Annotated in this window: 53 protein-coding genes (1 of these 53 running past the window's edge); 20 read left to right on the top strand and 33 right to left on the bottom strand. The window is 66.5% G+C overall.

What is annotated here, in order from left to right:
- Positions 1-438, top strand: the 3' portion of a protein-coding gene (locus N4261_RS11425) for an SDR family NAD(P)-dependent oxidoreductase (protein WP_261760260.1). Its footprint begins 354 nt before the window's first position; the window shows 438 of its 792 coding nt (coding positions 355-792); the start codon falls outside the window, past its left edge; the stop codon is at positions 436-438.
- A gap of 132 nt (positions 439-570) precedes the next feature.
- Here the strand turns inward: N4261_RS11425 and N4261_RS11420 are convergent, their stop codons facing one another.
- From N4261_RS11420 to rpsP, 6 genes are all read right to left on the bottom strand, one after another.
- Positions 571-1,560, bottom strand: coding sequence for a CobD/CbiB family protein (locus N4261_RS11420; protein WP_261760259.1), 990 nt, complete (start codon positions 1,558-1,560; stop codon positions 571-573).
- A gap of 30 nt (positions 1,561-1,590) precedes the next feature.
- Positions 1,591-2,319, bottom strand: coding sequence for an NUDIX hydrolase (locus tag N4261_RS11415; RefSeq protein ID WP_261760258.1), 729 nt, complete (start codon positions 2,317-2,319; stop codon positions 1,591-1,593).
- 356 nt (positions 2,320-2,675) lie between these two features.
- Positions 2,676-3,044 (bottom strand): 50S ribosomal protein L19, encoded by a 369-nt coding sequence (gene rplS / locus N4261_RS11410; RefSeq protein WP_261760685.1) that lies wholly within the window; start codon positions 3,042-3,044, stop codon positions 2,676-2,678.
- Between the two features lie 274 nt (positions 3,045-3,318).
- On the bottom strand, positions 3,319-4,212 hold the full coding sequence (gene trmD, locus N4261_RS11405) for a tRNA (guanosine(37)-N1)-methyltransferase TrmD (RefSeq protein ID WP_261760257.1): 894 nt from the start codon (positions 4,210-4,212) through the stop codon (positions 3,319-3,321).
- Between the two features lie 153 nt (positions 4,213-4,365).
- A complete protein-coding gene (gene rimM / locus N4261_RS11400; protein ID WP_261760256.1) occupies positions 4,366-4,959 on the bottom strand; it encodes a ribosome maturation factor RimM in 594 nt (197 codons plus the stop codon).
- Between the two features lie 29 nt (positions 4,960-4,988).
- A complete protein-coding gene (rpsP, locus tag N4261_RS11395; RefSeq protein WP_261760255.1) occupies positions 4,989-5,255 on the bottom strand; it encodes a 30S ribosomal protein S16 in 267 nt (88 codons plus the stop codon).
- 236 nt (positions 5,256-5,491) lie between these two features.
- On the opposite strand from rpsP, the gene N4261_RS11390 reads away from it, so the two are divergent.
- Both N4261_RS11390 and N4261_RS11385 read left to right on the top strand, forming a co-directional pair.
- Complete coding sequence (locus tag N4261_RS11390; protein ID WP_261760254.1) at positions 5,492-6,103, top strand: GNAT family N-acetyltransferase; 612 nt, start codon at positions 5,492-5,494, stop codon at positions 6,101-6,103.
- 158 nt (positions 6,104-6,261) lie between these two features.
- On the top strand, positions 6,262-6,735 hold the full coding sequence (locus tag N4261_RS11385; RefSeq protein ID WP_261760253.1) for a hypothetical protein: 474 nt from the start codon (positions 6,262-6,264) through the stop codon (positions 6,733-6,735).
- A gap of 263 nt (positions 6,736-6,998) precedes the next feature.
- Here N4261_RS11385 and N4261_RS11380 read toward each other — a convergent pair whose 3' ends face one another.
- The 9 genes from N4261_RS11380 to murJ form a co-directional block, all read right to left on the bottom strand.
- Entirely contained in the window at positions 6,999-8,009 is a 1,011-nt protein-coding gene (locus N4261_RS11380; protein ID WP_261760252.1) for an inorganic phosphate transporter, read from the bottom strand.
- 21 nt (positions 8,010-8,030) lie between these two features.
- A complete protein-coding gene (locus N4261_RS11375) occupies positions 8,031-8,678 on the bottom strand; it encodes a DUF47 domain-containing protein (RefSeq protein WP_261760251.1) in 648 nt (215 codons plus the stop codon).
- A gap of 235 nt (positions 8,679-8,913) precedes the next feature.
- Positions 8,914-9,267, bottom strand: coding sequence for a DMT family protein (locus N4261_RS11370; RefSeq protein WP_261760250.1), 354 nt, complete (start codon positions 9,265-9,267; stop codon positions 8,914-8,916).
- A gap of 2 nt (positions 9,268-9,269) precedes the next feature.
- Positions 9,270-9,824, bottom strand: coding sequence for a 2-amino-4-hydroxy-6-hydroxymethyldihydropteridine diphosphokinase (gene folK, locus N4261_RS11365; RefSeq protein WP_261760249.1), 555 nt, complete (start codon positions 9,822-9,824; stop codon positions 9,270-9,272).
- A 61-nt stretch (positions 9,825-9,885) separates the two neighbouring features.
- A complete protein-coding gene (gene pcnB, locus N4261_RS11360; RefSeq protein WP_261760248.1) occupies positions 9,886-11,568 on the bottom strand; it encodes a polynucleotide adenylyltransferase PcnB in 1,683 nt (560 codons plus the stop codon).
- Entirely contained in the window at positions 11,565-12,233 is a 669-nt protein-coding gene (locus N4261_RS11355; protein WP_261760247.1) for a histidinol-phosphatase, read from the bottom strand. Before N4261_RS11355 ends, pcnB begins: the two co-directional genes overlap by 4 nt.
- Before the next feature lie 22 nt (positions 12,234-12,255).
- Positions 12,256-12,927 (bottom strand): DnaA regulatory inactivator Hda, encoded by a 672-nt coding sequence (hda, locus tag N4261_RS11350; protein ID WP_261760246.1) that lies wholly within the window; start codon positions 12,925-12,927, stop codon positions 12,256-12,258.
- 432 nt (positions 12,928-13,359) lie between these two features.
- Positions 13,360-14,133 carry a SirB1 family protein gene (locus N4261_RS11345; protein WP_261760245.1) on the bottom strand — a complete coding sequence of 258 codons (774 nt, stop codon included), beginning with the start codon at positions 14,131-14,133 and terminating at the stop codon, positions 13,360-13,362.
- A gap of 200 nt (positions 14,134-14,333) precedes the next feature.
- Complete coding sequence (gene murJ / locus N4261_RS11340) at positions 14,334-15,902, bottom strand: murein biosynthesis integral membrane protein MurJ (protein ID WP_261760244.1); 1,569 nt, start codon at positions 15,900-15,902, stop codon at positions 14,334-14,336.
- 164 nt (positions 15,903-16,066) lie between these two features.
- On the opposite strand from murJ, the gene rpsT reads away from it, so the two are divergent.
- Entirely contained in the window at positions 16,067-16,363 is a 297-nt protein-coding gene (rpsT, locus tag N4261_RS11335; protein WP_261760684.1) for a 30S ribosomal protein S20, read from the top strand.
- Between the two features lie 202 nt (positions 16,364-16,565).
- Here the strand turns inward: rpsT and N4261_RS11330 are convergent, their stop codons facing one another.
- The 3 genes from N4261_RS11330 to N4261_RS11320 form a co-directional block, all read right to left on the bottom strand.
- Positions 16,566-17,378, bottom strand: coding sequence for an alpha/beta fold hydrolase (locus tag N4261_RS11330; protein ID WP_261760243.1), 813 nt, complete (start codon positions 17,376-17,378; stop codon positions 16,566-16,568).
- The gene (locus N4261_RS11325; RefSeq protein ID WP_261760242.1) at positions 17,375-18,427 is read right to left on the bottom strand and encodes a M14 family zinc carboxypeptidase; all 1,053 of its coding nucleotides are present in this window, start codon (positions 18,425-18,427) and stop codon (positions 17,375-17,377) included. Before N4261_RS11325 ends, N4261_RS11330 begins: the two co-directional genes overlap by 4 nt.
- Positions 18,428-18,643: 216 nt before the next feature.
- Positions 18,644-18,976: a DUF3579 domain-containing protein gene (locus N4261_RS11320; RefSeq protein WP_261760241.1), complete on the bottom strand. Its 333-nt coding sequence runs from the start codon at positions 18,974-18,976 to the stop codon at positions 18,644-18,646.
- A gap of 221 nt (positions 18,977-19,197) precedes the next feature.
- On the opposite strand from N4261_RS11320, the gene N4261_RS11315 reads away from it, so the two are divergent.
- Positions 19,198-20,415 (top strand): aspartate aminotransferase family protein, encoded by a 1,218-nt coding sequence (locus N4261_RS11315; protein ID WP_261760240.1) that lies wholly within the window; start codon positions 19,198-19,200, stop codon positions 20,413-20,415.
- Positions 20,412-21,374, top strand: a complete 963-nt coding sequence (gene argF, locus N4261_RS11310) for an ornithine carbamoyltransferase (protein ID WP_261760239.1) — start codon at positions 20,412-20,414, stop codon at positions 21,372-21,374. Before N4261_RS11315 ends, argF begins: the two co-directional genes overlap by 4 nt.
- Positions 21,375-21,537: 163 nt before the next feature.
- Here argF and N4261_RS11305 read toward each other — a convergent pair whose 3' ends face one another.
- Positions 21,538-22,299: a substrate-binding periplasmic protein gene (locus N4261_RS11305; RefSeq protein WP_261760238.1), complete on the bottom strand. Its 762-nt coding sequence runs from the start codon at positions 22,297-22,299 to the stop codon at positions 21,538-21,540.
- 320 nt (positions 22,300-22,619) lie between these two features.
- On the opposite strand from N4261_RS11305, the gene N4261_RS11300 reads away from it, so the two are divergent.
- The 5 genes from N4261_RS11300 (at position 22,620) to N4261_RS11280 (ending at position 28,137) form a co-directional block, all read left to right on the top strand.
- Positions 22,620-23,378: a metallophosphoesterase family protein gene (locus N4261_RS11300; RefSeq protein WP_261760237.1), complete on the top strand. Its 759-nt coding sequence runs from the start codon at positions 22,620-22,622 to the stop codon at positions 23,376-23,378.
- 32 nt (positions 23,379-23,410) lie between these two features.
- Positions 23,411-24,859 (top strand): serine/threonine protein kinase, encoded by a 1,449-nt coding sequence (locus tag N4261_RS11295; protein WP_261760236.1) that lies wholly within the window; start codon positions 23,411-23,413, stop codon positions 24,857-24,859.
- 424 nt (positions 24,860-25,283) lie between these two features.
- On the top strand, positions 25,284-25,664 hold the full coding sequence (locus N4261_RS11290; RefSeq protein ID WP_261760235.1) for a YkgJ family cysteine cluster protein: 381 nt from the start codon (positions 25,284-25,286) through the stop codon (positions 25,662-25,664).
- Between the two features lie 260 nt (positions 25,665-25,924).
- Positions 25,925-26,533, top strand: coding sequence for a TRAP transporter small permease subunit (locus tag N4261_RS11285; RefSeq protein ID WP_261760234.1), 609 nt, complete (start codon positions 25,925-25,927; stop codon positions 26,531-26,533).
- On the top strand, positions 26,530-28,137 hold the full coding sequence (locus N4261_RS11280; protein ID WP_435532031.1) for a TRAP transporter large permease: 1,608 nt from the start codon (positions 26,530-26,532) through the stop codon (positions 28,135-28,137). The genes N4261_RS11285 and N4261_RS11280 overlap by 4 nt, the downstream gene beginning before the upstream one ends.
- 425 nt (positions 28,138-28,562) lie before the next feature.
- On the opposite strand, the gene N4261_RS11275 is transcribed toward N4261_RS11280, so the two are convergent.
- The gene (locus N4261_RS11275) at positions 28,563-29,060 is read right to left on the bottom strand and encodes a hypothetical protein (protein ID WP_261760233.1); all 498 of its coding nucleotides are present in this window, start codon (positions 29,058-29,060) and stop codon (positions 28,563-28,565) included.
- A 379-nt stretch (positions 29,061-29,439) separates the two neighbouring features.
- On the opposite strand from N4261_RS11275, the gene N4261_RS11270 reads away from it, so the two are divergent.
- Positions 29,440-32,793, top strand: a complete 3,354-nt coding sequence (locus tag N4261_RS11270) for a sensor histidine kinase (protein WP_261760232.1) — start codon at positions 29,440-29,442, stop codon at positions 32,791-32,793.
- 50 nt (positions 32,794-32,843) lie between these two features.
- On the opposite strand, the gene N4261_RS11265 is transcribed toward N4261_RS11270, so the two are convergent.
- The 5 genes from N4261_RS11265 to N4261_RS11245 form a co-directional block, all read right to left on the bottom strand.
- On the bottom strand, positions 32,844-33,701 hold the full coding sequence (locus N4261_RS11265) for an amino acid ABC transporter substrate-binding protein (protein ID WP_261760231.1): 858 nt from the start codon (positions 33,699-33,701) through the stop codon (positions 32,844-32,846).
- Between the two features lie 342 nt (positions 33,702-34,043).
- Positions 34,044-35,537: a replication-associated recombination protein A gene (locus N4261_RS11260; RefSeq protein WP_261760230.1), complete on the bottom strand. Its 1,494-nt coding sequence runs from the start codon at positions 35,535-35,537 to the stop codon at positions 34,044-34,046.
- A 54-nt stretch (positions 35,538-35,591) separates the two neighbouring features.
- On the bottom strand, positions 35,592-36,239 hold the full coding sequence (lolA, locus tag N4261_RS11255) for an outer membrane lipoprotein periplasmic chaperone LolA (RefSeq protein ID WP_261760682.1): 648 nt from the start codon (positions 36,237-36,239) through the stop codon (positions 35,592-35,594).
- A gap of 122 nt (positions 36,240-36,361) precedes the next feature.
- On the bottom strand, positions 36,362-38,725 hold the full coding sequence (locus N4261_RS11250; RefSeq protein WP_261760229.1) for a DNA translocase FtsK: 2,364 nt from the start codon (positions 38,723-38,725) through the stop codon (positions 36,362-36,364).
- A gap of 58 nt (positions 38,726-38,783) precedes the next feature.
- Complete coding sequence (locus N4261_RS11245) at positions 38,784-39,452, bottom strand: Crp/Fnr family transcriptional regulator (protein ID WP_261760228.1); 669 nt, start codon at positions 39,450-39,452, stop codon at positions 38,784-38,786.
- A 173-nt stretch (positions 39,453-39,625) separates the two neighbouring features.
- Here N4261_RS11245 and trxB point away from each other — a divergent pair, with 173 nt between their 5' ends.
- The 3 genes from trxB to rpmG all read left to right on the top strand — a co-directional run bounded on the left by trxB (position 39,626) and on the right by rpmG (position 41,412).
- The gene (trxB, locus tag N4261_RS11240; protein ID WP_261760227.1) at positions 39,626-40,585 is read left to right on the top strand and encodes a thioredoxin-disulfide reductase; all 960 of its coding nucleotides are present in this window, start codon (positions 39,626-39,628) and stop codon (positions 40,583-40,585) included.
- 400 nt (positions 40,586-40,985) lie between these two features.
- Positions 40,986-41,219 carry a 50S ribosomal protein L28 gene (rpmB, locus tag N4261_RS11235; protein ID WP_022979438.1) on the top strand — a complete coding sequence of 78 codons (234 nt, stop codon included), beginning with the start codon at positions 40,986-40,988 and terminating at the stop codon, positions 41,217-41,219.
- Positions 41,220-41,241: 22 nt separating this feature from the next.
- Positions 41,242-41,412 carry a 50S ribosomal protein L33 gene (rpmG, locus tag N4261_RS11230; protein WP_058934741.1) on the top strand — a complete coding sequence of 57 codons (171 nt, stop codon included), beginning with the start codon at positions 41,242-41,244 and terminating at the stop codon, positions 41,410-41,412.
- 88 nt (positions 41,413-41,500) lie between these two features.
- On the opposite strand, the gene N4261_RS11225 is transcribed toward rpmG, so the two are convergent.
- The 3 genes from N4261_RS11225 to N4261_RS11215 all read right to left on the bottom strand — a co-directional run bounded on the left by N4261_RS11225 (position 41,501) and on the right by N4261_RS11215 (position 44,976).
- Positions 41,501-42,025 (bottom strand): DUF3016 domain-containing protein, encoded by a 525-nt coding sequence (locus N4261_RS11225; RefSeq protein WP_261760226.1) that lies wholly within the window; start codon positions 42,023-42,025, stop codon positions 41,501-41,503.
- A gap of 239 nt (positions 42,026-42,264) precedes the next feature.
- Positions 42,265-43,488 (bottom strand): DesA family fatty acid desaturase, encoded by a 1,224-nt coding sequence (locus tag N4261_RS11220; RefSeq protein ID WP_261760225.1) that lies wholly within the window; start codon positions 43,486-43,488, stop codon positions 42,265-42,267.
- 219 nt (positions 43,489-43,707) lie between these two features.
- Entirely contained in the window at positions 43,708-44,976 is a 1,269-nt protein-coding gene (locus tag N4261_RS11215) for an RsmB/NOP family class I SAM-dependent RNA methyltransferase (protein WP_261760224.1), read from the bottom strand.
- 108 nt (positions 44,977-45,084) lie between these two features.
- Between N4261_RS11215 and N4261_RS11210 the strand changes: the two genes are divergently transcribed.
- Positions 45,085-45,360, top strand: coding sequence for a DUF1653 domain-containing protein (locus N4261_RS11210; RefSeq protein WP_261760223.1), 276 nt, complete (start codon positions 45,085-45,087; stop codon positions 45,358-45,360).
- Between the two features lie 80 nt (positions 45,361-45,440).
- Positions 45,441-46,091 carry a DUF1345 domain-containing protein gene (locus tag N4261_RS11205; protein ID WP_261760222.1) on the top strand — a complete coding sequence of 217 codons (651 nt, stop codon included), beginning with the start codon at positions 45,441-45,443 and terminating at the stop codon, positions 46,089-46,091.
- An 84-nt stretch (positions 46,092-46,175) separates the two neighbouring features.
- On the opposite strand, the gene purN is transcribed toward N4261_RS11205, so the two are convergent.
- Complete coding sequence (gene purN, locus N4261_RS11200; RefSeq protein WP_261760221.1) at positions 46,176-46,814, bottom strand: phosphoribosylglycinamide formyltransferase; 639 nt, start codon at positions 46,812-46,814, stop codon at positions 46,176-46,178.
- A 348-nt stretch (positions 46,815-47,162) separates the two neighbouring features.
- Between purN and trpS the strand changes: the two genes are divergently transcribed.
- From trpS to N4261_RS11185, 3 genes are all read left to right on the top strand, one after another.
- On the top strand, positions 47,163-48,146 hold the full coding sequence (gene trpS, locus N4261_RS11195; protein ID WP_261760681.1) for a tryptophan--tRNA ligase: 984 nt from the start codon (positions 47,163-47,165) through the stop codon (positions 48,144-48,146).
- 146 nt (positions 48,147-48,292) lie between these two features.
- Positions 48,293-49,054, top strand: coding sequence for a DUF3717 domain-containing protein (locus tag N4261_RS26230; protein ID WP_435532030.1), 762 nt, complete (start codon positions 48,293-48,295; stop codon positions 49,052-49,054).
- Positions 49,051-50,427, top strand: a complete 1,377-nt coding sequence (locus N4261_RS11185; RefSeq protein WP_261760220.1) for an MATE family efflux transporter — start codon at positions 49,051-49,053, stop codon at positions 50,425-50,427. The genes N4261_RS26230 and N4261_RS11185 overlap by 4 nt, the downstream gene beginning before the upstream one ends.
- Positions 50,428-50,563: 136 nt before the next feature.
- Here the strand turns inward: N4261_RS11185 and N4261_RS11180 are convergent, their stop codons facing one another.
- The 4 genes from N4261_RS11180 to ettA all read right to left on the bottom strand — a co-directional run bounded on the left by N4261_RS11180 (position 50,564) and on the right by ettA (position 55,892).
- Positions 50,564-52,273 carry a HAMP domain-containing sensor histidine kinase gene (locus tag N4261_RS11180; RefSeq protein WP_261760219.1) on the bottom strand — a complete coding sequence of 570 codons (1,710 nt, stop codon included), beginning with the start codon at positions 52,271-52,273 and terminating at the stop codon, positions 50,564-50,566.
- On the bottom strand, positions 52,270-52,983 hold the full coding sequence (locus N4261_RS11175) for a response regulator (protein WP_261760218.1): 714 nt from the start codon (positions 52,981-52,983) through the stop codon (positions 52,270-52,272). The genes N4261_RS11180 and N4261_RS11175 overlap by 4 nt, the downstream gene beginning before the upstream one ends.
- A 93-nt stretch (positions 52,984-53,076) precedes the next feature.
- Positions 53,077-53,667 (bottom strand): Spy/CpxP family protein refolding chaperone, encoded by a 591-nt coding sequence (locus N4261_RS11170; protein WP_261760217.1) that lies wholly within the window; start codon positions 53,665-53,667, stop codon positions 53,077-53,079.
- Between the two features lie 560 nt (positions 53,668-54,227).
- Entirely contained in the window at positions 54,228-55,892 is a 1,665-nt protein-coding gene (gene ettA, locus N4261_RS11165) for an energy-dependent translational throttle protein EttA (protein ID WP_261760216.1), read from the bottom strand.
- Positions 55,893-56,131 lie beyond the last annotated feature (239 nt).

The raw sequence follows: 56,131 nt of genomic DNA, 5'->3' as shown, positions 1-56,131 counted from the left end.
CGCGTTGGACTCGAGGCGACGCTGCTGCTGAGCGCCGCTTTCCTCGAGGCCACCCGTGACTGGACGGCCCCGCGCAAGATCCTCAACATCTCCTCGGGACTGGGCCGCCGGGCGATGGCGGGTAGTGCCGTCTATTGCGCCGCCAAGGCCGGCATGGACAACCTCAGCCGCGCGATGGCGCTGGATGAGGAACACAAGGCCGCCACCGGCAGGCCTGCGGCGCGCATCGTCTCGCTGGCACCCGGCATCATCGACACCGACATGCAGGCCCAGCTCCGCGGCGCCGATGACGCTCAGTTCCCGGAACGCCACCGCTTCGCCGAGTTCAAGGCCCAAGGCCAGCTCGCCAGCGCGCAGGACACCGCCACCCGGGTGCTGAAGTTCCTCGCCAGAAACGATTTCGGCCAGCAGGTGCTGGCCGATGTGCGGGACGCCTGACCGGCATCGCTTCCATGCAGGGATCACTTCGGCGATCGCTGCAAGGCGCGGCGCGCCGATGGATGGGCCGTTGGATCGCCCGCTGGATGGGGGAGTGATTCCTGGGCGTCGACGCGTATCCGCAGCGCCCGGTCAGCCCACCATATTGGCCAGCCGCAACAGCGCCAGCAGCAGCATCCACAGCACCACCGATCGCCACACCAGGCCGACCACGCTTTGCAGGTGGCCCAACTGGGGCGGCTGGCCTTCGGTGGAACCTTCGGCGCGGGTGACGTCCATGTCGCTGCCGGCATCGAAGGTCTTGCTGCGGTCCGGCGTCACGCCCGGTGCGGCGCTGCCGCCGAGTTGCACCCCCACCGCGCCGGCGGCGGCCGCGAGGATGATGCCCTCGTTGCTGTGCGCCCAGAGCGCCGCGTCCCGGCGCCAGCCATTCACCGCTTCCTCGAAGTTTCCGACGATGGCGAAGCCGGTGGCCGTCAGGCGCGCCGGCACATGGTCGATCAACCCGAACAGGCGGCGCGAGAGATGCATCAGGCGTTCATTGGTCGGCGCGTCCAGGGTGCGGCTCTTGAAGGCCCAGTAACGTCCAGCGAATTCGGCCATGCGATAGAGCACCGCCCCGGCCGGACCGAGTCCGAAGGCCGACAGCAGCACAAACCAGAAAAACACGCCGAACACATGCCGGTGGGCCGCCAGCAGCGAATGCTCCAGCACATGGCGCAGCAGCTCGGTGCGGGGCAATTCGCTGGCATCCAGGTGGCGCCATTCGGCCAGCAGACGGCGGGCTTCGAGCTCGTCGCCCCGCTCCAGCGCATCGCGGATGTCGGTGAAGTAATGGCTGAACTGGCGAAAGCCCAGGGTGAGGTAGAGCACCAGCACGTTCAGCAGCAACAGCAGACCATCGCTGTAGCGGTTCAGCAACCAGCCGATCACGCCCACCAGCACCGCGGGGCCGACCACCGTGATCGACCAGACCACCGCCGCATGATGCGGGCGACCGGCGTCGAAGTTGCGCCCGGTCCAGCGCACCCAGGCGATCATGCCCTGGTGGACCGGATTACCGTGAGGAAGAGGCTTGAGTTGCTCGCAGAGCAGCGCGAGCAAGACCGCGATGAGGTTCATGGGCGGGGATGATAGCGGCCCGCGCCGGCCTCAGGCCTGAAGGAAACGATACAGGTTGCGAAGCATCGCCGCGGTGGCACCCCAGATGAAGAACTCCCGGTCGCTCAACACCGCGTCCGGGCCGGTCACGGCAAGACCTGTCCCCATCCACGGCATCGACAGGAACTGCCGGCGCCCGCCTTCCCAGTCCACCACATGGCGGCGGTGATGCGCCGGATCCATCAGGAAGCTCAGCGGCACCTCGAAGGCCTCCGCCACTTCGAAAGCATCCAGCCGCAACGCGAAATCCGGCCGGATCAGGGCCACAACCGGCGTCACCTCATAGGCCGTCACCGTCTGATAAACCGGCAGTTGCCCGAGGATGTCGACAAACGGCTCGTCCAGTCCGATTTCCTCCTGGGCCTCGCGCAGCGCGGTGCGTTCCGGAGAGCCGTCCTCCGGCTCCGCCCGGCCGCCGGGGAAGCTGATCTGCCCGGCATGGTCGCGCAGATGGGCGGTGCGCTGGGTCAGCAGCACCGACAAGCCATGGTCGCGCAGCACCAGCGGCACCAGCACCGCAGCCGGCGTCGGCGAGCGGTCGTGCACAAAGCCGCCATCACCCGGGATCTCGGGATCGAACGCGGGCGGGCGAAGGAAGCGCTGCCGCAACGCCGCCGGCGTGAGCCGCTCGGCCGGCACGGCAGGCAGATGCGCGTCGGTCCCTGCGACCGGCACGGTACGGGGATCCTTGATGGGGGGTCGGTTGGCGGGCGTGGACATGGCAATGGGCGGGCGGGACGCAGAGGGACCTGAAAGCCGCGATCGATGCTGCGTCCATCGGTCATCGGCAGGGTCCCGGGGAGCACGCGGACCCAAGGATTCTGCGTGGCTTGGCGGGGTTGCACAGATCGGGCGGGCGAGCGGTTCGGCAAGGCGATCGAGCAACCCGCGTGATCGCCCTGGATGAGCGGCCCGGCGATGCTGCCTGCTCGAGCGATCAGGATCCTGATACTCGCGAATCAGTCGATTCAGTCGACTCAGTCGACCCCTGCTCGCGTCCCGTTGGAGCGCCAGAAACGACAAAGCCGCTCCGGGCAGGGCCTTGGAGCGGCTTTGAAACGACTTGCGTCGAAGGATCAGTCGGCCGACTTGGTGGCCAGCTTTTCCTTGATGCGAGCGGACTTGCCCGAACGCTGACGCAGGTAGTACAGCTTGGCGCGACGGACGTCACCGCGGCGCTTGACTTCGATCGAAGCGATCAGAGGGCTGTACAGCTGGAACGTGCGCTCAACGCCTTCGCCGCTCGAGATCTTGCGGACGATGAAGTTGGAGTTCAGACCGCGATTGCGACGCGCAATCACGACGCCTTCGTAGGCCTGCACGCGCTTGCGGGTGCCTTCGACGACGTTCACGTTCACGATCACCGTGTCGCCAGGGGCGAACACAGGGATGGTCTTGTTCAGGCGAGCAATTTCTTCTTGCTCAAGGGTCTGGATCAGATTCACAGGGAACTCCTGGTGATCGTGCCGGCGCGAATCGGGATGATTCCAAGGCGTGTGGCGCGGGAAGTGCTGACACAGGCCGTCATGAACGGCTGGCAGCGGATGCGCCACGGCCCGAGGGGGGATTCAACCAACGGCGCTCTGCGTTTCGAGACCTCCGCGCTCCCAAGCCCGCTCGGTCCGTGTGAACCGTTCATGCTCGTGAGGGCCGGATGCCCTGAGAACCTGTCGCCGCCCTTGCCCCGCCTTGCCCGGTAGAGGATCGGAAAACCCGCGATTATAGGCGGCGCTTGTCAGCCGTCAAACTCGACAGGAACTGCTCGTCCTGCCGACTGAGTTTTCCATCACGCCGGGCGATCTCGATCAGCTCCGGTCGGCGACGCAGCGTGATCGCCAGCGACTGCTCGCGGCGCCAACGCGCGATCTGGCCATGATGGCCGGACATCAGCACCGGCGGCACCGGCATCTCGCCCTCGGCCGTCTGGAGCACCTCGGGTCGGCTGAAATGCGGGCAGTCCAGCAAGCCGTCGGAAAAACTGTCCTGCTGGTGAGAGGCGGCATCATTAAGGACGCCATCCTGCAGCCGCGCCACCGCATCGAGCATCGCCAAGGCCGGCAGTTCACCGCCGGAGAGCACGAAGTCCCCGAGGCTCAACTCCACCGTCACATGGCGGTCCAGCACGCGCTGGTCGATGCCTTCATAGCGCCCGCACAGCAGGATGGCCCCCGGTCCGGTGGCCAACTCGCGGACCAGGGCCTGGTCCAGGTGTCGCCCGGTCGGACTGAAATGAATGACGACGGGCTCGGCGGACGACGCGGGCGCGGCCACAGGTGCAGCACCGGAGGAGGCATCGATGGCCGCGTTGATGGACGTTTCGGCGGGATCGCTCACTGCGGCCGCGGAGGCAGGTCCGACGCCCGTGCCCTCCCCGCCCCTGCGGTCCGCCCTCACCGCCGCCAGCGCGCGCTCGAGCGGCTCGGCCAGCATCACCATGCCGGGCCCGCCGCCATAGGGGCGGTCATCGACGCGGCGATAGTTGTCCTCGGCGAAGTCCCGCAACGGCCACAGCCGGACATCCACCTGACGACTCTCGTAGGCACGACGCGTCACGCCGACGCGCAGAAACGGCTCGAAGAGTTCGGGGAACAGGGTGAGGACGTCGAAGCGCATGAGCGGAGACGTCGGTGGGGACGTCGGTCGGGAGAAACGTCGAAGGAAGCGAGGAGACTTTGAAGTCCCGTAGACCGCCTGTCGGGACTGCGCGCCGAAACCGCTGGAACAGGGCCTGGACAGGATCTCAGGCGGGCATGGAGCGAGTCCCGCTCAGTAGTCCAGACCCCAGTCGACCGTGATGCGGCGCTCGGATTTGTCGACGGTGTCCACATACGCGGCCACGAAGGGCACGAGAATTTCCTCGTCGGGCTTCACCGGGGCGGTCTTGCCGGCCGGGGCGATGCGCAGCACGCAGTGTGGGCCGGTGTCGAGCAGGTCGACCACCTCGCCCAGCGTCTGGGCTTCCCGGTTGACGACGGTCATGCCGATCAGGTCGACCCAGTAATACTCGTCCTCGTCAGGCTCGGGGAAGATGCTGCGAGACACGAAGATCCGTGCGCCCTTGAGCGCTTCGGCGCCGCTGCGGTCGCTCACGCCTTCCACCTGGGCGACGATGCCGTCACCGTGGTCGCGCACGGAAAGAATCTTGAGAATGGGGGGCACTGCCTGGGGCTTGCCCGGCAGGGCCCGTTCGCTGGGTTGCATGAACCAGCGACGGGACGCGAAGAGGGCCTCGGCATCGGCCGAGTGGGACAGGATCTTGAGCCAGCCCTTGATGCCCCAGGCGTCCAGCACGCGCCCGACTTCGATGGCGTCCTCCGGCCAGGCCGGGGTGTCCGTGGTGAGGTCGGGCGCTTGCTTCATCAGTGAATCGTCAACGTGGGGTCAACGACTCAGGCTGCTGCCGGAGCGGCGGCGGCCTTCTTGGACACGTCCACCAGACGCGCCACCGAAGGCGACATCTGTGCACCGACGCCGATCCAGTAGCTGATGCGATCTTGCGCAATGCGCAGACCTTCGGCGTTGCCGGAAGCCACCGGGTTGTAGAAGCCCAGACGCTCGATGAAGCGGCCGTCACGACGGTTGCGGCTGTCGGTCACGACGATGTTGTAGAACGGGCGCTTCTTGGCGCCACCGCGGGAGAGTCGAATCACGACCATGATCAGTCCTTCAGTGTTTTCAGCGTTCCACCGCACCAGGGAGACACACAGGGGCAAGCAGATCAGGAATAGGAATCAGCGGATGGGGCACGCGTGCGCTGCATGAAACTCCCCAACATCACTCCTGAACTGGCGCCGTAGATACGCCCTCGGATCACTCTCGTGTTCACACCCAAGGACCAGCGCCAAAACCGGGCATTATAAACTCGGCCTTGACGCTTTGTCTTCCTCCCCCAATGACGAACCACACATCCAGTTCCGCACTCCCCACCAACAGCGCCGCACCGCTCGTGATCCGACCCAGCCTGGAGGGCGATATCGCCGCGATCCAGCAGATCTACGAGCATGCCGTGCTGCATGGCACCGGCACCTTCGAGACCGAGGTGCCGGACCGCGCCGAGATGGCGCGCCGCCGGACCGAAGTGCTGAGCCGCAGCCTGCCCTACCTGGTCGCGGAGCGCGACGGCGTGGTGCTGGGCTATGCGTATGCCAATTATTTCCGCCCTCGCCTGGCTTATCGGTACTTCGTCGAAGACTCGATCTATCTCTCGCCCCAGGCGCAAGGCCAGGGCGTGGGCCGATTGCTGCTGGCTGAACTCATCGCTCGATGCGAGGCGGCGGGCGCCCGGCAGATGATCGCGGTCATCGGGGACTCGCAGAATCTCGGCTCGATCGGCGTGCACCGCAGTTTGGGTTTCGAGCCGAACGGCGTGCTGAAATCGGCCGGATGGAAGTTTGGCCGCTGGTTGGATGTGGTGCTGATGCAACGCACCTTGGGCCCAGGTGACACCACATCGCCCACGTCGACACCGGCAACCGCTTCCGGCACACCGGTGGCGGCCGCCTGAGGGCAGCACCGGTCCGCGCGCCGCGCGCACCGGCCGCCACCGGCCGCCACCGGGGGCCTTGGTGTCGACACCCGTTTCGGCGCCGACCCTCCTGTCCCGCCGCCGAGAGGCCTGAAAGGTTCGAAAGGTTGGAAATGCCCGAGACGACCGAGATGTCCATGACGCCCCCGCCGAGCAGCACCACGCCGACCGCCTCCGGGCCGTCGAAGACCGTGGCGACCTGGCTCAGCTTCGCGCTCGGCAGCCTGGGGGCGCACCGCATCTATCTCTACGGCTGGAATGACAAGCTGGCCTGGTTGCATCCATGGCCCACGCTGCTGGGCCTGTACGGCATCCATCGCATGGATGTCCTGGGCCAGGACGACCGCCTCGCCTGGGTGCTGATCCCTCTGCTGGGTCTGATGCTGGCGCAGAGCATGCTGACCGGCATCGTCTACGGCCTGATGCCGGATGACCGATGGGCCGATCGATTCACCCCAGGGCAGCCGACCCGCAAGACCGGCTGGGGCCCCGTGCTGGGCGTCATCGCCTGCCTGATGTTGGGCGGCGCGAGCTTGATGGCGACGATCGCATTCTCGGCGCAGCGGTATTTCGAATCGCAGGTCGAGGCCGCGCAGGAACTGAGCCAGTAACTTAATTGGCAAACGGAAGTTGCGGCAGTTGCGGCAGTTGCGGCAGTTGCGGCAGTTGCGGCAGTTGCGGCAGTTGCGGCAGAAGCGGCAGAAGCGGCAAGCGGCCGAGGCAGGACAAGTGGCAGAACGAGGTCCAGCAACACGTGATCCCCGCTCGACATCCATCACCCCGCTCCCGATGAAACGACAAAGCCCGGCACATGGCCGGGCTTTGTCATGGGGCGTCGCTGACGACCGAGGCCGTCGGGGGCCACCTCATCACCTCAGAACAAGGTGAAGCTCACCCAGTAGAAGAAGCCGGCGATGAAGGCCGAGGCGGGAATGGTGAAGATCCAGGCCCAGATGATGTTGCCGGCCACGCCCCAACGCACCGACGATGCACGCTGCGTCGAGCCCACGCCGACGATCGCGCCGGTGATGGTGTGGGTGGTCGAGACCGGAATGCCGAGCGCGGTGGCCAGGAACAGGGTGATCGCCCCGCCGGTCTCGGCACAGAAGCCGCCGACCGGCTTGAGCTTGGTGATCTTCTGGCCCATGGTGCGGACGATCCGCCAGCCGCCGAACATCGTGCCCATGCCGATGGCCAAGTAGCAGATGCCGATCACCCAGGTGGGCGGCGAATGCTCGCCGGCCGAGGCATAACCCGAGGCGATCAGCAGCATCCAGATCAGTCCGATGGTCTTCTGCGCATCATTGCCGCCGTGGCCCAGGCTGTACAGGCCGGCGGACACCAGTTGCAGACGCCGGAACCAGTTGTCCACCCGCAGCGGCGAGCTGCGTCGGAACAGCCAGGCCACCGCCACCATCAGCAGCGACCCCAGCAAGAACCCCAGCAACGGCGACACGAAGATGAACAGCACCGTCTTGCCGATGCCGCTCATGATCAGCCCCTTGGTGCCGGCCTTGGCGATCGCCGCCCCGACCAGCCCACCGATCAGCGCATGCGACGAGCTCGACGGGATGCCGTAGAACCAGGTGATCACATTCCAGGCGATGGCACCGATCAGCGCGCCGAAGATCACATGGTGATCAACGATGCCGGGATCAATGCTGCCCTTGCCGATGGTGGCGGCCACCTTCAGCTCGAAGAACGCCACCGCCAGCACATTGAAGAAAGCCGCGAACAGCACCGCCTGCTGCGGCTTGAGCACGCCGGTGGACACCACCGTCGCGATCGAGTTGGCCGCATCGTGGAAGCCGTTCATGAAGTCGAACAGCACGGCCAGCACCACCAGCATGGCCACGACCCAGAAGGCCACCTGCATCGTTCCCATGAGAAACGCTCCCGTTCCGGATCAGGAGTTCTCGAGGACGATGCCCTCGATCAGATTCGCCACGTCCTCGCAACGATCGGAGATGGATTCCAGCTGTTCGTAGATCGCCTTCAGCTTGATCAGCTCACGCACATCCTCCTGTTCGCGGAACAGCTTGGACATGGCGGCGCGCATGACGCGATCCGCATCGGATTCGAGCTTGTCGATCTCTTCGCAGGTCTTCACCGCGGCTTCGGCGGTCTGCGGTTGGCTCAGCTTGGGCAGCAGCGACACCGCATGCTGCACCCGCTCGCAGCACTTGGCCGACAGATCGCCCAGACGCAGCACTTCCTCGGGGATCGAGCGCACGTCATAGAGCTGCATGGTCTCGGAGGAGTCCTGGAGCAGGTCCAGGATGTCGTCCATCGCATTGATCAGGCCGTGGATCTGCTCGCGGTCGATCGGGGTGATGAAGGTGCGATGCAGCAGGCGGTTGACTTCGGCGGTGATGCGGTCGGCGTGATGCTCGGCCTTGTCGACCTCGGCAGCGTATTTCTCGCGCAGGTTCAGGTCGTTGTAGTTCTGGATCATCAGCATGAAGGCGCGGGCGCCTTCGACGATCTGAGCACCGTGCTCATTGAACAACTCAAAAAAATTGCCCTCACGGGGCAGCAGCTTGCCGAAAAACATTGAGGCTCCTTGATGAGCAGGGCCCGCGCGCACCCGACTGGCGCAGCAGGCATGCGCACCCACCGGAACACCGCAGAGCATTCCGGTTGCGCGGGCGCGCATCACATCGTCACGAAATTGTCATCACCGTGTCACGCGGCGAATCCAGGAGTGTAGCGGGCCTCACCGCATTGCCGTGGCGCGACGGCACGCGCCGGGCGGCATTCACGCGACACCGCCGGCTGAAAACTTGACCTCAGCTGCGGAAGATGAAGTAAACGGCGCCGAGCAGGCAGACGCCAGCCCAGAGGTAGTCGGTCTTGAACGGCTGATCCATGACGACCATGGAGAACGGGACGAAGACCGCCAAGGTGATGACTTCCTGGGTGATCTTCAGCTGGGCCAGCGAAAAACCGCCGTTGTAGCCGATGCGGTTGGCCGGCACCTGCAGCAGGTACTCGAACAGCGCAATGCCCCAACTGATCAGCGCCGCCACATACCAGGGCTTGGACGCCAGGTCCTTGAGGTGGCCATACCAGGCCACGGTCATGAAGATGTTGGACAGCACCAGCAGTCCTACCGTCTGCCAGCCGGCGGCGGTCGCGAACATGATCAGCTCCTGGAAGTTGAATCGGACAAGGGATCGATCGACGGGTTCACCGCCGCCGCGACCGCGGGCAGGCGCAGCGGTTCAGGTTCTCGGGTGAGCGGCTGATCGACCAAGGCGCCCAGATGGGCAACCAGCGTACCCAGCCCCGGCAAGGTCAACGAAGGATCGAGCTCCAGCAGGGGCCGCAGCACAAAGGCGCGTTGATGCAGTCGGGGATGCGGCAGCGTGAGGCGCTCAGTGTCGAGTTGTGCGCCGTCCTGGATCAGCAGATCCAGATCCAGCGTGCGAGGCGCATGGCGGAAAGGACGTTCCCGACCATGGCGAAGTTCGATGGCCAGCAAGGCCTCCAGCACGACCTCGGGCGGCAGCTCGGTCTCCAACCGTGCGACCGCATTCAGGAAATCAGGCCCCTCGCAGCCGACCGGCGCACTGCGGTAGGCACCGGATACGGCCGACACGCGGATGCCGGGCCAGGCAGCAAGATCGGCCAGCGCCGATTCCAACGCCAGACGCAGGTCGCCGAGATTGGCGCCCAACCCGATGTAGGCCACGCCCATGATCAGCCTGGATGGCGCTTGCCGCCGCGGCCGGCGAAGCCGTCGGTGCAGAGGGCTGGGCTCATGCGTCGCCGTCGGAACCCGAGGAGGATGTTGCGGCGGCGCCTTCCGCCCCACCCGCCGCCTTGGGCTTGCGCCGACGCCGGCGCTTGCGGGCCGGGCTGGCGGCTTTGGCGCCTTCGCTGCCGGCGCCGTCACCGTCGTCGCCCTCGCCCTCGTCATCGGCGTCGCTCAGATCCAGGTCCACGTCGCCCAGCGGCACCGCAGCCGCTGATTCACCGCTGACAGAAGTGCCGACCGCGCCGCGTGCCACCTGATGCACCCGACCGCCGCCCGCCTTCGGACGGCTGCGCGGCGTGCCCTGGCGCTGGGTCTCACGGACTTGCTCCAGCAGCGCGCGACGCTCGTCTTCATCGCCCAGCGCGAAGTCTTCCCACCAGTCGGCCAGCGCGGGATCGATTTCGCCCGCCTCGGCGCGCAGCGCGAGGAAGTCGAAGCCGGCGCGGTAGCGCGGCTGTTCGATCAGGCGATGAGGACCGCTGCCGGTGCGGCGCTCGAAGCGCGGCTGCATCATCCAGATCTCGCGCATGTCCGCCGCCAGCTTGCCGCGGCCGGAGATGTCGCCGACCCGGGCATCGAACACCAGGTCGATCGCCTGCTGCAAGGCCGCCACGGCGCCTTCGCCCTTGTCGGTCAGACGCTTCCAGCGCTGCTGGACCTCACCCCACAGCATGCAGGCCAGCATGAAGCTCGGCGCGACCGAACGGCCTTCGGTCACCCGCTTGTCGGTGTCTTCCAGCGCCAGGCGGACGAACTTGCCGTGCACGTTCTCCGGCAGTGCGCCGTCCTTGTCCAGCACCGCATCCAGGATCGGGAAGATGCCGCGGGCCAGACCCTGCTTGCGCAGTTCGTCCAGGCTGGCCAGCGCATGGCCGGTCTGCAGCATCTTGATCATCTCGTCGAACATGCGCGAGAGCGGCACATTCGCCAGCAAAGCCGACATCGCCGGGATCGGCGCGCGGGTCTTGGGTTCGATGGTGAAGCCAAGCTTGGCGGCAAAACGCACCGCACGCAGGATGCGGACCGGATCCTCGCGGTAGCGGGTTTCCGGGTCGCCGATCATCCGAAGCACCTTTTTGCGGACGTCAGCCAAGCCGCCGTGGTAGTCGACCACCAGCTCGCGCTGCGGGTCGTAATACATGGCGTTGACGGTGAAGTCGCGGCGGGCCGCATCTTCGATCTGCGGGCCCCAGACGTTGTCGCGCAGCACGCGGCCGCTGGCATCCACCACATGCGACTTGCCGGCCAATGCGTCCTTGGACGTCTTCTCGTTGCCCTGTACCTGCTCGGCATCATCTTGCGTGAGCAGTGCACGGAAAGTGGACACCTCGATCACTTCATGCTCGCGTCCCCGGCCGAACACCACGTGAACGATCCGGAAACGGCGGCCGATGATGAAAGCGCGGCGGAACTGGTTCTTCACCTGCTCCGGCGTGGCATCGGTGGCCACGTCGAAATCCTTGGGGCGACGGCCCAGCAGCAGGTCGCGCACGGCGCCGCCGACAATGTAGGCCTCGAAGCCGGCATCAGTCAGGCCCTTGACCACCTTGACGCCGCGCTCATCGAGCAGCTCCGGGTCAATGCGGTGTTCCTCGGCGAGGACTTCCATCCGCTTGCCCAGCGGCGTGAGGATCACGCCGCCCTCCGCCTTGCGCAACAGCTTGTTGATCAGTTTTTTAATCATTCGAACAGCTTCAATATCGGCCAGCCGCGTTCGCACGCCAGCGTTTCAAGCGCCACGCTGGGATTGGTGGCGATCGGGTGACTGACCAGCTCCAGCAGCGGCAGGTCGTTCATCGAGTCGCTGTAGAAGTTCACACGCTCGAAATCCTCCAGGCGCTGGCCCCGGTCACGCAGCCAGTCCCGCACTCGCACGATCTTGCCGGCCTGGAACGACGGCACGCCGTCGACCCGCCCGGTGTAGCGACCGGCGTCGTCCCGCTCCAGCCGCACCGCGATGAGATGGTCCACGCCGAAAGCCTTGGCGATCGGTTCGGTCACGAATTCATTGGTCGCAGTGACCACCACCACCAGGTCGCCGGCATCCAGATGCCGGCGCACCAGTGCGCGGGCATTGTCGCGCAACATCGGCGCGACCATGCGTTCCATGAAAACCTGGCGTGCCGCCAGCGCTTCTTCCAGCGGTCGGGCGCGCCAGACCGAGGTGGCGAAATCGACGTATTCGTCGAGGTTCAGCTCGCCGCGCTGGTATTGGGCATAGAACTCGTCATTGCGGGCCGCCCAGGCCGCACCGTCGGCCCAGCCGATCTCCACCATGTAGGCGCCGAAGGCATGGTCCGAATCCTGGGGAATGAGGGTTCCATCCAGGTCGAACAGGGTGAGATCCACGGTATCGGCTCCTTGCAAGGCTTTACAGCACGCCCTGGTCGGCCAGCATCTGGCGCAACAGCGGCACGGTCACGGCGCGCTTGCTGGCCATGGCGAATTCATCCAGGCCATCCAGCAACGTCATCAGGTGTTTGAGGTCCCGGGCGAAGCGGGTCAGGAGGTAGTCCATCACATCGTCGCTGAGTGCAATGCCGCGCCGATCCGCCTCACGACGCAGCACCGCCCGCACCTCGGCCTCCGACAGCGGCTGCAAGGCGAAGGTCGGCCCCCAGCCCAGCCGGGTGCGCAGGTCTTCCCGCAGGGCCAGGTCGACCGGCGGCTCGGTGCCGGTAGCCACCACCGCCAAGCCCAGCGTGGCAGCCTCGACGAACAAGGCGAAGGCCGCATGTTGCTGGCCGGGGTCGAAGCGCTGACAGTCATCCATCAGCAACAAGCTGGGATGGGACGGCAGCTCCCAGGGCAGCGGCGTGTCGGCGTCATACCAGCCGACCTGCGCACCGGCGGCCTGCCAGCGACGGGCCAGCGCACGCAGCACATGGGTCTTGCCGCAGCCGTGCGGCCCCCAGAGAAACACCGGCGGCGCACCCGCGCCCAAACCCAGCACATGGGTCAGCGCCGCCGCATTGGTGCCGGGCAGCAGGTTCTCGAAGGTGTAGTCGGGCTCCGGGCCCAGCGACAACGGGATCTGTTTCAAAACCACTCTAGCCTTGGATGGAGGGCGGCCGGCAACGGCTCGGCATTCCCGGCGGCCGTCATGCCGCCAGGCGTGGGTCGCGCGGGTCCTGCCCTCATGAAAGCCGCCCTGGGCGAACCAGGGCGGACGGCGGCAATTCTAAGGGGGAACATCCCCCTCGCTCTGGCAGCAGGCAGCACCCGGATGGGCGCCCCATCCAGAGCCCCCTCCCCGCAGCACACCACCACGACCGCTCCGCCAGGACCGCCCTCGATGGGTCACAGGATGAACAGGGTGCGCTGCGCGGCCGCGGCAAGGGCCGGCGCGGGCGGATCGGCCTTCGACGTCACGAGGGTGTGAGCGTCGATCAACCGGCGCTCAAGGACCCCTGGAGGACTTGCGGCACGCCGGCGGGACGGCGACGGCAAGCCCGTCCGAGCCGCACACTCGCCGTCAATGAAAGGTTGCCGGCCCCTGCCCGTCCCGGATCTGCTGGACGCATTGGGCCAGCTCGGCGCGCTCGGCCTGATCGTCTGGCAACAGGGCCACCAGGCGCTGCTGCACCGCCAGCAGACGAGGCAGGTCCTGGCGCTCCATGTGGATCTGCTTGAGGTTGCGAAGCATGCGGGCCAGGATCTGGCGCGGCGAGGCGGTGCCCAGGAAGGCATCCAGCGCCATGGGTTCCTCCGGCGACAGGCCGGCACGATCCCGCCACGGACTGAGGAATTCATCGAGTTCGCCACGACCCAGCGAACGTCCGCTGAACGGATCCAGCACCACCTCACCCTGCGGCAGCCGCAGCTTCATCAGGAAGTGCCCGGGGAAGCTCACGCCGCGCACCCGCAGACCCACATGGCTCGCCAGTTCCATATAGATGATGGCCAGCGAGATCGGGATGCCCCGCCGGGTGGTCATCACCTCATGGATGTAGCTGTTGCCGATGGCGTAGTAGTCGTTGACGTTGCCGGCAAAGCCAAGCTCGCCATGAAAGTACTGGTTGAGCATGCGCAGCCGGTGACTGGGCGGCGCATCGGACGGCAGACGGCGGCGCAGCCGCTCGCCCATGCGGTCCAGCTCCGCCAGCACCTGCTGGACATCCAATCGGGGCACATCGTCCTGCGCGATGGCGATGGCGGCCTCGGCCAGATTGAGACCCTCGTCGTCAGCTACCAGGGTCGCGAAATAGTCCAGCGCCGTCGGCACCGTCCACTGCAAAGGCAAACTCATGCGCCCAAGTCTACGCCCTGTGCGAGCCTCGCGCGGTGATGGATGTCCCATCCTGGCGGCGGCAGACCTGTCGAACCGCATGCTCAGGGCCTGCCGACACGACGCATGGCCGGCCGTCGGCGACCATTGACCGTTGACCGTCAGCCCTCGTCCTGAAGCGACGTCAGCTCAGCCGGCCCTGGACGAATCCGTCAGGTCGATCAGGACCTGCGCACGAACTGCCGCAGATTCAGACCGCTGATCAGCAGCACCGAGAAGTAGAGCAAGGCGGATCCGCCCAGGCTGACGGCCATCCAACCGGCGCGCACGAGCTCGTGACGACCCAGCGCCACCCAGTCGAAATGATGGGCCAGCCACCACTGCAGCGCGCCCATGGCCGCACTGGCGAGGACCACACGCAGGCCGAACAGCCACCACCCCGGCGTCGGGGCATAGCTGCCCAGCTTGCGCAGGCCATACAGCAGAAGACCGGCATTGATCACCGCACCCAGCCCGATCGACAGCGACAAGCCGGCCACGCCGATGCCCAGCCAGAACACGAAGATGCCGTTCATCACCTGCGTCAGCACCAGCACCAGCAGGGCGATCCGCACTGGCGTGCGCATGTCCTGCCGCGCATAGAACCCGGGGGCCAGGACCTTGATGGCGACCAGGCCCATCAGCCCCGCGCCGTAACCCATCACTGCCTGGGCGGTCTGGGCGACGTCTTGCGCGCGGAAGGCGCCACGCTGATACAGCACCGCCACCAGCGGCTCGGCAAATACCAGCAGCGCCACCGCACAAGGCAGCGCGAGCAGAAGGACCAAGCGCAATCCCCAATCGAGCAGCGCGGAATACTGCGCGGTCTCCCCCTTGGCCTGGCTGGCCGAGAGCTGCGGCGTCAACACCACGCCCAGCGCCACGCCCAGCAACGCGATCGGAAATTCCATCAGTCGGTCTGCATAGGTTAACCAGGAGGCAGCGCCCTCGCCCACCGCGATCGCGATCTGGGTGTTGATCACCAACGAGAGCTGGGCCACCCCCACGCCCAACAGGGCCGGCCCCATCTGCTTGAGCACATGGCGCACACCCTGATGCAGGAACGCACGCTTGAGTCCGCCGAAGGTCAAGGCGAACCGAGGCATCAATCCGATGCGCATCAGCGCGGGAATCTGCACCACCAACTGAAGCACGCCGCCGACCATCACCCCCAGCGCCAGCGCATAGATCGGGCGATAGCCCCACGCCTCCAGATGCGGACTCAAGCCATAACCCGCCGCAATCGACGAGAGATTCAGCAGGACCGGCGTCACCGCCGGCACGACAAAGCGCCGCCAGGTGTTCAACACACCCGCCGCCAAAGCCACCAGCGACATGCAGCCGATGTAGGGAAACATCCAGCGAGTCATCACCACGGCGGCCTCGTGGGCCGAGGGCGGCAGACCGGCGCCCAGGGCCCAGACCAGCACCGGCGCACCCACCACACCCAGCACGCAGGTCGCCAGCAACGCCCACAGCAGCACGGTGGCGACCGCATCGATCAGGTCACGGGTGGCGTCGTCGCCGTTCTGCGCCCGGGCGGCGGCCAGTGCGGGCACAAAGGCCTGAGAGAACGCGCCTTCGGCGAACAGACGCCGCAGCATGTTGGGAATGCGAAACGCGACCTGGAAGGCATCGGTCATCGCATTTGCGCCGAACAGATGGGCCACCATCTGCTCGCGAACCAACCCGGTGATGCGGGACAACAAGGTGAAAACCGAAACCACCGAGGCGGTGCGCAACAGATTCATGAGCAGCCTGAAATAAGAGCCGCCGCCGAATGAAAATCCCCCAGGCGGATCCTGGACAGATGGCGGGGAGCGCGCATTATCTTCGGCTTGTGTTCACTGCCCTTGGATTTTCAGTATCGCGCTGCTATACTCGCCGTCTTTGCACCAACTGGACTTTAAAGACAATGGCAAGCTCTTCCAAAGCCAAGAAGAAAACCGTGCGTCTGGCCTCGGGCCGCAAGCGCGCACGTCAAGACGTCAAGCTGAACGCCGCCAACACGGCGCTGCGTTCCAAGTTCCGTACGGTCGTCAAGAACGTGCAAAAGGCGATTGTCACGGGCGATAAGGCCAAGGCTGCCGAGCTGTTCAAGACTGCCCAACCCGTCATCGATTCCGTCGCTGACAAGGGCATCTTCCACAAGAACAAGGCTGCTCGCCACAAGAGCCGCCTGTCCGCCAAGATCAAGGCGCTCGCCGCCTGATAGCAATACCAGCTCTGGTGCAGGAAAAGCCCGCCGAAAGGCGGGCTTTTTCATTGGCGCCTGCAGCTGCGCCAGGGACCGGCGGCGGGCACTTGCGCCCTCGCCCGACCCCGTGTTGCCTTGCTCTCGCCTCGGCCCGGCCTAGCCCCGCCCGGCCTGACCTGACCTGAGCTCGCCTCGCCTCGCCTCGCCTTGAGTGCAATCAGGCCTGCAGCGGCATGGGGCGACTGATCTGCCCTACCACCTCGCGCACGTGGAGCCAATCCACCACATTGCGCGCGACCCATTCCCCATCGTCCAGCGGCAGATCATGCCCCGCACGGGCATGCAGCCGCAGGGGCGCGCCCCACGCACGGCTGATCGCCTGGGAGCACCGCCAATCCACCAGCTCATCGCCCTTGCTGCACAGCAGCAGCATCGGCGGCTCCGGCTTGGCCGGGCTGGCCCGATAGCGCACCGCCGCGAGCAGCTGGCGCAGCGCATTCCGACGCCGCACCGGATGCTGCCGCTGCAGATCCACCCAGCGATCCAGCACCCGATCGGGCTGGGCCTGAAGCCGGGTGGTCATGCTGAGCACACGCGCCTCGCGTTGCCGCAGGCTGAGCCGGAACACGCTCAACATCACCAGCGGCCAGTAGTTGGACGGGCGCAAGCGGCGGAAGAACGCACTGAAGGGCCGCAAGCTGGTGTTGATCAACACCACCGCCTGCAGCTCGGAAGGATGCTTGAGTGCCCAGTCGCTGGCCACCATCGCTCCCAGCGACATCGCCAGCACGTGATAAGGCGGCGCCACACCGCGCCGACGCAATTCCGCGCGGCAGGCTTCCATCATCTCCGGCACCCGCGTCGGGCTGCTGACGGCGCACTGCTCGCCATTGCCCGGCAAGTCCAGCAGTTCCAGCCGCACATCAGACTGCTGCGTCCGCAACGCCCGCACCAGCCGGTTCGGAAAGTCACCCCAATGGCCGCTCTCGCGCGTCAGGCCGCGCAGCAGCACCCAGGTCTGCGAGCTCATCCACGGCTCCGGCGATACCAGCGAAACAGCGCCTGCTCGCCATGATCCAGCCGCGTGTCCGGCCCCGGCAGCCAGCGGGCCGCGCTCTGCGTGGCGCGCGTCATGAAATCCATCCAAGCCATGTGTCTCCGAAGCACTCTTTGTTGTCGATGTTCGATCAGCGGATTGAACATGCCGTGCCGGGAGAGTAGCTGCCGCGGGTTTTTCTTCACCCATCGCCATGACCCCATTTCGAGCGTCATAGGGAGGAAGATCCCCTCATTCATGGTGAGGGACTCGTCATAGAGATGGTCCCAGAGATCGCCATGCGCGAGGTAGTGCCGGCTTTGCGGCTCCATCACATACGGATGCGCCAAAAGCCCTTGATCCAGCACCTCGCACAGCGCGTGGACCTCCGCCAGGTGGCGCATCGGACGCCGGCTGCGCGCATAGGGAAACCAGATCCGGTCATGCAGACCGAAGCCCGAATGGCAGTCGATCGTCAGCGAGAACGGGCGGCCGAGCAACTCCTCCCGCACGAGGCGACACAAGGCCTCGCTCTCCGGCTCCATCGCCGCACCGGACGCGCCGCGGTACCAGGGCAGCCATGACGTCAAACGCTGGCCACCCACCAGGAACGGCACCGCCCGCTCCGCATCCTGCGGGGCATTGCGCATGAGGTCCACGCCTTGCGGATTCGACCGGGTGCCGGCCAGGATGCCGCCAGGATTCACCAACGGCAGAAACACGAGCCGAAGTGACTCCAGTTGCTGATGCAGGCTCGCATCCCAGCGCAGCCGCCGCACCAGACTGCCCAGATAGCCCAACACCACCTGCGCACCGATGCGCTCCAGGCCATGCACCCCGCCGATGAATCCGAGACCGGGCACGCTCGGGTCCGGATTGCCCATCGTGATCGCCATCACCGGGAGTTCGGCGTCACCGAGGCGAACCTTCGCCAGCTCGCGGCAGCGCAGCCAGTCGCCGCCCTGGTCGATCAGGCGGGCAAGCTCCTGGAGCTCAGGCAGGACAGCAGCGCTGGACGCCGATGACGAGGGAAGGACGGCCATGCGCGGGTGTCGGACGAAGCCGGCAAGCCTATCGCCAGAGGCGGCTCGCGGCGATGGCCCGATGGAGCCACGTCGTGTGCGCTCCGCTACGGCAGCCGCAACGCAAGGGCAGCCAGCGCGGCGGGAGCGGCGGGAGCAACGGAACGAAGACTCGTGGGGCAGCGAGCGCCGGAACCGGCGCGAGCGCGGCGATCGTCCCGACGGCCGGGACGCGGGTCAGCGCTTGGGCGCGCCGTCCTCGGGGAGCTGACAGGCCTCGACGACCTGGAGCTTGTTGTCGCGAGCGAAGTTCATGACGAAGTCCCAGGCCATGGGCTCGATCGCCTTGAGGGCCTCGTTGACGATCACGCACTTCACGCCGTTGATGACACGGGGGACGCAGTAGGGCGAGTAGCCGAGGTAGGCGTCACGACCGGTGCGGGTGCCGCCAGGCCGAAAGGAGGACATGGCGCCCGCCAGACGCTCGGCCCAGTCGCTCGGACGAAAGGTGCGGCCATCCGTGGTGATTCCCTGGATGAACACTTCTCGCGGCTTGGGCTGCTCTGTCATGCGTCACTCGACCAATTCCATCGGTGGGATCCACCGGCCCAGGCCGGGGGGGCCCACAGGCAAAACCGCTATTGTGCCTCGGATGTGTTGCGTCGCAGCACACATGAGCGAGCGGCAGACCGATCACCCGTGCGACATATGGCGCGGCCCACCTGTTTGCCGGAGGGTGACCCTTAGAATCATTCGCTCCCCTTTCCTTCACTCCTTGCTTTGGAGACTTGATGAACGCCCCGGACTCCTCGTTCGCCGCCCCCACCGAACCCCATGTGATGCAAACCTATGGCCGCCTGCCGATCGCGTTGTCGCACGGCGAAGGCTGCTGGGTGTGGGATACGGCCGGCCGACGATACCTGGACGGGCTGTCGGGCATCGCCGTGAACACCCTGGGGCACAACCACCCCCGGCTGGTCGCGGCATTGCGGGACCAGGTGGGCAAGCTGATTCACACCAGCAACTACTACCACGTCCCGCTGCAGGAAACCTTGGCGGCCAAGCTCTGCGAGCTGTCCGGCCTGACCAATGCGTTCTTCTGCAATTCCGGCCTGGAAGCCAACGAAGCGGCGCTGAAGATTGCCCGCAAGTTCGGCCATGACCGTGGCAACGACAACCCGGCGGTGATCGTGTTCGAGAAGGCGTTCCACGGCCGCTCGATCGCCACGCTGTCGGCCACCGGCAATCCCAAGGTGCAGGCCGGCTTCGGGCCCCTGGTGCCGGGCTTTGTTCGCGTGCCGCTGAATGACCTGCCGGCGCTGGAACAGGCGATCCAGGCCAATCCGAACATCACCGCCATCTTCCTGGAGACGATCCAGGGCGAAGGCGGCATCAACCCCGCCCGCATCGAATTCCTGAAAGACCTGCGCCGTCTGTGCGACCAGCACGACCTGCTGCTGATGCTGGACGAAGTGCAGTGCGGCATCGGCCGGACCGGCAAGTGGTTCGCGCACCAGTGGGCCGGCATCTCGCCGGACGTCATGCCGCTGGCCAAGGGCCTGGGCTCGGGCGTGCCGATCGGCGCGGTGGTCTGCGGACCGCGTGCGGCCAAGGTGCTGGGTCCGGGCAACCATGGCACGACCTTCGGCGGCAACCCGCTGGCCATGCGCGCCGGCGTGGAAACCCTGACGGTGATGGAAGACGACCAACTGCTGGCCAATGCCACCCGCGTCGGCGCCGAACTGAAGGCCGCGCTGGAACAAGGTCTGGCCGGCGTGCCGGGCTTCGTCGAGGTGCGCGGCTACGGCCTGATGATCGGCATCCAGCTCGACCGCCCCTGCGGCGTGCTGCTGGGCCAGGCGCTGGACGCCGGACTGCTGATCAGCGTGACCGCGGATTCGGTGGTGCGTCTGCTGCCGGCGCTCATCATGACCGGCGATGAAGCGGCGGAGATTGCCAATCGCCTGGTGCCACTGATCAAGGCCTTCCTGGCCGCGCCCAGTCCATGAAGCCGGGGAACAGCCTGATGCGCCACTACCTGCAGTTCAAGGACCTGCGCGCGGAAGAGTACGCCTACCTGTTCGACCGCGCGTCCATCATCAAGCGTCGCTTCAAGAACTACGAGAAGTACCAGCCGCTGGTGGACCGGACGCTGGCCATGATCTTCGAGAAGGCCAGCACCCGCACCCGGGTGAGCTTCGAGGCCGGCATGTACCAGATGGGCGGATCGGTGGTGCATCTGACCACCGGCGACAGCCAACTGGGCCGTGCCGAGCCGATCGAGGACAGCGCCCGCGTCATCAGCCGGATGGTGGACGTGGTGATGATCCGCACCTTCGAGCAGGCCAAGATCGAGCGATTCGCGGCGCACTCGCGGGTGCCGGTGATCAACGGCCTGACCAACGAATACCACCCCTGCCAGATCCTGGCCGACCTGTTCACCTTCATCGAACAGCGCGGCATGGACCGACGCGGCGCCATCGACATGGACTGCCTCAAGGGTCGGGTCGTGGCCTGGGTGGGCGACGGCAACAACATGGCCAACACCTGGCTGCAGGCGGCCGAGATCCTCGGCTTCACCGTGCATGTCAGCACCCCGAGCGGCTATGAGATCGACGCCAAGGTGGCCGGCATCCAGGACAGTCGCTGCTACAAGGTCTTCAAGGACCCGAAGGAAGCCTGCCGCGGCGCGGACCTGGTGACCACCGACGTCTGGACCAGCATGGGCTACGAGGCCGAGAACGAGACCCGTCGCACCGCCTTCGCCGACTGGTGCGTGAACGCGGACATGATGGCGCAGGCCAAGCCGGATGCGCTGTTCATGCACTGCCTGCCCGCGCATCGGGGCGAGGAAGTCTCCGCGGAGGTCATCGACGGTCCGCAGTCCGTGGTCTGGGACGAGGCAGAGAACCGGATGCATGTGCAGAAGGCGCTGATGGAGTATTTGCTGCTGGGCCGGATCGGCTGATCCGGACCGCCGAGCGCTGCAGCAGGCGCGCCGGCATTCCGCCGGGATTCCGCGGCGTTCCGCGGCGTTCCGCCGGATTCCGCCTGCAGGCCTCCATACGCCAACGCACCTACCGCGCCAACCCCGCCGCCCCACGGCCCGCCTCTGCGGGCCGTTTTTCCATTCACTTCAGCGGCTTGAGGCCATCTTCATAGCTGCCGGGTGGATAGTGCCGCTGCACCGTCTTCCAAAAGGCGCCCGACCGGGTGGACCGCTCGATGGCCTCGGACAGCAGCTCGCGGTCCTGCGCGGACAGATGCCGGGACAGATAGACGCCGCTCTCGCCCCAGCCGAGCTCGGCCACCGGCTCATAGCGCAACCGCTCCATCAAGGCGCGCTGGCGGCCATCCTGCAGCAGCGTGCCGGTCAGGATGGACGGCACCATCAGCGTGACATCGGCCAGATTGCGCTCCAGCGCGCGGGCCACCGCCAACGGATCCGCTTCCAACAGCAGCCGCTTCTGCTCGCGCAGGGTCTGGATCAGCGCCTGATACGCCTCTCCGTAGTCATAGCCGCGCACCAGCACCACGCGCAGTTCGCGGCGTTGCGACAGCTCGGCCAGACTGTCAATCGAGGCACGGTCCGACACCAGGGAGATCAGCATCGGCCGGTAGCGCATCGTCGGCACGAAATCCCCCCGCGCATCGCGCCCCGAGCTGCGGGTGGCGGCCAGCAGCAGATCGGCCGAGCCGCCACTGAACATCGCCTCCAGGCGGGCGCGCGGCACGACGGTGAACTCGAACTGGCAATGCGTTTCCTCCGACACCTTGCGAAGGATGTCCGGATACACGCCCGCCACGGCCCCGCCGGAGGCCACCACACTGAGCCCGGTGGGTGACAAGGGCACGCGGATGGTCCGGCTGCACTGGGCCCGGACGGGTCCCATGGTCAGGAGGGCAGCACTGGCCGCGAAGGCCATCCAACCTCGTCGGCGCAAGGTCGACGTTGGCGTTCGAACGCTCGCTGGGCGGTCCCGCCGCCCAGCAGACTGCTGATTCATGTGAAGTTACTCCCCTGTGCAAGGCTACCCGGCGGGCGCCCCGTCTGAAGCGGCAGGTTAACAAATTGCAACGATTCAGCCAGCAGTGAAAGCCCCCGCACCCGCAGGCCGCGGCGGCCATCCATCTGCGGGGAGGTCCATGTCGGGAAGCGGGCGAGCCACGCCACTCAGCGCAACGTCAGCCGCACGTGGCATGCTTGCGGGCAATGAAGACCGCGCTGATCTCCGACATCCATGCCAACCGTGAGGCGCTCACGGCCGTTCTCGACCATGCCCGCGCCCAGGGGGCCGATGATTTCGCCTTGCTGGGCGACTATGTCGGCTACGGCAGCGATCCTGGTTGGGTCATTGACCAGGTGCGTGCGCTGCGGGCGGCGGGCGCCGTGGTGGTGGCGGGCAATCACGACCGAAGCGTCGCCGAAGGCACCCATCCGACCATGCACGACGATGCGCGGCAGGCCATCGAATGGACCCGTTCCCGGCTCGATGAGAGCCAACTGCGGTTCCTCGCCGAGCTGCCCTTGTCCGACGCTCGCCATGACTGCCTGTATGTGCATGCCAATGCCTTCGACCCTGCGGGCTTTGCCTATGTCCAGGGACGGCTGGAAGCGATGCGCAGCCTGCATGCGACCGAATGCCGCTACACCTTCTGTGGCCACATGCATGAGCCGATGCTCTACCACCTCTCCGGCACCGGCAAGGCGGGGGATTTCCGGCCGCAGCCGGGCGTGGCGATCCCCCTGCTGCCCAATCGCCAATGGCTGGTGATCCCGGGGGCCTGCGGCCAGCCGCGCGACGGCAATCCCGCCGCCGGCTACGCCTTGTTCGACCATGACCGCGGGGAACTCACCTTTCAACGCGTGCCCTATGACGTCGAGGCCGCCGTGGCCGCGCTGCGCGCGGCCAACGGCCTGCCGCCGGCCCTGGGCGAGCGCCTCGCGCAGCGCCTGATCCTGGGCCGCTAGGCCCGCGCCCGATCGACGCCCCGCGCCGCACGATGACCGACAGCCCGCCGCCCATCACCACTCCGCTGCAACCCGGCCAGATCCTGGACGGTTTCATTCTCGAAGAGCGCCTGCATCAAGGCGGCATGGCCAATCTCTGGCGGGTGCGCCGCGAGACGCCGCTGCCGGGCGAGGACTTTGCGCTGATGATGAAGGTGCCGCGCATCAAGGGCGGCGAGGATCCGGCCAGCATCGTCGGCTTCGAGGTCGAGCAGATGATCATGCCGGCCCTCAAGGGACCGCATGTGCCGCGCTTCGTCGCGCGCGGCGACTGGCGTCGTCAGGCCTACATCGTCATGGAGCACATCCAGGCCGACAGCCTGCGGCCTCGCCTGGATCACGCGCCGCTGCCGCTGGTGGAGGTGGTGGAGATCGGCATCCATGTCGCGCATGCGCTGACCGACCTGCATCGCCAGCATCTGGTGCATCTGGACATCAAGCCCAGCAACATCCTGCGCCGCGCCGATGGCACGGTGGTGCTGGTGGACTTCGGCCTGTCGCGCCACGATTTCCTGCCCGACCTGCTGGAAGAAGAGTTCTCCCTGCCCATGGGCACCGGTCCCTACATGTCCCCGGAGCAAGTGCAGTTCATCCGCAACGACCCGCGCAGCGACCTCTTCGCGCTGGGCGTCATGCTCTACCACCTGGCCACCGGCGAGCGCCCGTTCGGACAGCCGACCTCGGTGCGACAACTGCGGCGGCGCCTTTATGTCGAGCCGATCCCGCCGCGAGCGATCCGGCCGGAGCTGCCGCCCTGGTTCCAGGAAATCGTCCTGCACTGCCTGGAAGTGCGGGCGGAGCGCCGCTACCAAAGCGCCAGCCAACTGGCGCTGGATCTTCAACGTCCGGATGCGGTCGCCCTCACCGCACGGGCTCACAAACTCGAACGCAGCGGCCTGGTGCGCCGCTTCAAGCGCTGGTTCCTGGCGATGGGCGAAGAGCCGCAGGCGCCCAGCTCCGCTGGCGCCCAGGTGGCCCGCAGCCCCATCATCATGGCGGCGGTCGATGTGACCCACGGCCGCCCGGTGCTGCTGGAGGAACTGCGGGAGGTGGTGCGCCGGCTGATGCAGACCGAGCCCGGCGCGCGCCTGGCCTGCGTCTCGGTGATGAAGACCGCGCGCATCGGCATGGACGAGCTCACCGATGCCCAAGGCCGCAGCCACCATGTGCAGCAACTCATCGCCCTGAAGAACTGGGCCCATCCGATGACACTGGACCTGGCGCTGGAGGATGGCCGCCTGACCTTCCACGTCCTGGAGGCCCCGGACGCCGCCGATGCGCTGATCGAATTCGCAGCCAAGACCGGCGTCGACCACGTCGTCATGGGCGCGAGAGCGACCTCCACCCTGCGCCGCTACCTGGGCAGCGTCTCGGCGCAAGTCGTCACCCAATGCGCCTGCACCGTCACCGTCGTGCGCGAGCCCGCCCTGCCGGAGGAATGAGGCCGCGGGGATCGAGAGGTTCGTGGCTCGTGTGTCCTCGATCCTCGATCTTGGAGACGGTGTTGCCGACGAGGGGTATGGGTGACTTGAAGGAAGGGCACGGTGGATCGGGGCAGGCTGACCCGGGCCCTCTTTCGGAAGTATTAGGGGGAATTCGACTGCCGAGAGGCAGGCGAAGGAGGACATGGAGAAAGAGGGCCCGGGTCAGCCTGCCCCGAGGGTGAGGTGCTCGTGGCCGGCATGAGGGCGGTGATGGCCAACGCGTCCCAATCAGGGGGAATTCGACTGCGGACAGGCAGGCGAAGGAGGACATGGAGAAAGAGGGCCCGGGTCAGCCTGCCCCGAGGGTGAGGTGCTCGCGGCCAGCATGAGGGCGGTGTCGGCAAACGACTCACCCCCAAGATCAAGACCTAAACTGCGGGGCATGTCCCAGTCCCCCGCCACCCACGATGAGAGCGCCACGTCCCCGAGGGGTGCTGGCGCGGACAATCCATGCACCCGTTGCGGCGCCTGCTGCGCGACCTTCCGAGTCGATTTTTCGCGCCAGGAGTTGCTGAGCGAAGGCGGGACGGTGCCGGACGGATTGACGGTGTCGCTCAACGACAGCTTGAGCCGGATGCGCGGGACGGATCATGCGCAGCCGCGCTGTGCGGCGCTCACTGGCAAGGTGGGTGAGCATGCGGGTTGCGGCATTTATGAATGGCGCCCGTCTCCTTGCCGAGAGTTTGGACTGCGGGCGCCATTGGGCCTGGGGGATGAGGCGTGCAACCGGGCGCGCGCCCGTCACGGGCTTGCGCCGCTCTGAGCGATCGCCTATCGCCTGCACCGCGGGCTTCCCAATCCAAGCGCGCTCGACAGCTTCTGCGGGCAAGGCCAATGGCCCCACCGGATCCCGGACGCCCCTGCTACCGCGCCGCAACACACGCCCTGGTGCTTTCCCGAATCGGCCGCTGATTTCAGATCCCGCTCCACGCGCGCTGGCTACAGTGCGACGAGGCCGCCCGAACGGTCAGAGCCATCCCGCGCCGTCGACGGGAGGCCAGGAGACAACTCGGAATCTGAGTGATGAACGCCCTGCTCGCTTTCGCCAAGGGCATTGACGGACTGACGGACCGATTCGGCCTCCTTGCCGCCGGCGCCGTTCTGCTGTCGTGCCTGATCAGTGCCGCCAATGCGGTGATCCGCTACGGCCTGGACATCAGCTCCAACGCCTTCCTCGAAATCCAGTGGTATCTGTTCGCCGCCTGCGTGATGCTGGGCGCGTCGCAGGTCCTTCGGCTCAATGAGCATGTCCGTGTCGACCTCCTCTACGGCCGCCTGGGCGGACGCGGCAAGGTGCTGGTGGACCTCTTCGGGCTGATCGTCTTCCTGCTGCCGGTGATGGTGGTGGCCGGTGTGCTGTCCTGGGACTTCTTCGTGGTGAAGCTCACCTCCGGTCTTCGCGCCGACGACCGCATCGCCACGCTGGGGTGGATCGGCTACGGGTGGCGGCTCCTGAGCAGCGGCGAGGTCTCCGGCAACGCCGGTGGATTGATCCGCTGGCCGGCTGCGCTGATGCTGCCTTTGGGCTTCGCACTGCTGTCGCTGCAGGGCGTGTCGGAGATCATCAAGCGCGTCGCTTGGCTGGCCCATCGGCATGAGATGGACATCCACTACGAGAGGCCGCTGCAATGATCACGATGGCGCAGTTCCCCCCGCTGATGTTCGCGGGGCTGATCCTGATCATGCTGATCGGCTTTCCAGTGGCGTTCTCACTGGCGGCGCTGGGCTTGGCCTGCGGGCTGTTCGCGGTGAGCCAGGGATGGTTCCCGGTGGCATTCATGTCGGCCTTGCCGCAGAACGTGTTCGGCATCCTGTCCAACGAGCTTCTGCTGGCGATCCCGTTCTTCACCCTGATGGGCACGCTGCTCGAAAAATGCGGGCTGGCCGAGGACATGCTCGATTCGATGGGCCAGTTGTTCGGACCGGTGCGCGGCGGGCTGGGCTATTCGGTGATCATTGTGGGTTTCATCCTGGGTGCGATCACCGGCACGGTGGCGGGCCAGGTCATCGCGATGGCGATGATCTCGCTGCCGGTGATGATGCGCTACGGCTACAACATGCGGTATGCCACCGGCGTGCTGGCAGCCTCCGGCACCATCACGCAACTGGTGCCGCCGTCCCTCGTGCTGGTGGTGCTGGCGGAACAGCTCGGACGCCCGGTCGGCGACATGTACAAGGGCGCCTGGGGGCCGTCGATCCTTCAGGTGTTGATCTTCGCGCTCTACACCTTCGCGCTGTCGCGCATCAAGCCCGATCACGTCCCCGGCGTGCCGGCCTCGGCACGCACCCTGCACGGCTGGGCGCTGTGGAAGAAGTGCCTGCGCGGCATCATTCCATCGGCCATCCTGATCTTCGCCGTGCTGGGATCGATGGGCGGGCTGCCCGGCATCGACACCGCCATCTGCACGCCCACCGAAGCCAGCGCCATGGGCGCCGTGGGCGCCTTCATCCTGGCGGCCCTGCACCGGCGGCTGAGCTGGCCGGTGGTGAAGGAAGCCACCATCGGCACCATGCGCATCACTGCGATGGTGGTCTTCATCCTGATCGGCTCGCGCATCTTTTCGCTGGTGTTCCAGGGCGTCGAAGGCGGCGTGTGGATCGAGCACATGCTGCTCAATCTGCCGGGCGGTCAGATCGGCTTCCTGATCGCAGTGAACCTGTTCATCTTCTTCCTGGCGTTCTTCCTCGATTTCTTCGAGATCGCCTTCATCATCCTGCCGCTGCTGGGACCGGTCGCCCACACCCTGGGCATCGATCTGGTCTGGTTCGGCGTGATGCTGTGCGTGAACATGCAGACCAGCTTCATGCATCCGCCGTTCGGCTTCGCCCTGTTCTACCTGCGCGGCATCGCCGACACGCTCTACAAGAACAAGGCCCTGCCCCGGCGCATCGAATCCAACGACATCTACCTCGGCGCCATCCCCTGGGTGCTGATGCAACTGATGCTGGTGGCCGTGGTGATCTTGTTCCCGGTCACCGTGACCGCCTTCCTGGACAAGGAAGAAGCCGGCGATCTCGACAAGGCCACCGAGATGCTTCAGAACATCGACGCCGGTCAAGGAGGGCGAGGTCAGGAATCCGATGAGGAGACGCGGCGGTTGTTCGGGCTGCCTGATGCGGCCTCTGATGCGGCGTCCGGTGCAGCGTCTGGTGCAGCCTCCGGGCCGGGTTCCTCAAACCCCAGCGAGCGCGAAGACCCCATGGATGCGCTCCGCAGAGCCGTGGAAGAAACCTAGAAATAACGGCTGGAGCTCCTTGCGGCCAGCCACTACACACACCCCGCACCGCGCGTCGGGCCGGACCAACCCGGGCCCTCTTTCTCCATGTCCTCCTTCGCCTGCCTGTCGGCAGTCGAATTCCCCCTAATACTTCCGAAAGAGGGCCCGGGTCGGTCCGCCCCGACAGACCGAGAACTTCCACCAAACCATTCCCCGAAAACCTCGAATACAGCGACCGCCAAAGCACCCAAGGTTCAGGACTCTGAACTCTGAACTCTGGGCTTGGTGGTACAGGGTTTGGGTAGGGGGTATGAGGGAGGATCAGCGGATCAGCGGATCGGCCGATCAGCGAAGGAGACGCCTGCGCTTGTTCGTTTCAGCGGGCCAGGCATTGGGAGGCGCAGGCGCCCAGCCGGGGTGAGACGCCTGCGCCTTGTGCTCGCTCAGCGCGTGGCCGGCGGCATGTTGGAGGAGGACTTCACCCGATCCCATGCATCGCGAGCGGCCGGACGAGCCCGGTCCCAATCCAGCGACGAGGTTCGGCGCTGTTGACCCCAGTCGCGGTGCAGTTCGCTTTCGAAGTCGTCGAAGTCACGGTCCGGATAGCGACTGAAGGCGTCGACACCATAGGCATAGGCAGGCCCGTAGTCGTCGAAGTTGGCCTTGTCTTCGACATACGGTCGCATGCCGTAGTTTTCCCGCCAGTACGCCGCTTCGGCGGTGGGATCGATGGCCTCGGCCACGCCCTTGCCGGCCAGGCCACCCACCACCGCACCGACGGCGGCGCCTACCGCCGTGCCCAACGGGCCAGCCACGGTACCTGTGGCGGCACCCGCAGCCATGCCGCCCACCACGGCGCCCAGTCCGGTGCCCACCGGATGAGCGCCGGGCTCCTTGGTGATGGGATCAAGGTTCGCATCCCGCTTTTGAACGTCGTTCATGTCGATCTCCTGGTGTGGTCGATGAATGAGGTCTTGTCGGCAATCGCCATGCCGGACGGGCCCGCTCGACGGCGCAGCCGTGGGCGCACAGCGTGCCTTTCCGGATATGGCCTCTCCCCGATGGGGGCCCAGCGGAAAAGAGCTCATCGGGCATACTTCCGGAACCCACTCCGTCTTCATGCGATCACCACTGCCCTGCCACGCCCATCGCTCGACGTGCTCCCACCGTTCCGGAGCCATCGACGTTGCACCGCCGCAGGCTGAGCACCCACAGCGCCTTCCATTGCGGTTGCGGTTGTGGTTGTGGTTGCGGCTGCGGTCGACGTTGCTGGGCCTGGCGACGACGCGGCAGAACCTGCGGAGGATGACGAGCGCAGCAATGCCCACATCCGTGCCCGAGGTGCCCGCTGGTGCCCTGAAACGCGTTCAGGCCGTGATGGTGGCGCTTTGCACCGCCGCGCTGGCTGGGGCCTTGTCTTTGGGCGCCACCGCGGCGCTGGCCGCGTCCAAACTCACCGACTACGCCCACACGCCGCTGCTGGTGAACGACGGCGCGCCCGCCGACATCTGGACCCTGTCGCAGGCCGACGACGGCGTGCTGTGGCTGGGCACCGGCATGGGCCTGTTCCGATTCGACGGCCTGCGGTTTGATCGCTATCCGTTGCGCGAAGGTGAACGGCTGACCTCCTCCAACATCAACGGGCTGAAGTTGATGGCCGATGGCGACATCTGGCTGGGCTTTCACGGTGGCGGCACAGCCCGCCTGCGAGACGGCCGCGCCACGCTCTACGGTCCCAAGCAGGGGCTTCCTCCGGGCAAGGTCCTTCGGTTCGCCCTGACGGGGGACGGCGTCCTCTGGGCCGCAGCCAGTGGCGGATTGGCGCGTTTCGTCGACGGCCGCTGGCAAGCCGCGACGTCGGGCTGGGGGCTGGGCGATGAGGGGGCGTACTACGTGTTCGTCGACAGCCGTGGGATCTTGTGGGTCTGTACCGGCCGTCGACTGATGTTCCTGCGTCCAGGCGCTCAGCGATTCGAGGACACCGGCATCCGCATCGCGGAGTACGGCATCGTTGCGGAAGATCGAAGCGGCCGGATCTGGCTCAGCGAGTCGCTCTATGGCATTCGCCCGCTGCCCGAGCTCTGGGCCACTGACTCAAGGAGTTCACGGCCGGCCGAGCCGAAGGGACCGCCACCCCAGCCGTCCACCGATACATTTCCCACCCCGGCCTTTGGCTATGCCAAGCAGATGCTGTTCGCGCGCGACGGCAGCCTGTGGCTGACGGTGTCCGGCGCCGGCGTCTGGCGGCTCCTGCATCCGGAGGCCGTGCCGACCGACCGCCCCCTCTCGCCCGATGATCCGCTGGAGAAGTTCGACCGCGACCAGGGCTTGCCCGCCAACGTGGTGGTCCCGATCATCGAGGACCGTGAAGGGACGGTCTGGGTCGGCACCAACAACGGCATATCCAGTTTCCAGAAGAAGCGCCTGCATGAGGTGCAGAGCCTTTCCGCCACCTCCGTGGGCGGCTATGCCGTTCTGGCGCATGGCAAGGGGGTGGTCGCCGGGAACCTGCGGGAGGCGTTCGCCGTGGATCCGCCGACACCCGAGGTGGCCCTCACCGGCCCGATTCCCACCCGGACGTCGATCGCCAGTGCGGACGGTGCCCTGTGGTGGCGCCGCGAGTCGGAGCTGATCCGCCGCAAGGGCAGCGACCTGCGCCACGTGCCGCTGCCGCCGCATCTGTCGGGCGTCCTGGCGGTGGCGATGACACCGGATGGCGAAGACGGCCTGTGGCTGTCGGTCCTGGACGACGGCATCTACCATGCCACGCCCAGCGGCGTCGTGAAGGACGAACGCCTGAAGGACCTGCCGGCGCCACGGGCCATGGGCCGCGGCCCAGACGGCTCGCTCTGGCTGGCCAGCGAGGACCAGGTCATCCATCGCAGGGCCGGCCAAAGCACGGTCTACGGGCTGGAACAGGGCCTGGCGATCGGCCGCGCCACCACGGTGTATGTCAGCGATCGTCGGCTGCTGATCGCCGGTGAAAGCGGCGTCGCCCTCTTCGACGGAAAGCGCTTCCATGCCATCACCGACGTGCAGGACAGCGCCTTCGGCAATGTCACCGGCATCATCGAATCACTGGACGGCGACCTGTGGCTCAGCGGCGGCCGAGGTGTCATCCAGATGCCGTCGGCGGACGTGGCATCCAATTTCGCGAAGCCTTCCGCCGCGATGAACTATCGGTTACTGGATCGCCGTGACGGCCTGCCCGGGGTCGCGCTGCAGGCCACTGCAGTACCGACGGCCTTGCGTGACGGCCGCGGTCGCCTGTGGTTCACGACCAACCGAGGCATCGCCTGGCTCGACCCGGCCGCGCTGCCGCGCAATGAACGACCGCCACACACCGAGGTGCTGAACATTCGCACCGGCGAGCGCACCTACATGGCCGACGACGCACTCACCCTGCCCGCCGGCACCACCAGCCTGACGCTGCGGTACACCGCGATCACGCTGGTTGCGGCGGACCGTGCGCGCTTCCGCTACCGATTGGAAGGCGTCGATCGGGATTGGCACGATGCCGGCGCGCAGCGCGAGGCCACCTACGCCAACCTCGCGCCGGGGGAGTATCGCTTCCAGGTGATGGCCGCCAACGGCGACGGCGTCTGGGACGCGTCCGGGGCGAACCTGCGCTTCAGCATTGCGCCGACATGGTTTCAGACCCGAGGCTTCGCGCTGGCCTGCCTGTGTTCGCTGCTGCTGCTGGGATGGCTGGCCTACCGGCTGCGCATCCGCGCCATCGCCAAGCAGGTGCGGCTGCGCCTGGAAGAGCGCCATCTCGAGCGCGAGCGGATCGCCCGCGAGCTCCACGACACGCTGCTGCAGGGCGTGCAGGGCCTGGTGCTGCAGTTCAACCGTGTGGCGCGCCGCGTGGACGCACCGGAGATCAATGACAAGATGGAACGGGCGCTGGCCAATGCCGAGAACCTGATTGCCGCCGCGCGCGACCGGGTGTCCGACCTGCGGGCCAACCACGGACCGCTGGGGGCCGACCTGACCCGGATCGTCACCGAACTGGCGGACGACAAGCTGGCGGTCGTCATGCAGATCGACGGCAATGAGCGCGCCCTTCGCGAGTTCGTGCACGACGAGTTGCTCATGATCGCCCGGGAAGCGCTTTGCAACGCGGTGCGCCATGCCAGTGCGACGACCCTGTCGGTGCACCTTCGCTATGACGAGCGCGGGGTCACCGTGCAGGTGGCCGACGACGGCAGGGGCCTGGATCCTGCGATCGGCCACCTGGACGGACGCCCCGGCCATCACGGCATCCGCGGCATGTTCGAACGCGCCAAACGCCTGCAAGGCACCCTGCGGATCCGTGCGGGCGCGCAGGGTGGCACCGAGGTCGAGGTGCGAGTGCTGGCCCAGTATGCGTATGCACCCACCGCCCGCGATCCCCTGCATCGCCTGGTCCGCGCACTCGGCCGGCGGCTCAAGCGGTGGGCCGCACCGTGGCTGCGCCGGGTCAAGCGTGTGCGTGAGGCGCGGCGCCATGACCCCGCACAGCCCGACCCGCGATACCGGGACACCCAACCCCGAGATTCGGCGTTTCAGGATTCGTCGGTGGGCGGCACGACGCCGTCAGGGGCATCCTCTCGCGCCGAGCGCCGCCGCCATGCCGCGCGCACAGAGGCCGTCAAGGCCCCACAGGATCGTGCCGAGGCCCGCAGGCACTGATCTTGTCCGCAACCAGTACAACCAGTGCAACCAGCGCAGCAAGCGCCACCTCAACGGTAATGTTCAGGATCCGGGGTGTCGGTCGGCTGCGCGACCACGCGCCGGAAGGCCGCGCTCATCGGCATCTTCAGGTTGATGCCGTTGGGCGGCAGCGGGGATTCGAACCAGCGGCGATAGATCGTCGCGATCTCGCCGCTGCGGAACAGGCCGGTGATCACCTCATCCACCAGGACCTTGAACGCCGGATCATCTCGGTTCAGGCCGATGGCGTAGGGCTCCACCGTCAACGCGCGCTCGGAGATGAGATAACCATCCGCGGACAGCGAGCCCCCCTGCTGAGCCAGCAGGCTGCGCAACAGCACGTCGTCCATCAGGAAGGCCTGCGCGCGGCCGCTGCGCAGCAGTTGGAAGGCGTCCGGGTCATCCAGTCCCGCCACGATGCGGATGCCCAGTTGCTGCTGCTCGTTGATGCGCGCCAGGGTTTGGATGCTGGTGGTGCCGATGGTGCTGGCCACCGGTCGGCCCCGAAGGTCCGCCAGGCTTTGCACCCGCTCGCCATCGCGCGTCATCAGCTTGGTTTCCGCGACGAAGATGGTCACCGAAAACGCCTGGCTGCGCGCCCGTTCGGCGGTGTTGGTGGTGATGCCGCACTCCAGGTCCAGCGTCCCGTTGGTGACCATCGGCAGCCGCGTGGCTGACCCGACCGCCACGCGCCGCACCTCCAGGTCCGGCAGCTTGAGCCGCACCCGCAGCGCGGCAATGATCCGGTCACACAACTCCACCGTGTAGCCAATCGGCTTGAGCTGCGCATCCAAGTAGGAAAACGGCAGCGAGGCCGGCCGATACCCCATCACGACCACGCCCGTTTGACGGATGCGGTTGAGCGTCGGCCCTTCGGGCGGTGCCATGGGCGCTGTGACCGATGCGGCGGCCGTGGCGGCTGATGGGGATGGGGAGGACGCTGTGGAGGGCCCCACCGCTGGCCCGGCTGCGGAGGAGACCGGCGACGACGCCGTGGTCGACGCCCCCGCCTGCGGCCCAGCCCCGATAGAGCGGCGAGGTGCCGCCTCTGCGCTGACCTGGCTCAGGACAGCCGCCGTCAACATCACCCCGCACACCGAACGCACCGCGCCAACGGCCGACCTCCCCATCGCCCGAACGAACCGCAGGCCATGCACGGTGCAACGCCAACCGCTGCGGGGCGCCGCCAGCAGCGCTGCTGCGCGAAGTCGGATCGCCCGCATGTGCGCTCAGCCCTCGTCGCCGCCGAGATCGCCGTGGCGATCCTGCTCGCGCTGACGGTCCGGCTCGGCGTCCCGAGCGCGATCGCGATCGCGGCTGGGTTGAGCCGCGCCGCCGGTGCGGGCTCGGCCCTGCCGCGCGCTGCCGTCCCCACGAGGGGCATCGGCATCGGCATCGAGCCGGCGCAGCTCATTGAGCCGATCGCCGATGCGCAGCTCCAGGCCGCGCGGCACCGGCTGATAGAAGCGCTGGTCTTCCAGCCCATCCGGCAGGTACTGTTCGCCGGCCACATACGCGCCGGGGAAATCATGCGCATAGCGATAGGCCTTGCCATAGCCCAGTTCCTTCATCAGCCGCGTCGGCGCGTTGCGCAGGTGCACGGGAACCGGGCGGGAGCTGTCCTGCTTGATCAGCGCGCGCACCTGGTTGTAGGCGTTGTAGACGGCGTTGGACTTGGGTGCGATCGCCAGATAAACCACCGCCTGCGCCAAGGTGAGCTCACCTTCGGGCGAGCCGAGCCGCTCATAGGTCTCGGCCGCATCCAGACACAGGCGCAGCGCCCGCGGGTCGGCATTGCCGATGTCTTCGCTGGCCATGCGGATCAGTCGCCGGGTGATGTAGCGGGCATCGACGCCGCCATCCAGCATCCGCACCAGCCAATACAGCGCCGCATCCGGATTGGAGCCTCGCACCGACTTGTGCAGCGCCGAGATGACGTCGTAGAACTGGTCGCCGCCCTTGTCGTAGCGCCGCAATTGCTCACCGAGGGTGCGCTCGAGCAGGGTCTCGTCGATCTCCGTCGTGCCGGCGGGCGTCAACTGCGCCACCGTCTCCAAGGTGTTGAGCAGCCGACGCGCATCGCCGTCGGCATAACCGATCAGCCGCTGCGCCGCCGCATCGGTCAACGCCGGGCTGTGCAGCATCGCACCGCCGCGGGCCAGCAGCTCGCGCATGTCCTGCTCGTCCAGCGCCTTGAGCACATGCACCGTGGCCCGGGACAACAGCGCGGAATTCACCTCGAACGATGGGTTCTCGGTGGTCGCGCCGATGAAACTGAACAGGCCGGACTCGACATGCGGCAGGAACGCATCCTGCTGCGCCTTGTTGAAGCGATGGACCTCGTCCACGAACACGATGGTCCGACGGCCTTGGCCGGCCGCCGCCTGTGCACGCTCCACCGCCTCGCGGATGTCCTTCACACCGCCCAGGACGGCCGAGATGGCGATGAACTGCGCATCGAAATGCTGCGTCATCAAGCGCGCCAGCGTGGTCTTGCCCACGCCCGGCGGACCCCACAGGATCATCGAGTGCGGCCGACCGCTCTCCAGGGCGACACGCAGCGGCATGCCCTCGCCCAGCAGATGGCGCTGGCCCACCACGTCTTCCAGCTTGCGCGGGCGCAGGCGCTCCGGCAGCGGGGCATGAGCGTTGGGCGTCGTGGCGGCCGGGGGCGAGGACGGGACGGGATCGAACTCGTCCGGAAACAGGGATGCGTTGCTCATGACGGAAAGCGGTGGGCGAGCCGCCTCAGGCGAGCGGGTCCACCGCCGGGGGATTCAGGGCTGCTGCAGCACGTCGGTGCCGGCCGGAGGATCGAAACGGAACCGATCAGGCGCGATCTTCGCATTGACCTGCACCGCGCTGAACTGCATCACCGACCGCTGGCCGAACGCATCGACGATGTCCAGCGCCGTCAGCTCGCGCCCCTTGAAACCCAGGCGCAGGCTCTGCAGACCGCCATCGCTGCGCTTGGGCGTGGCGAGCACCCAGTCCACCCCTTGCTCGCTGGGCTGGGCCTTGAGCGTGAAGTCGCGCGACAGGTCGCCGCCGGCCAGCAGCGCCACCGGCGTCGCACCCAGGGCCTGATCCATGTTGCGCACGCTGGCCTGCGACAGGTCCGGGTCATACACCCAGACCTTCTTGCCATCGCCCACGATCAGTTGCTCGGCCGGCTTGTCGTAGGCAAAGCGGAACTGGTTGGGCCGCTGGAACTCGAAGCTGCCGGTGGTGTTCTTCTTGCGCTTGCCATCGGGCGACGTCACCGTCTGGGTGAAGGTGGCGCGACCGCTCTTGACCTCGCTGATGAAGGTCTGCAGCGCGCTGACACCATCGGCCTGCGCCAGGGAGGCCAGGCTCACCAACGCCACGCCCACCAGCGCGCGCACTGCGCCCCCGCTTGAAGCCGCACCGGACGATCGGATCATCCCGGTCAGGAAGCGCCACGGGGCCGATCGATGCGGTTCGCACGAGCGCGCCAGGGCGGCAAGAGAGGTCAAGGCAGACAAGGTGGAGAGCACAGTCATGGGATAGGAGGATCGCTGCAGGGTCAGCCTTCGTCGCGCTTGGGCACGATGATGTCGCGGTTGCCGTTGGTGGCCATCGACGACACCAGGCCGGATTTCTCCATCTGCTCCAGCAAACGGGCTGCCCGGTTATAGCCGATGCGCAGATGACGCTGCACCAGCGAGATCGAGGCCCGCTTGTGCTGCAGCACGACAGCCACGGCCTGGTCGTACATCGGGTCGGATTCGCCCTCGCCGCCGGCGGTCAGGCCTGGGAGGCCATCGCCGCCGCCATCGCCGTCGAGCACGCCGCCTTCCAGAATGCCTTCGATGTAGTTGGGCTCACCGCCCTGCTCCTTCAGGTATTCGACCACGCGATGGACTTCGTCGTCGCTGACGAAGGCGCCGTGGACCCGCACCGGCAGGCCGGTGCCGGAGGGCATGTAGAGCATGTCACCCATGCCGAGCAAGGCTTCGGCGCCCATCTGGTCCAGGATGGTGCGGCTGTCGATCTTGCTGCTGACCTGGAAGGACAGGCGGGTGGGAATGTTGGCCTTGATCAGGCCGGTGATGACGTCCACCGACGGACGCTGGGTGGCGAGGATCAGGTGGATGCCCGCCGCCCGAGCCTTTTGCGCCAGGCGGGCGATCAGCTCTTCGATCTTCTTGCCGACCACCATCATCAGGTCGGCCAGTTCGTCGATCACCACGACGATGTGAGGCAGACGATCGAGCGGCTCCGGCTCTTCCGGCGTGAGGCTGAACGGGTTGGGCAGCTTTTCCTCGCGCTCGGCGGCTTCGGTGATCTTCTTGTTGTAGCCGGCCAGGTTGCGCACGCCCAGCTTGGACATCAGCTTGTAGCGCCGCTCCATCTCGCCGACACACCAGTTCAGCGCATTGGCCGCCTGCTTCATGTCGGTGACCACCGGCGCCAGCAGGTGCGGAATGCCTTCGTAGACGCTCATTTCGAGCATCTTCGGGTCGATCAGGATCAAGCGGACATCGCGGGCTTCGGCCTTGTAGAGCAGGCTGAGGATCATCGCGTTGATGCCCACCGACTTGCCCGAACCCGTGGTGCCGGCCACCAGGCAGTGCGGCATCTTGGCCAGGTCGGCCACCACCGGCTGGCCGATGATGTCCTTGCCCAGGCCCATGGTCAGCGCGGAAGAAGCGTCCGCATAGATCTGCGAACCCAGGATCTCGGACAGCCGGATGGTCTGGCGCCGCGCATTGGGCAGCTCCAGCGCCATGAAGTTCTTGCCGGGGATCGTCTCGACCACCCGGATCGAGGTCAGGCTGAGCGAACGGGCCAGGTCCTTGGCCAGGTTGACGATCTGCGACCCCTTCACACCGGTGGCCGGTTCGATCTCGTAGCGGGTGATCACCGGACCCGGCGATGCCAGCACCACGCGCACTTCGACGCCGAAGTCCTTGAGCTTCTTCTCGATCATCCGGCTGGTCATTTCCAGCGATTCCGGCGTGACCGTTTCCACCCGCGGCGGCGGTGCATCCAGCAGGTCGACCTGCGGCAGCTTGGCATCGCTCGGATCGGTGAAGAGCGTCTGCTGGCGCTCCTTGATCACGCGGGTGGATTTCGGCGCCTCGGCCACCGGAGGCTCGATGACGATAGGCAGGTGCTCTTCGACCACCAGCCGCTCGACCTCGACCACCGCTTCACGCTCTCGCTTGGCTTCCTTGCCAACGCGCTTGTCCTCGGCGATCTCGCGGCGCTCGACGCGGCGTTCACGCAGGCCTTCGATCCAGGCGCCGATGTGTTCGGCAACCCGCAGCCAGGAGAACTTCAACGCCAGCGAGGCACCGATCACCAAGGCGGCGATCCACACCACACCTGAACCGGCAAAGCCCAGCAACTTCATGCTGGCGGGACCCAGCAGATAGCCCAGCACACCGCCGGCATGGCCGGGCAGGTGCGATTCCCAGCTGTACAGCCGGGTCCATTCGAGCGCGCAACTGGCCGCCATCAGCAACAGCACCCCGCCGGCGGTGTGCATCCGTTCCTTGACGGACGGTGCGGCCGTGCCGTCCGCACGCAGCAAGCGCGCCAGGCCGCCAAGCCAGCTGCGCACCGACACCAGCATCAGCCACCAGCAGGAATAGCCCAGGCCGAACAGCAGCAGGTCGGAAATCCAGGCGCCCAGTGCACCCACCCGGTTGTGGGTCAACTCCTGGCCGGCGGCGACGCTGAAGGCGCTGTCGCCGCGGTCATGACTGACCAACGCCAGCAACACCAGGCACCACACCAGTCCGCTGCCAAGCAACCACAGCGGAGTGCGCAGCGGACTGACCGGCGCAGGTGCGGCTACAGGCGCCTTGCGTGGCTTGCGCGCGGGGCGTTCGGAGGGGGCGGCGGAGTCTTCTCCACCCAGCAGGGAACCGGGGAAACTCATGCCGCCATTGTGACGCAGGTCACCCGCGCCTCAGCCCCGCAGGCGGGCCGCAAGGTGTTCAATCGTGTTGCAACCGTTCCTTGATGACCACGGAACCGTTCTCCAGCGTCTCGATCACGCCCTTGTCTTCCAGATCCTTCATGACCCGGCTGACCATCTCACGCGATGCGCCGACGACCTTGGCCATGTCCTGGCGGGACACCTTGCCACGGATGATCTTCACGCCCTTCTCCTCCTCGGCCATGTCCAGCAGCGTGCGGGCCACGCGTCCGTAGACATCCAGCAGCGCCAGCGACTCGATCTGGCGATCGGCGTTGCGCAGGCGGGCCACCAGACCGCGCAGGATGCCGTAGGCCAGGCTCGACGGCTCGGGCAGCCCACGGGCGAAGTCGGAGCGACCGAGCACCAGCATGTCGGTCTGGACTTCGGCACGTACGGTGGCGGAGTGGGGTTCGTTGTCGATGAGGCTCATCTCGCCGACATAGTCGCCGGGCTGCAGCACCGCGAGGATCACCTCGCGACCGCGGCTGTCTGCGGTCAGCACACGGGCACGGCCGTTGAGCAGGATGAACAGCGCGTTGGATTTCGTGCCCTGCTCGACGATCAGTTCGCCGCGTTTGAATCGCCGCTTGACGACACTGTCCGCAATGGACTGGGCCTGGTCGGCGGTCAACAGGGAGAACAAGGGGACCCTGCGGATCAGATCCAGATTGGACAACATGGCCATGAAGGGGAACCTCCTGTCGGGGTCTAGGGTCTAAAGACGATCATCGGGGTGCCCCACGTTGGGGCCACCTAGAATGCCATGCATTGTGCCAATTTGTTCACGGTTGTTCATAGGGTGTAGGCCGTAGGCTTGCGGCCCTTGCGCCACACGTGTGCATCCCCATTTGTACGACCATGAGCCAAACCACACGTCACACCCAGTTGCTGATCCTGGGCTCCGGCCCTGCCGGGTTCACCGCCGCCATCTATGCGGCCCGCGCCAACCTCAAGCCCCTGCTGGTGACCGGCATGGCGCAAGGGGGTCAGCTCATGACCACCACCGAGGTCGACAACTGGCCGGCCGACGTGATGGGCGTGCAAGGTCCTGAGCTGATGCAGCGCTTCCAGCAGCATGCGGAACGCTTCCAGACCGAGATCGTCTTTGACCACATCAACACGGTCGATTTCTCCAAGCGACCCTTCACCCTGACCGGCGACAGCGCCGTCTACACGGCCGATGCGGTGATCATCGCCACCGGCGCATCGGCCCAATACCTGGGCCTGCCGTCCGAGGAATCGTTCATGGGCCGCGGCGTGAGCGCCTGCGCCACCTGTGACGGTTTCTTCTATCGTGAGCAGGAAGTCTGCGTGGTGGGCGGTGGCAACACGGCGGTCGAAGAGGCGCTGTACCTGTCCAACATCGCCAGCAAGGTGCACCTGATCCATCGTCGCGACAAGTTCCGCGCCGAGCCGATCCTGGTCGACAAGCTGATGGAAAAGGTCAAGGCCGGCAAGATCGAGCTGCAGCTGTTCAGCACCCTGGATGAGGTCCTGGGCGATGCCAGCGGTGTCACCGGAGTCAGGGTCAAGTCCACCCATGATGGCGGGACCAAGGACATCAAGCTGCAGGGTTGCTTCATTGCGATCGGCCATCGGCCCAACACCGAGATCTTCACCGGCCAGATCGACATGAAGGACGGCTACATCCGCACCCGCAGCGGCCTGGAGGGCTTTGCCACGATGACGAGCGTGCCGGGCGTGTTCGCCGCGGGTGACGTGCAGGATCACATCTATCGCCAGGCCATCACCAGCGCCGGCACCGGATGCATGGCGGCCCTGGATGCACAGCGCTTCCTGGAGCAGGAAGGCACCTGAGCCGCAGCGGCACCGGCGGCGGGCGTGATCGGCGCCCTCCGCGGTCACCGCCGGATTGGCAGCCTTGATGCGTCGTTCTGAGGCGTCGTTCTGAGGCGCGGTTCAGATGTGTCGTTCTGATTCACCTGTCCGATGCACCTGTCCGAGGTGCATTCCCAATCCGATGCGGGCCCGACTTTGCGCGGGCCCGATCGTCTGTGCTACAGTCGCCGTTTTCCTTGGCCGACATCCTGTGAAGGACTTCGGGCAATGAAGAGAAACTGAAGTGAAGCTTGAGGGCATCAGCCTTTGAAGCACGGGTTACCGCCACCCTATGGCGAGGTGAGGCCGCCGCCCGCGGACCAGCAATGAGGCTGGGTCGACTGGGTGGTCGCTGGATGACAAGTATCGGAGTGTCCTCATGGCACGCGTCTGCGAAGTCACGGGCAAGAAGCCCATGGTCGGGAACAATGTTTCCCACGCCAACAACAAAACCAAGCGCCGGTTCCTGCCGAACCTGCAATACCGCCGTTTCTGGGTCGAAAGCGAAAATCGCTGGGTCCGTCTGCGCATCAGCAACGCCGCGCTGCGTCTGATCGACAAGAAGGGCATCGACGCCGTGCTGGCCGACCTGCGTGCCCGCGGTCAAGCCTAATCACTGAATCAGGAGCGACACCATGGCATCCAAAGGCGGACGCGAGAAGATCAAGCTGGAATCCACTGCCGGCACCGGTCATTTCTACACAACGAACAAGAACAAGAAGACCACGCCCGAAAAGCTGGAATTCATGAAGTTCGACCCCAAGGCACGCAAGCACGTGCTGTACAAGGAAACCAAGCTGAAGTAATTCAGCCCGGCTCCTTGCCAAAAGAAAACCCGCCGCTGGCGGGTTTTCTTATTTCTGGGCGACCGTTCACGGTCAAAGACCATCCAGATCAAGGCGTGACGCGCGCCAATCGATCCTTGCCGAGCAGCTCCTTGGCCATCCAATCGTCCAGCATCTTCTTCTCGTAGCGCAGCGGTTCGCTGTCGAAGTAGCGATTCGCGCCGTCCTGGTAGTTCATGTCACGCAGGCTGGCCTTGCCCGCCTTGATCTCCTGGCCGTTCTCGCTCAACACATAGTTGAATGCCATGCGAGGAATCGTCACCGTGCGCAGCACGCGGATGCGGCTGAAAGCACCACCGCGAGGCTCCAATTCACCGGCCAGATCGACATCAGTGAATTCGATCTTCAGTTGCCGTCCCGGCAGCTCGCGGCGCGCCAGGGCTTCAATGTGCTCCTGGATTTGCTTCATCGCGGTCTCACGATCACGCTCGTTCTCCCCCACATCGCTGAACCGGGAGGGCTCGGTAAATTTCACCTCGGCTTGGGCGTGGGCAGTGAGTCCCACCGCAGCCAAACCGAGCGCGAGCACGGTCGCGCGCAAGCCGACGATAGATTGATTGCGGTTGGACGTCATGGCCATCTCCTTGTCGTGATTCGATCGGTCACCGTTAAATTATGACGCGCTATAGACGACCAGCCGTCGGTAGGGGCGCTCGGCGACAAAGCATGCCGCCCGGGACATGGCGAGCGCATGGCACCCGATATGGCCGCACCCCTCCCCCCCAGGCGCAGGGCAATAAAAAAGCGCCCCAGTGGGGCGCTTTCTGCGTTGACTGACCGACCGCGCAAGCAGCCATCAGGTCGTTGCCATGATCAGGCGCGGACTGCGCGCAGGCCCAAGGCAAACGCCTTCAGCTCGGCAATACCGCTTTCCTCGGCCTTGCGGCACCAGGCCTGCAGGTCATGCACCAGCTGTTCAGCCGACACATTGGTGCGGGTCCACAGCTGACGCAGCTCTTCACGCATGGTCACCAGCTTGTCCAGCACAGGGCTGGCCGCACGGGCGCCTTCGATCTGGGCTTGGTAGGCGGTCGGGATCTTGTCCGCATCGCGATGCAGCCAACGCTGAGCCAGCTTGAACTGATGGAACTTCACGCTGTGCTGCTCGCCCGATTCCTTCAGCTTGCGCAGTTCTTCACTGCAAGCGCCGCGCAGTTCACGGGCATAACGCGCCATGACTTCGTAGCGGTTGGCGATGATGGCTTCCAGCGTGTCCTTGTCCGCCTCGGCCTTGATGGCGCCGGTGCGCATCTGGGGCGCCGTCTTGCGCACCTTGGCCCAGCCGATCATCTCCATGGCCCGGATGTAGCCCCAGCCAATGTCGAACTCGAACGGCTTGACCGAGAACTTGGCCGACGTCGGGTAGGTGTGGTGGTTGTTATGCAGCTCTTCGCCACCAATGATCAGACCCCACGGGGAGACATTGGTCGACGCATCCTGCGCCTCGAAGTTGCGATAGCCCCAGTAGTGGCCCACGCCATTGATCACACCGGCCGCCCAGAACGGGATCCACGCCATCTGGATCGCCCAGATCGACAGGCCGATCACGCCGAACAGCGCCACGTTGAGGATCAGCATCGAAGAGACGCCCAGCACCGAGTGGCGCGTGTAGACGTTGCGCTCCATCCAGTCGTCCGGCACGCCATGGCTGAACTTCTTGATGGTTTCCTGATTCTTCGATTCAGCACGGTAGAGCTCCGCACCACGGGTCATCACGGTCTTGATGCCACGGGTGACCGGGCTGTGCGGATCTTCTTCGGTTTCGCACTTGGCGTGGTGCTTGCGGTGGATGGCCACCCACTCGCGGGTGACCATGCCCGTGGTCATCCACAGCCAGAAGCGGAAGAAGTGCGAGGGGATCGGGCCGAGATCCAACGCACGGTGCGCCTGGGCGCGGTGCAGGAAGATCGTCACAGCCGCGATCGTGATGTGCGTCACGACCAGCGTATAGGCCAGCGTCTGCCACCAGCTGGCGCCGAGCAGGCCGTTGATCAGCCAGTTCAGTACACCGTCGTGCACAGTCATCAAAACGTTCATTAGGTCCTAACCCTGCTCACAAGGAGCCAGTTGTCCACAAGAGGCTCGATTGTAGGCGAGCCTCCCTAGATTGCGTCTTTGATCTATCTCCAATTCAGGCCGGTCTTCCCGCTCAGGCGCGCAGAAATCACCCGAACTGCCCGTCGTTACAGGACAGTTACCGCCCTGCAGCGCCGACAACCGCCCTTCCACAGGGCAGGCGGCACGCCCGGAAAGACCTTAATTCCTGCGTTGCCAGACCGCCGCGAAGAAACCATCGCTCTCATGGCGGTGCGGCCACAGTCGAAGGAAACCGTTCTCGCACAGCGTGGCAATGCGCTCCTCAGGCACCTGTGCGTGGGCCAGCACGTCCTGCGCCGGCAGCAGTTCGAATTCCGGGTGAGCCTCAGCGAAGGCCTGGGCGACCGACTCGTTCTCTTCCTCGAGCAGGCTGCAGGTCGCATAGACCAGTCGGCCGCCAGGCTTGAGCATGCGCGAGGCACTGTTCAGGATCGCCAGTTGCTTGGCGTGAAGCTCGGTCACACCCTCTGCGGACTGCCGCCACTTCAGGTCCGGATTGCGACGCAACGTGCCCAGGCCGGAGCACGGGGCATCGACCAGCACGCGGTCGACCTTGCCCGCCAGGCGCTTGACCCGGTCATCGCGCTCGCTGCTGATCTGCACCGGATAGACGTTGGACAAGCCACTGCGCGCCAGCCGCGGCTTGAGCTTCTCGAGCCGGTGACCCGACACGTCAAAGGCATAGAGGCGACCGGTGTTCCGCATCGAGGCGCCCAGCGCCAGCGTCTTGCCGCCGGCACCTGCGCAGAAATCCACCACCATTTCGCCGCGCTTGGCCTCGGTCAGCAGGGCCAGCAACTGACTGCCCTCGTCCTGGACCTCGACCTGGCCACTGATGAAGACGTCCAGCTTCTGCAGCGCGGGCTTGCCTTCCAGTCGAAGGCCCCACGGGGAATAGGGGGTGGGCGCGGCATTGAAGCCACTGGTCTTCAGGGCGGCCTGCACCTCGTCGCGCTTGGCTTTCAGGGTGTTCACCCGCAGGTCCAGCGGCGCGCTCTGATTGACCGCTTCGGCCAGGGCCCAGAACTGCTCATCGCCCAGCCGCTGTTGCAGCGGCTCGACCAACCAGTCCGGCAGGTTGTGGCGCAGCTTGGCCGGCAGCTTGCTGCGATCGACCGACTTGACCTGCTGCAGCCACTGCAGTTCGAACTCGTTGAGGGCGCCGCGGAGGAAGGATTCGTTGCCCTCCCAGGCCAGGATGGCCAGACGCCGCGACATCGGCCCACGGCCGGACTGCGCCAGATGCTGCAGCAGCGGACGGCGCCGCAGCACCGCATAGGCGGTTTCGGCCAGGGCGTGGCGCTCGCGCTGACCCAGGGCACGGTGCTCGCGGAAGAAGGCGGAAACCAGGGTGTCGGCCGGCTTGTCGAACAGCAGCAGGCTGTCGATGAGTTCGGCGGTGAGTTCGAGAAGGGCATTAGGATGCATCCGCCGATTATCCCCGGCCTGCCCGGTGCCGGCGGTACAGCCCCGTCGGATGGTGTCGAACTCCGTGCACCATCACCGCACCACCCTGCCCTTGAACCTCGGGAATTCATGACCGAAGCCGCCTCCTCTTCCCCCACGCCTCACGGCGCCGGCGATCCGCTCCCACCCCTGCCGAGCGCGCCGCCGGGACGCTATCGCCACTACAAGGGCGGTGAGTACGAGTTGCGCGGCGTGGTGCGCCACAGCGAAACGCTGGAGCCAATGGTGCTGTATGCACCGCTCTACAACGACAGTGGCCTGTGGGTTCGCCCATACGAGATGTTCTTCGGGACCATCGAGATCGATGGCCGGACCGTGCCCCGCTTCGCACGCGTGAGCGACTGAACCCCGCCCGCCGCCTGCGCTCCGTCCCGCACGGTTTCCGCAAGCACTGTTGCGCATCCCTGATCCATGCCCCAAGCCCCATGCCCCTGCTGCACCAGCTCAAGCGCCGCCCTCGCCTGCTGATCGGCGCGGCCGTCGGCGCCCTTCTGGCCCTGCTCTGGCCGAGCGAGTTGCCGTGGCACACCCGGTTGCTGCTGGGCTGGAGCGCCGGCGTCTGGACCTATCTCACGCTGGTGCTGCAGATGATGCTGCGCACCGCGGCGGAGGATGTGGAAACACAGGCCCAGGCCATCGCGGACGGCATGCCGACCGTACTGGGCCTGGCCATGGTCGGCGCGCTGGCCAGCCTGGCGGCGATTGCGCTGGAACTGGCGCAGGTGCGCGAAGCCGGCATCGCACACGGCTGGCCCCATCTGCTGGTGGTGTTCGCAACGGTGACCGGCTCCTGGCTGCTGCTGCCGGTGGAATTCGCGCTGGCGTATGCCAGCCTGTTCCACACCGGCCCCAATGCGCCGCACGGGGTGGAGTTCCCCGGGGACGACCCGCAGCCCGATTACCTGGACTTCGTCTATTTCGCGGTGACGCTGGCGGCCACCTCCCAGACCTCGGATGTCGCCGTCAGCGCCCGACCCATCCGACGGCTGGTGCTGGTGCAAACTGTCCTGGCCTTCGTGTTCAACACGGTGGTGCTGGCGCTGACCATCAACATGCTGGCCAGCCTGCTCAGCTGAAACCATCGGCGACCGAGGGCAAAGCCCTCGGGCTGCCATGACCCGATCGTCTTCGTCAGGTCCAGGAGGTCGACCGCGCCGCGCTCAGCCGAACATCTGGGACTCACCGTCCCGATGACGCACCCGGGCGCCGTCGATCACCAGCCGCCCCTCGACGAACCAGCGCACCGCACTCGGGTACATGCGGTGCTCATGCGACAGCACGCGGGCCGCCAGCGCCGATTCATCGTCGCCATCGAGCACCGGCACGACGGCCTGCGCCACGATCGGGCCATGGTCGAGTTCCGCGGTCACGAAGTGCACCGTCGCGCCGGCCACCCGGCAGCCCGCCTCGATCGCCCGCTGATGGGTGTGCAACCCGGTGAACGCCGGCAGCAAGGACGGGTGGATGTTGAGCATCCGGCCGGCGTAATGCCCGGTGAAGCCGGGCGTCAGGATGCGCATGAAGCCGGCGAGCACCACCAAGTCCGGTGCGAAGCCGTCGATCACCCGCTGGAGTTCCGCATCGAAGGCGGCGCGCGCTGCGTCGCCCTTTCCGAAGGGCTTGTGATCCACCACCGCCGTCGCAATGCCATGCGACTGCGCAAAGGCCAGCCCGCCTGCCTCCGGCCGGTTGCTGATCACCGCCGCGATGCGTGCGGGCCAGCCCTCGGCCGCGCAGGCCTTGACGATGGCCTCCATGTTGGAGCCGCGGCCGGAGATCAGGATGACGATGTTCTTCATGGGCCGGCAGTGTAGCCAAGCGCCCCGTCGACCGACGCCACTGACCGCTCAACCGCCACCGACCGTGCGTTCATCGCCGTGAATGGCCACAGGTCGACGATCGAGGGCCCGCATCCCTACAATCGCCTTCCCGGCCTTGACGATGCGCCCACCGCGCGGCCGCCAATTCCTTTCAGACGGCAACAGGACGGCACGCCTACGTCGATCGCGGGCTGACAAACCTTCCGCCCGCTTCACCCGTTCCACTCGTTCCGTTCATCCGCCCCGCGCCCCAGCTCCGCACCGCACCGCACCGCTTCCGCCCTCGCCTTCGCCTTCGCCTTCGCCATGAACGACCAATCCAACCCTTTGCCGCGCCAGCGCGTGCTGTCCGGCATGCGTCCCACCGGTGCACTGCATCTTGGCCACTATCACGGGGCGCTGAAGAACTGGGTGCGCCTGCAATCCAGTTATGACTGCTTCTTCTTCGTGGCCGACTGGCATGCGCTGACCACCCACTACCAGCACCGCGAGGGTCTGGAGCAGAGCGTCTACGACATGGTGGTGGACTGGCTGGCGGCCGGCGTCGATCCCGAACAGGCGACGCTGTTCATCCAGAGCCGCATGCCGGAACATGCGGAGCTGTTCACCCTGCTGGCCATGAGCACGCCCTCCAGTTGGCTGGAGCGCATGCCCAGCTACAAGGACATGGTGGCGGAGAACCGCGAACTGGCCACCTACGGCTTCCTTGGCTATCCGTTGCTGCAGGCGGCCGACATCCTCATCTACAAGGCCGGCTTCGTGCCGGTCGGCGAGGATCAGGCGCCGCATGTCGAGGTGACTCGCGAAGTGGCGCGCCGGTTCAACCACCTCTATGCCCCGCTGCTGCCGGAGCCGCAGGCGCTGCTGACCGAGACCTCCCGCCTGCCGGGCCTGGACGGTCGCAAGATGAGCAAGACCTACGGCAATGCGATCGCGATGCGTGACGCGCCGGAGGTGGTCGCCGACAAGGTTCGCCGCATGCCGACCGATCCGCAGCGGGTTCGTCGACAGGACCCGGGCGATCCGACCCAGTGCCCGGTCTGGGCGCTGCACCAGGTCTACGCCGACAGCGACACCCGCGCCTGGATCGACGCCGGTTGCCGCAGCGCGGGCATCGGCTGCCTGGACTGCAAGCAGCCGCTGATCGACGCCATCCAGCGCGAGCAGGCACCCTGGCGCGAGCGCGCCGACGAACTGCTGGCCGATCCGAAGAAGGTGCACTGGATTGTGGAGGTGGGCACCGAACGTGCCCGTGCGGTGGCACGCAAGACGCTCAAGGAGGTTCGCGTCGCGATGGGCCTGGCCTATTGAACGGGTGGATAGGCCCTGCCGGTCGCCGTCACGACCTCGCGACCTCGCGACCTCAGCGCTTCAAGGCCTCAAGGCCCAAAGGCCTCACGACCTGCCCCCTTGTTCCTCACGATTCGTCCCGCAGCCTTCTCCTCTCGCACACTCCCATGGCCGGCCTCCACATCACCGATATCGAATCCGCCATCAACTGGTGGCGCGCACGCGCCCCGGGTGACGGCGTCACCCTCAGCGCGGAGCTGCATGCCTTGGCGGAGGTCTACGCGCTGATGGTGTTCCACCACGAGTCGACCTGCGACGAAGACAGCATGCCGCCCGCCGCGCGCGCCGCCTGGCTGGCCTGGTACGACACCACGCCGGATGCGCCCTGCATCGCCATCTGCTCGACCAGTCAGGGCGACGAGCTCTGCAAGGGCTGCGGCCGCACCTTCGATGAAGTGCAGAACTGGCCCGTCCTGACACCGGGCGAAAAGCGCGAGACCTGGCGACGCATCACCCTGGATGGCACCGCCTGGCGCTTCAACCGCTATGCGGAACGGGCCATCGAGCGGCAGATGCGTCCGTCGTCCCCCGCCGGGGTCGACCGTGCGCCTGCGGCCGCGGCCACAGCATCGCTCTCTCGCACCGCCCAGACGGACCTCGCATCGCAAGTGCAGCGCGCCCCGTCTGCCCCGAGCGCGCCTATCGCGTCGGCATCGATATCGACAGGTGCCGGCTCGACCGGATCGACCGAAGCCCTTCAGCCGATGGTGCCCACCGCGTCCATTGCGCTCATTGCGCCCACCGCCTCCAACATACCGATCGCGCCGATCGCGCCAGTCCCCTCCGCGGACACCCGCAATGCTCGCGGATCGCCCCTGCCTAAAGCCTCACGTCTGGCAAAGAAGAAGGCCAGAAAGGCATCGCGTTGAGCCGCCGCCTGGAGAGTGCGCGCCAGATCCTTCCGTTGGCCTGGCCGGTGTTCATCGGTCAGTTGGCGGTCCTGGCCTATTCCACCATCGACACCTTGCTGGTGGCCCGGCATTCGGCGCTCGACCTGGCGGCGCTCGCTGTGGGATCGGCGGTCTACACCTCGGTGTTCGTGGGCTTGATGGGCGTGGTCCTGGCGATCTCGCCGGTGGCCGGTCAACTCTTCGGTGCTCGCCGCATGAGTGAGGTGGGCGACAGCCTGCACCAGGCCGCCTGGCTGGCGCTGGGCCTGGCGGTGCTGGGGGAGCTGGTGCTGTGGTTCCCGGCGCCCTTCCTGGCGATTTCGCAGGTCTCGCCGGAGGTCGGCGCGAAGGTGCGGGACTATCTGCGGATGTTGGGCGTCGCGCTACCGGCGGCCCTGCTCTTCACCGCCTACCGCGGCTTCAACACGGCTGTCTCCCGACCGAAGGCGGTGATGGCGCTGCAGATCGGCGGATTGCTGCTGAAGTTCCCTGCCAGTGCGCTGCTGATCGGTGGGTTCTCGCTGGGACCGCTGCAGGTGCCCGCGCTCGGGGCGGTCGGCTGCGCGATGGCCACGGCACTGGTGATGTGGAGCCAACTGCTGATTGCCGTGGTGGTGCTGCGCCGCGATCCGTTCTATCGCGAATTCGGATTTGCCTCGACGGGGCTGCATCGACCTCGCAAGGACACCTTGGTCCGGCTGGTGAAGCTTGGCGTCCCGATGGGGGCCTCGGTGCTGATCGAGGTCACGGGCTTCACCTTCATGGCGATCTTCATTGCCCGATTGGGCATGACGCCGGTGGCGGGGCATCAGCTGGCGGCGAACCTGGTGGCCATGATGTTCATGCTGCCGCTGGCGCAGGCCAATGCCTGCAGCACCCTGGTGGCGCAGGCGCTCGGTGCGCGAGATTTTGCGGCGGCCCGGCGGCTGGGCTGGCATGGGTTGGAGATTGCGCTGGCGATTGCCTTCGTGCTGGGCGCGGTCGTTTTCACGCTGCGCGGTCAGGTCCTGGGGCTCTACACCAACGACGCAGCCATCATTGCCGCGGCCCTGCCGCTGCTCGGCTGGCTCTGGCTGTTCCATGTGGCCGATGCCGGCCAAACGCTGGCGGCTTTCGTGCTGCGCGCGCATCACATTGCCACCGCGCCGATGGTGATCTATGCCCTGGCGATCTGGGGCCTGGGCCTGGGCGGTGGCTACTGGCTGGCCTTTGGCCAACACGCCGAGGCGCTGCCGCCCAGCATGCAGGGCGCGATGGGCTTCTGGAGCGCGGCGGCGGCCGGCCTCACCGCCGCGGCCATCGGTCTGAGCGTGCTGCTGGCGATGGTGCATCGCCGCGAATCGCCGCATTGACCTCACTGGATTGAAGCGCCCGATCTCGCCACGCTCGGGGGCGAGGCCAGTCTGCGGGCGGCCGCGAGAAGCCGCAACCTCTAGCCTGGCCTGGCCTGGCCAAGCCAAGCCAGGTCGGACCAGACCGGGGCGTCGCTCAGGTCGGAAGACTGAGCGTGAAGACGCTGCCGCCGCCCTCGCGAGCCTCGCATCGAACCGAGCCGTCGTGGGCGAGCGCGATCTGCTTCACCAGATTCAAACCCAACCCGACACCGCCCGACACTTCGGCATGGCCGGGCAGGCGGAAGAAGGCCTCGAAGATCCGCTCCCGCATCGCGTCCGGCACGCCCGGTCCGCGATCGCAGACCTGGACCTCCACATGCGTGGCGCCGGCGCGCCGCAGCTTGACCTCGATCTGCGGCCCGCCATAACGCCGCGCATTCTCGAGCAGGTTGCGCAGCGCGCGTCGCAGCAGGCGATCGTCGCCGCGCAGCGGCACATGCTCGATGCCGGGCTCGGCATCCACCTCGGCGGACACGCGAGCGGCCTCTTCGGCGGCAATCGCCAACAGGTCCACGCTCTCCGGCCGCAGGGCCTGTGCACCACCTTCGAGTCGGCTTGCCAGCAGCACTTCTTCCACCAGCGCGTCCAGCTCGCCGATGTTGGTGTTGATTTCCTGTTGCAGCCGGAAGCGCTGCGCCGGCGACGCCTCGTCCAGCATCGCAAATGCCATCTTCAGACGCGCCAGCGGCGAGCGCAGCTCGTGGCTCGCATTGGCCAGCAGGCTCTTTTGCGAGCGCATCAGGTTTTCGATCTTCTCGGCCGCCAGGTTGAAGCTTCCCGCCAGCGCGGCCACTTCATCCTTCCCGTTGTCCAGGACACGGAAGCTGAGGTCGCCGCCGCCGAACTGCTCGACGCCCGATTTCAGCGATTCCAGCCGACGCGTCAACCGCCGCACGACCGGATAAGCACCGCCCGCCACCGCCAGGAAGAGCACGGCCAACAGCACGGCCAGCGCTTCACCGCTGGGCCGCGGCATCCAGCCTGGGAACCAGGAATTGGCGGCCTCTTCACGGCGCTGCTGCTCCAGGCGTTCGAGCATGCGCTCGCGCATCGCCTCGATTTCAGGACGCGGTTCATGACGCCCGGCCCGATCGCGGCGGGCTTGCGGATCGCCGCCATCGCGGGAGGGATCACGACCGACATCGCGCGGATCACGTCCGGCATTGCCGGACGGGTCGCGCGCGTCGCTCGCGGCGTTGTCGCCTCGCCGATCACCGGCCTGGGTGCTCGGCGAGCTCTGGGCGTTCTGGGCGTTCTGGGCGTTCTGGGCGCTCGGGGAGTTCTGGGCGTTCGGCCTGCCCAGTGGTTCTTGCCCGCCCTGCGGATTCTGCGCGAACCGACCATCCTCCCGACGCGGGCCACTGCCGCGATCCTCCGGACCGAATGGACCCGGGCCGCCCAGCGGACCCGAAGCCGCCGGCGGACGGGCCAGACGCAGGAACAGCAGGTGCCGGCCGTCATCCAGCGGCACACGCAGCACCCGCGTGCCCGGCAGGTCTTCACGCCGCTCGAACAGCGGCGAGGCGCCGATGCGCCGCCCCTTCGCATCTTCCAGCGCCAGGGCCATGCGCAGGCGCTGGCCCCAGTCCTCGACGGAATCCGCTTGCTCCCCCGCAGGCGCCGAGGCGGCCGGCAGCGCACGCTGGACCAGCACGGCCATCGCGACCAGACGCTCGGAAGCCGCTTGCTCGAAGGTGCCGCGCTCTTGCTCGATGCGACCCTGGAACAGCCAGGCGGAGCCGATCGCAAAGGCGAGCAGCACCACCACCACGGTGACGTAGATGCGAAGGTAGAGCGACTTCACTCCAGGCCTTCGGCGTCTTGCTTGCGTGCGAACACGTAGCCGGCGCCGCGGACCGTCAGCACCCGTCGCGGGTTCTTGGCGTCATCCTCGATCAACGCGCGGATGCGCGAGATGTGGACGTCGATGGAGCGATCGAAGGCCTCCAGCGGATGGCCCTTGAGCGCATCCATGATCTGGTCGCGCGAGAGCACCCGGCCCGGACTTTGGGCCAGCACGACCAGCAGGTCGAACTGGTGGCTGGTGAGGTCGCAGGCATTGCCATCCAACCGCACCTGCCGGGCCGCCAGGTCAATCTCCAGGCGACCAAAGCGCAGCACCTCGTCGCCCAGCGCCTGCGGCTCGGTGCGGCGCAGCAGCGCCTTCACACGGGCCTGCAGTTCACGGGGCTCGAAGGGTTTGGCGAGGTAGTCGTCCGCGCCAAGTTCCAGCCCGAGGATGCGGTCCATCGGCTCGCCGCGGGCCGACAGCATCAGCACCGGCAGGCGGCGCCAACGCTTGTCGCCGCGCAGTTGCCGGCAGAACTCCAGGCCGTCGCCATCCGGCAGCATCAGGTCCAGCACCAGCAGCTCGTACTGGCCGGCCTCCAACTCGGCACGGCCTTGGGCCAGCGAGCCGGCGAAGCTCACATCGAAACCGGCATTGCTCAGGTAGTCACCCAGCATGGCCGTCAAGCGTGCGTCATCGTCGATCAGGAGCAGTCGGGGGTTCATGGGGCGTTGCGAAACGGCGGCGGCCCGGGCCGAATCGGCGAGGCCGCGTACCGCTGAATCGTCAAAAGTCTGAAGCATAGCCGGCCTCCTGGTTCAACGGCTCGGCGGCGGGGGCGGCAGGTCACTCCCTTCACCGCGTCCGGCGCGGCCACCGTGTTCCATCATGTGCTTGACGCGCTCTTCCATGCGGGCACGGTGCTTCTTGAACTGCTCGGCCGCCTTGGCGCGCTGCTCGGCGGTGAGCACCTTGGCCGCGTCGATCGCCGCCTGCGTCAGCCGCTTGGAGACCACCTCATGCTGGGCCGCGATCTGCTGTCGCAGGGACTCGATGGCGGCGGTGTCCAGCGTCGGTGCGGCGAACTGCGCCTGCAATTGCTCGTGGAGTTGCCGCTCGGTGTCGTGCTGACCCTTCAGGTCGTTGCGGGCGACTTCGAAGATCTGCTTGATCTGCGCCCGTTGCGCGTCGCTGGCGCCGACTTCCTTGAGCAGGCGACCATCCATCATCATCGGACCGCGAGGCATACCCGGGCCGGGGCCGGGGCGGCCATGAGCGGGAGGCGCGTCCGGGCCACCGGGCGCCTTGGGTTCGGCGGCTTGCACACCGATCGCGGCCAGGCCGAGGGCGGCCACCAGGCCGAGGGCGTGGATCGAGCGAAGCGGGCGGGAGAATCGCTGGAACATCATGAACATCTCCTTGGTTTCGGGATGAGTGCATCGTCGGCGACTCAGGTAAGTTGGCCGTGGGCGGCCCGTAAAGAAAGATGAACTCCCTCAAAGAGACTTGACGCTGCCTGGCCGCTGCTTCACCGGACGTCGGCACCGCCATGCGGGATGGACGGACACACGGGACACGCCTGAAAGCGTGCGGTGACGGGCTCAGGCGTCCGGCGGAAGGTCCAAAACGCCGCGCAACCGGGTGGTGCGAAGGACGCGGGTCGGTATAGGGCTCTTTTCAAACCCGACACATTCAAAGGCACCGGGCCCCGTACCTACCGCCCGGCAGGCAGGCTGGCTGGTCGGCTGGCCCGCTGGCTGGCTGGCTGGCTGGCAGAGTGATTCGATCCGCAATGGACAGGGACGCCCGAGCGAGCCATCGAGCCCACCAATGAAAACGCCCGGGACGCCCGAGACGCTGCATGTGCGGCATCTGGGGCGCCCCGGGCGCTGTCGGGCGAGTTCGCTCGACCGTTGGCGCCGCCGCCGAAGCGGCAGTCAGCCGTTCAATCGATCAGGTGATCGATCGCTCAGGTGATCGGCTTGAAACGCACGCGCTTCGGACGCGCACCTTCTTCGCCCAGGCGCTTCTTCTTGTCGGCTTCGTACTCGTGGAAGTTGCCGTCGAAGAAGAACCACTGCGAATCCCCTTCGCAGGCCAGGATGTGGGTGCAGATGCGGTCCAGGAACCAGCGGTCATGGGAGATCACCATGGCCGAGCCGCCGAACTCCAGCAGCGCCTCTTCCAGCGCGCGCAGGGTTTCGACGTCCAGGTCGTTCGACGGTTCGTCAAGCATCAGGACATTGCCGCCCTGGGCCAGGGTCTTCGCCAGGTGCAGGCGACCGCGCTCACCCCCGGAGAGCTGGCCGACCATCTTCTGCTGGTCGTTGCCCTTGAAGTTGAAGCGGCCGATGTAGGCGCGGCTGGGCATCACGAACTTGCCGACGATGATGTTGTCCAGCCCGCCCGACACGTCTTCCCAGACCGTCTTGTTGGCATCCAGGCTCTGGCGGCTCTGGTCCACGAAGGCCAGCTTGGCCGTCTTGCCGATCTTGACCGTGCCGCTGTCGGGCTGCTCCACGCCCTGGATCATGCGGAACAGGGTCGACTTGCCGGCGCCGTTGGGGCCGATGATGCCGACGATCGCGCCCGCCGGCACCTTGAACGACAAGTTGTCGATCAGCACCCGGTCGCCGAAGCTCTTGGTCACGCCTTCGAACTCGATCACTTCATTGCCCAGGCGCTCGGCCACGGGAATGAAGATTTCATTGGTTTCGTTGCGCTTCTGGTATTCGACGTCGCTCAGCTCCTCGAAGCGGGCCAGACGCGCCTTGCTCTTGGCCTGACGGCCCTTGGCATTGGAGCGCACCCACTTCAGTTCTTCCTTCATGGCCTTGGCGCGGGCGTCTTCGGTCTTCTGCTCCTGCTCCAGGCGGCGTTCCTTCTGGTCCAGCCAGTCGGAATAGTTGCCCTTCCAGGGGATGCCGTGGCCACGGTCCAGTTCCAGGATCCATTCGGCGGCGTTGTCCAGGAAGTAGCGATCATGGGTGATCGCCACCACGGTGCCGGGGAAGCGCTGCAGGAACTGCTCCAGCCACTCGACGGATTCGGCGTCCAAGTGGTTGGTCGGTTCGTCGAGCAGCAGCATGTCGGGGCGCGACAGCAGCAGGCGGCACAGCGCCACGCGGCGCTTCTCGCCCCCGGACAGCACGCCGATGTTGGCGTCCCAGGGCGGCAGGTTCAGCGCGTCGGCAGCCAGTTCGAGCTGCAGGTCGGTGTTTTCGGAACCGGCGGCGGCAATGATGGCTTCCAGCTCGCCCTGCTCGGCGGCCAGGGCGTCGAAATCGGCGTCCGGTTCGGCGTAGGCGGCATAGACCTCGTCCAGGCGCTTCTTGGCCATCAGCACGCCGCCAATGCCCTCCTCCACCGCTTCACGGACGGTCTGGTCGGGATTGAGCTTGGGCTCCTGCTCCAGGTAGCCGATCTTGATGCCGGGCATGGGCACCGCATCGCCCTCGATCTCCTTGTCGACGCCGGCCATGATCTTGAGCAGCGTGGACTTGCCGGAGCCGTTCAGACCCAGCACGCCGATCTTGGCGCCCGGGAAGAAGGACAGCGAGATGTCCTTGAGGATGTGGCGTTTGGGAGGAACCGTCTTGTTGACGCGGTTCATCGAGAAGACGTATTGGGCCATGGCGGATGGACTCTGCTCGGTTCGTGGGTGGAATGGGCGCGCGGCTGCGGCGTCGGGCCGGAGGGAGATCCGGCCGGTCCGGCAGCCTTGACGTGTGCGCGATGCTGACGCGAGATGCACGCATACGGGGCGCGAGATTCGCATCTTGCTCGCCATGACGTCCGGCCCGCAACAACACATTGTCGCAGCTTCCGCCCCTGCCTCTAAACTCGAACGCCCTCACCGAGGGCACCACGCTT

This window comes from Roseateles amylovorans (assembly GCF_025398155.2).
Classification (GTDB): domain Bacteria; phylum Pseudomonadota; class Gammaproteobacteria; order Burkholderiales; family Burkholderiaceae_C; genus Roseateles; species Roseateles amylovorans.
Note: the sequence above shows the minus strand (reverse complement) of the source record. Positions and strands in the feature narration are given on the sequence as shown.

Bases quoted from the DNA above. Each gene is read 5' to 3' on its own strand.
- N4261_RS11270 (WP_261760232.1), top strand. From the start codon at position 29,440: ATGCCCACATCCGTGCCCGAGGTGCCCGCTGGTGCCCTGAAACGCGTT.
- N4261_RS11220 (WP_261760225.1), bottom strand. From the start codon at position 43,488: ATGAACGTTTTGATGACTGTGCACGACGGTGTACTGAACTGGCTGATC.
- N4261_RS11315 (WP_261760240.1), top strand. From the start codon at position 19,198: ATGAACGCCCCGGACTCCTCGTTCGCCGCCCCCACCGAACCCCATGTG.
- N4261_RS11375 (WP_261760251.1), bottom strand. From the start codon at position 8,678: ATGTTTTTCGGCAAGCTGCTGCCCCGTGAGGGCAATTTTTTTGAGTTG.
- trxB (WP_261760227.1), top strand. From the start codon at position 39,626: ATGAGCCAAACCACACGTCACACCCAGTTGCTGATCCTGGGCTCCGGC.
- N4261_RS11290 (WP_261760235.1), top strand. From the start codon at position 25,284: ATGTCCCAGTCCCCCGCCACCCACGATGAGAGCGCCACGTCCCCGAGG.
- N4261_RS11205 (WP_261760222.1), top strand. From the start codon at position 45,441: ATGCCCCTGCTGCACCAGCTCAAGCGCCGCCCTCGCCTGCTGATCGGC.
- N4261_RS11275 (WP_261760233.1), bottom strand. From the start codon at position 29,060: ATGAACGACGTTCAAAAGCGGGATGCGAACCTTGATCCCATCACCAAG.
- N4261_RS11390 (WP_261760254.1), top strand. From the start codon at position 5,492: ATGACGAACCACACATCCAGTTCCGCACTCCCCACCAACAGCGCCGCA.
- N4261_RS11300 (WP_261760237.1), top strand. From the start codon at position 22,620: ATGAAGACCGCGCTGATCTCCGACATCCATGCCAACCGTGAGGCGCTC.
- N4261_RS11265 (WP_261760231.1), bottom strand. From the start codon at position 33,701: ATGGCACCGCCCGAAGGGCCGACGCTCAACCGCATCCGTCAAACGGGC.
- N4261_RS11370 (WP_261760250.1), bottom strand. From the start codon at position 9,267: ATGTTCGCGACCGCCGCCGGCTGGCAGACGGTAGGACTGCTGGTGCTG.
- N4261_RS11245 (WP_261760228.1), bottom strand. From the start codon at position 39,452: ATGGCCATGTTGTCCAATCTGGATCTGATCCGCAGGGTCCCCTTGTTC.
- rpmG (WP_058934741.1), top strand. From the start codon at position 41,242: ATGGCATCCAAAGGCGGACGCGAGAAGATCAAGCTGGAATCCACTGCC.
- N4261_RS11170 (WP_261760217.1), bottom strand. From the start codon at position 53,667: ATGATGTTCCAGCGATTCTCCCGCCCGCTTCGCTCGATCCACGCCCTC.
- N4261_RS11320 (WP_261760241.1), bottom strand. From the start codon at position 18,976: ATGACAGAGCAGCCCAAGCCGCGAGAAGTGTTCATCCAGGGAATCACC.
- N4261_RS11250 (WP_261760229.1), bottom strand. From the start codon at position 38,725: ATGAGTTTCCCCGGTTCCCTGCTGGGTGGAGAAGACTCCGCCGCCCCC.
- N4261_RS11330 (WP_261760243.1), bottom strand. From the start codon at position 17,378: ATGAGCTCGCAGACCTGGGTGCTGCTGCGCGGCCTGACGCGCGAGAGC.
- murJ (WP_261760244.1), bottom strand. From the start codon at position 15,902: ATGAATCTGTTGCGCACCGCCTCGGTGGTTTCGGTTTTCACCTTGTTG.
- trmD (WP_261760257.1), bottom strand. From the start codon at position 4,212: ATGCGCTTCGACGTCCTCACCCTGTTCCCCGAACTCTTCGAGCCGTTT.
- N4261_RS26230 (WP_435532030.1), top strand. From the start codon at position 48,293: ATGGCCGGCCTCCACATCACCGATATCGAATCCGCCATCAACTGGTGG.
- ettA (WP_261760216.1), bottom strand. From the start codon at position 55,892: ATGGCCCAATACGTCTTCTCGATGAACCGCGTCAACAAGACGGTTCCT.
- lolA (WP_261760682.1), bottom strand. From the start codon at position 36,239: ATGATCCGATCGTCCGGTGCGGCTTCAAGCGGGGGCGCAGTGCGCGCG.
- N4261_RS11345 (WP_261760245.1), bottom strand. From the start codon at position 14,133: ATGAGTTTGCCTTTGCAGTGGACGGTGCCGACGGCGCTGGACTATTTC.
- rpsT (WP_261760684.1), top strand. From the start codon at position 16,067: ATGGCAAGCTCTTCCAAAGCCAAGAAGAAAACCGTGCGTCTGGCCTCG.
- rpsP (WP_261760255.1), bottom strand. From the start codon at position 5,255: ATGGTCGTGATTCGACTCTCCCGCGGTGGCGCCAAGAAGCGCCCGTTC.
- N4261_RS11285 (WP_261760234.1), top strand. From the start codon at position 25,925: ATGAACGCCCTGCTCGCTTTCGCCAAGGGCATTGACGGACTGACGGAC.
- rimM (WP_261760256.1), bottom strand. From the start codon at position 4,959: ATGAAGCAAGCGCCCGACCTCACCACGGACACCCCGGCCTGGCCGGAG.
- N4261_RS11415 (WP_261760258.1), bottom strand. From the start codon at position 2,319: ATGTCCACGCCCGCCAACCGACCCCCCATCAAGGATCCCCGTACCGTG.
- N4261_RS11175 (WP_261760218.1), bottom strand. From the start codon at position 52,983: ATGAACCCCCGACTGCTCCTGATCGACGATGACGCACGCTTGACGGCC.
- pcnB (WP_261760248.1), bottom strand. From the start codon at position 11,568: ATGATTAAAAAACTGATCAACAAGCTGTTGCGCAAGGCGGAGGGCGGC.
- purN (WP_261760221.1), bottom strand. From the start codon at position 46,814: ATGAAGAACATCGTCATCCTGATCTCCGGCCGCGGCTCCAACATGGAG.
- N4261_RS11260 (WP_261760230.1), bottom strand. From the start codon at position 35,537: ATGAGCAACGCATCCCTGTTTCCGGACGAGTTCGATCCCGTCCCGTCC.
- argF (WP_261760239.1), top strand. From the start codon at position 20,412: ATGAAGCCGGGGAACAGCCTGATGCGCCACTACCTGCAGTTCAAGGAC.
- N4261_RS11210 (WP_261760223.1), top strand. From the start codon at position 45,085: ATGACCGAAGCCGCCTCCTCTTCCCCCACGCCTCACGGCGCCGGCGAT.
- folK (WP_261760249.1), bottom strand. From the start codon at position 9,824: ATGGGCGTGGCCTACATCGGGTTGGGCGCCAATCTCGGCGACCTGCGT.
- N4261_RS11380 (WP_261760252.1), bottom strand. From the start codon at position 8,009: ATGGGAACGATGCAGGTGGCCTTCTGGGTCGTGGCCATGCTGGTGGTG.
- N4261_RS11305 (WP_261760238.1), bottom strand. From the start codon at position 22,299: ATGGGACCCGTCCGGGCCCAGTGCAGCCGGACCATCCGCGTGCCCTTG.
- N4261_RS11225 (WP_261760226.1), bottom strand. From the start codon at position 42,025: ATGACGTCCAACCGCAATCAATCTATCGTCGGCTTGCGCGCGACCGTG.
- N4261_RS11420 (WP_261760259.1), bottom strand. From the start codon at position 1,560: ATGAACCTCATCGCGGTCTTGCTCGCGCTGCTCTGCGAGCAACTCAAG.
- N4261_RS11325 (WP_261760242.1), bottom strand. From the start codon at position 18,427: ATGGCCGTCCTTCCCTCGTCATCGGCGTCCAGCGCTGCTGTCCTGCCT.
- N4261_RS11385 (WP_261760253.1), top strand. From the start codon at position 6,262: ATGACGCCCCCGCCGAGCAGCACCACGCCGACCGCCTCCGGGCCGTCG.
- N4261_RS11295 (WP_261760236.1), top strand. From the start codon at position 23,411: ATGACCGACAGCCCGCCGCCCATCACCACTCCGCTGCAACCCGGCCAG.
- rpmB (WP_022979438.1), top strand. From the start codon at position 40,986: ATGGCACGCGTCTGCGAAGTCACGGGCAAGAAGCCCATGGTCGGGAAC.
- N4261_RS11280 (WP_435532031.1), top strand. From the start codon at position 26,530: ATGATCACGATGGCGCAGTTCCCCCCGCTGATGTTCGCGGGGCTGATC.
- N4261_RS11215 (WP_261760224.1), bottom strand. From the start codon at position 44,976: ATGCATCCTAATGCCCTTCTCGAACTCACCGCCGAACTCATCGACAGC.